A 57671-nucleotide genomic window follows, 5' to 3' on the forward strand; every position below is an offset into this window, starting at 1 on the left:
AGTCGCCCACCTCAGCACAGTTTTTGACGCCGGAAAGATGCTTCATCCTGTACTTAATGCGTTTGTCAGCAGTCTGACCACCGCCAAGGCGGTGGTTCTGTTCAGCAGAGCCAAAGGCGTCTCAGCGCACTTTCTCCGACCCCATCAGGCCGATTTTGAGATACCCCGCTTCACGCAGCGAATCCATCACCCGCATCAGGGTTTCATAATCGACGCTTTTGTCCGCCTGAAAGAAAATAGTGGTGTCTTTGTTACCCTGCGTTTTGCTTTCCAGCACCTGGGCCAGCGTCGCTTCGGTAATCGCATCGTCGCCCAGATAGAGTTGTTTATCCGCTTTCACCGTCAGAAACACCGGTTTTTCCGGGCGCGGTTGCGGCGTAGCGCTGGAAGCCGGCAAATTGACCCGCACGTCTACCGTTGCCAGCGGCGCGGCCACCATGAAGATGATTAACAACACCAGCATGACGTCGATAAACGGCGTCACGTTGATGTCATGCATTTCACCATTTTCACTCTGCCCGTCGTTCAGATGCATCGCCATCGGCTTACCCTACCCGTAGCTGGTGCGCCGGTGCGGGAGAAACATTGCCGACGCTGGCAGCAATATCCAGATCGCGGCTTTGCAACAGCAGAACCTGCGCCGCCACATCACCGACCATCGCTTTGTAACTGGCCGTCCAGCGTGCAAACACGTTGTAAATCACTACCGCCGGGATCGCCGCCACCAGGCCGATGGCCGTCGCCAGCAACGCTTCGGCGATACCCGGCGCGACAACCGCCAGGTTGGTAGTCTGAGACTGCGCAATACCGATAAAGCTGTTCATAATGCCCCAGACCGTACCGAACAGACCGATGAACGGCGCGATGGCCCCCACCGTCGCCAGATAACCGGTTCCACGTCCCATCTGACGGCCGGTCGCAGCGACCCGGCGTTCAAAACGAAAGGCGGTACGTTCTTTAATGCCGTTGTTGTCGTCTGAGCGCTCAGACAACACCTGCTCGTTGCGGGCGTCCGTCAGCAGTTGCAGCGATACGCTGCCCGGCTTGAACTCGGCGGCGATATCGGTCGCATCATCCAGCGTACGGGCTTCTTCCAGTGCCTGATACTCACGACGGATACGCTTTTTCGCGCTCATCAGGCTGGCGCTTTTACCAAAAAAGATCGCCCAGGTAACCACCGATGCCAGCAACAAGCCAATCATCACGGTTTTTACCACCACGTCAGCGTGCTGATACATTCCCAAAACGGATAAGTCGGTATTCATCAGCGTGCCGACGGCACCTGTCGGCGGCAACGCAGACGGCGCGGCGCCAACCGCAGCCGTAGTGGTCGTACCGGCCGCCGCTATCGGCGTCGATGCCGGTGCAGCCAACGCATTGCCTGCCATCCCCAGCAACACGAATGCCATCAGACGATGCATAAAACCCACGAACACGCCACCCAGCCGACGCCAGATTGATGACCTCCGTTGGTTACTCTTCTTATCAGCCGTATACACGCTGTGCCTCCACCCATCATTTTCATACAACGTTAATCTGGCGAAAATAATACCAAACCTGTAATTAATTGATAGTCGTTCTCATTATTATTTGCGCATTTTGCCATCCATTTCCCCCAACCGCGCCTTATTTCACCGCCGTACCCGCACCGTATCGGCAACATTTTCATCTTGACAATATTTTCATCTTGATGAGAAAAGCCGCCCCCTGTCACTTCAGCCGTGATAACGTAAAGGGATGGACGCAGGGCATGTTTAAGCTACAGGTAAAGCCGAATGACGAGTAAAAAAATCGCCACCGCGCTGGTGGCCGCCGGACGCACTAAGCGGGTAACCCAAGGCGCGGTAAACCCGGTAATCCAGCGCGCTTCTTCGCTGATCTTCGACAGCGTGCAGGATAAAAAACACGCCACCGCCAATCGCGCTAAAGGCGCGTTGTTTTATGGCCGCCGCGGTACTCTGACCCATTTCGCTTTTCAGGACGCGATGACCGAGCTGGAAGGCGGTGCGGGTTGCGCACTCTATCCTTGCGGCGCAGCCGCCATCGCCAACGCGATAACGTCATTTGTTTCGGCGGGCGACCATCTGCTGGTTACCGGTTCCGCTTATGAACCGACGCAGGATTTTTGTAACAAAGTGCTGACTAAAATGAACATCAGCACTACCTTTTTCGACCCGATGATCGGTGCCGATATCGCCACGCTTATCCAGCCCAATACCCGGGTCGTGTTTTTGGAATCACCCGGTTCCATTACGATGGAAGTGCATGACGTGCCGGCGATGGTCGCGGCCATCCGTCGCGTTAATCCGGACATCGTCATCATGATCGACAACACCTGGGCTGCCGGCGTGTTGTTCCGCCCGCTTGATGTCGGCGTCGATATTTCGATCCAATCCGGCACCAAATACATCGTCGGCCACTCCGACGCCATGATTGGCACCGCCGTCGCCAACGCACGCTGTTGGGATCAACTGCGTGAACAATCCTACCTGATGGGGCAGATGGCTGACGCAGATAGCGCCTATCTGGCCAGCCGCGGCCTGCGAACGCTCGGCGTCAGATTGCAACAGCATCAGGAGAATGGCCTGCGCGTTGCACGCTGGCTGGCTGCCCGCCCGGAAGTCGCGACGGTGAACCACCCGGCGCTGCCCGGCAGCAAAGGACATGAATTCTTCGTCCGGGATTTCAGCGGTAGTAATGGCCTGTTCTCATTTGTCCTGAAAGAGAAACTGAGCCGTGAACAACTGGCCCATTATCTCGACCACTTCAGCCACTTCCGTATGGCCTACTCCTGGGGGGGGTTCGAATCGCTGATTTTGGCGAACCAACCGGAGGAACTGGCGGCGATTCGCCCGGCCGGCGGCATCGACTTTACCGGCACGCTGGTGCGACTGCATATCGGCCTGGAAGATTGCGACGATCTGGAAGCCGATTTGGAAGCCGGCTTCAGGAGATTGCAGGAAATGTGACGCCACTATCCCTCCAGCCCCTTGATGCCGCTGTGGTAAGTCGGGTAAAGCGTATATGATGAACAGTAACAACGATGACAATACGTTTACCTTTTTTACCCTATCCTGATGCTCGTCTTTATCAGGATTAGGGTCTATCCCGCCAGGCGTCATTGGCTCAGCCAACGGCAACCTGGCCAGCCCTATCGGGATAGGCTCTTAATGCGGCGTATTTACGCGGCAAAGGGGTTACAGCAAACCAGACAGGATGCGATATGAGTGTTGTTCATGAAATTATTCAGGCGCTATGGCGACAAGACTTTAGTGCGCTGGCCGATCCCCACGTCGTGTGGGTGATTTATGGCGTGCTTTTCACCACTCTGTTTCTGGAAAATGGCCTGCTGCCCGCCTCCTTTCTGCCCGGCGACAGCTTGCTGCTGCTGACCGGCGCCATGATAGCCAAAGGCGTGATGAGCTTCATCCCCACCATGGTGCTGCTGACCGTGGCCGCCAGTCTCGGCTGCTGGTTAAGCTACCTGCAAGGGCGCTGGTTGGGCGACACCCGGTTGGTGAAAACATGGCTGCATCAGTTACCGGCCCACTATCACCAACGCACCCACAATCTGTTCCATCAGCATGGGTTGGCCGCACTGCTGGTCGGGCGTTTTCTGGCGTTTGTCCGCACCCTGTTGCCGACCATCGCCGGGGTATCGGGGCTTAGCAGCACCCGCTTTCAGATTTTCAACTGGCTGAGCGGCTTCTTGTGGGTCAGCGGGATTGTCACGCTAGGTTATGCGCTCAGCCATATTCCGTTGGTCAAACGTTATGAAGACCAGGTGATGACGGCGTTATGCATCCTGCCGTTGTTGCTGTTGTTCAGCGGTCTGGTGGGAATGCTGCTGGTACTTTGGCGTAAAAGACGGGCTATGGCCTGAGAAAAACCGGCGAAGCAAACAGTCTCCGTTGCTATTCCTCTGTTGCTGTTCGTCGGTCATCGCCGGTAACCGCTTTGCGGGTTTGCGTGCATGGCTCAACACCGGCGCAAAGCGGTTTAGTGACTTTCCACCACCACGCCTCCCGAACGCAATCGCGCCACTTCATCACCCGGCGTCGCCCCGAAGAAGCGCTTAAACTCCCGGCTAAATTGCGAAGAGCTTTCATAACCGACGCGTATTGACGCCGTATTTGCCTTCAATCCGTCATGCACCATCAGCAAACGCGCCTTGTGCAACCGGTAAGACTTCAGATACTGCACCGGCGAAGTGTTGGTCACCGTTTTGAAGTTATGGTGAAACGCCGACACACTCATGTTCACTTCCAGCGCCAGCCGCTCCACACTGAGACTATCGGCATAGTGGTTTTCGATATAGCGCAACGCGCGGGCGATTTGACTGAAATGACTATAGCGATTCATCAGCGCTTGCAGCGAATCGCCGCAAGGCCCGCACAGCACATGGTAAAGGATTTCACGTACGATCCACGGCCCCAGTACTCGGGCATCGCGGGCGTTAGCCATCGCCTCCAGCAAGCGCTCCGTCGCACATAACACCGCCTCGTCGAGCGGTACGCTGCTGATGCCCGCGCTATCCGGCCGACGCTTCTCGCCACAGCCGTCATCACCCATCTCAATCAGCAGGTCTTGCAGAATCGGGATATCGACCCGAATAGAAATGCCCACCAGCGGATTTTCCGGGCTGGCGAAACTTTCACATTCGAACGGCAACGGCACCGTCATCAACAAATAGTTGTCCGGGTCATACTGGAAAACCTTGTCCCCCAGATACCCGACTTTGTGTCCCTGAAAAACAATCACAATACACGGGTCATACAGCACCGGAGCCCTTGCCCCATGCTGATCGGCATAAATCACTTTGACCTGTGGAATCGGCGTCTGACTCACGCCGTTGCCGTTGATATGCAACATCGCCAGTTTGACTAAACGCTGGCGAGGATCGGAATTCTGCATAATAGTTACCTCTTACTGACAACGGAAATAAAGTGACACAGATGGGCGATGGAATCACCCTTTTCTCCTGATCTTTGCAGGAAAAGGCAAGACACGGCGAGAAATGAGCATTGCTGGAATCTCAGGAGAAGCCGAGAATAAAGCCCATGCCCTGCCTGCGCGGTTACAGCAAGATTTCAAACCGGACCAGTCAATCTCATCCGGCCCGGCAACACTCTATAAAGGAATTCACCATGCAGAACTTTACGCTTCATACCCCGACCAAAATCCTGTTCGGCGAAGGACAAATCGCCGCTCTGGCTGACCAAATCCCGGCGGACGCCCGTATCCTGATCACTTACGGCGGCGGCAGCATCAAGAAAAACGGCGTGTTCGACCAGGTGATCAACGCCCTGAAAGGCCATAACGTGCTGGAGTTTTCCGGTATCGAGCCGAACCCGACCTACGAAACGCTCATGAAGGCGGTTGAGATCGTTCGCAAGGAGAAAATCGACTTTCTGTTGGCGGTAGGCGGCGGTTCAGTCGCCGACGGCACCAAATTCATCGCAGCGGCGGCAAACTATACCGCAGCCGACGATCCGTGGCACATCCTGCAAACCTGGGGCGCACAGGTAGAGACCGCCCTCCCGCTGGGCGTGGTACTGACGCTGCCGGCAACAGGCTCCGAATCCAACAGCGGCGCGGTCATTACCCGCAAGAGCAGCGGCGACAAGCAAGCGTTTATGAATCCGCTGGTATGCCCACGTTTCGCCGTACTCGACCCGGTCGTTACCTACACCTTGCCTGAGCGTCAGATCGCCAACGGCGTAGTCGATGCTTTCGTTCATACCGTCGAACAGTACCTGACCTACCCGGTCGACGCCAAAGTGCAGGATCGTTTCGCTGAAGGTTTGTTGCTGACGCTTACCGAAGAAGGCCCGCGCGCACTGAAAGAGCAGCAGAATTACAATGTGCGCGCCAACGTCATGTGGAGCGCTACCATGGCGCTCAACGGCCTGATCGGCGCCGGTGTACCGCAAGACTGGTCGACCCACATGCTGGGCCATGAAATCACCGCCATGCATGGTCTGGATCATGCCCAGACGCTGGCCATCGTACTGCCGGCCATGCTGAATGAACGCCGCATCCAGAAACGTGAAAAACTGCTGCAATACGCAGAGCGCGTCTGGAACCTGCGCGATGGCACGGAAGATCAGCGTATTGATGGCGCGATCGCCGCCACCCGCGCCTTTTTCGAACAAATGGGCGTACCGACCCGCCTGTCGGACTACCAGTTGGACGGCAGTTCGATCCCGGCGATGGTCGCGAAACTGGAAGAACACGGCATGACCGCGTTGGGCGAACACCAGGACATCACGCTGGACATCAGCAAACGCGTGTACGAAGCCGCCCGCTAACCGCGACGCACCGACTTTTCGACTACACTTAACACGGCGCCGCACAGACGTGCAGGTGCCGTCCAAGGTGAAAAACGAGTTAAGTGTGAAAAGTTCGTTGGGTGTAACAACCATTCTGGTGTAACAATCATTTTGGTGTAACAACCATTCTGGTGTGAAAAACAGTCCTGATGCGCCGCCGTTTCGGCGGCGTTGTTGTCTCATCGCTACCTTGCCGCCATGCCGACAGAATCCTCCTCGGCCAGGCGCTGAAGGCGCATAACAAGGAGAACGACATGACGATGCAACCTCTGGTGAAACTGGCTGACGGCCATGTCATGCCCCAACTGGGGCTTGGCGTATGGCAAGCCAGTAATGAACAAGCGACAGCCGCCGTTACCGAAGCGCTGAACATCGGTTACCGCGCTATTGATACCGCCGCGATCTACAGAAACGAAGCGGGCGTCGGCAAAGCCTTGCAGGAAACCGCCGTCCCACGCAGCGATATCTTCATCACGACCAAGCTATGGAACAGCGACCAGGCGCACCCGCGTCAGGCGCTGGAAGAAAGCCTGCGAAAACTGCAACTGGAATACGTTGACCTGTACCTGATCCATTGGCCGTTGCCGGAACAGAATACCTATGTCGAAGCCTGGCGTGGGTTACTCAATCTCAAGGAACAGGGGCTGGCGAAAAGCGTCGGCGTCTGCAACTTCAACCCACACCATCTGCAACGCCTGAAAGAAGAAACCGGCGTGATGCCGGTCATCAATCAGATAGAACTACACCCGCTGTTCCAGCAGCGTATGCTGCACACCTGGAATACTACCCACCATATCCAGACCGAGTCCTGGAGCCCGCTGGCGCAGGGTGGCGACGGTGTATTTGACCACCCGGTGATCCACGCGCTGGCGAAAAAATACGGTAAGACGCCGGCACAAATCGTGATTCGCTGGCATCTGGACAACGGTCTGGTGGTGATCCCCAAATCCGTGACGCCGGCGCGTATTCGTGAAAACTTTGCGGTGTTTGATTTCCGGCTGGAGAAAGAAGAGTTGAGTGAAATCGCCACACTGGATTGCGGCAAACGTCTGGGGCCGGACCCTGACCAACCGCGCACCGACGCGCCGCGCAAAGACTAATACGCCGCCCGTGCTTGTTTCCTACGTCACAGGCACGGGCGACGCCGTCAGGGCTGCACCACCAACTGAGCGGTCGAGCCGCGATCGGCCATTTCCAGCGTGTGGCTGTAATACAGAAACGGGAACTGCGGTGTGGAAAACTGGCCGAAATACACCAGCAGCTCCACATCATTTTCCACCCATACCGTGTCTTTCCAGCCGCTGTCTTCCGGCGGCGTCAGGCCGCCGTTGACGCTGCGTACCAAAAACGCCGCGCCTTGAATATGGAAAGGCTGCGGCTGGTCGGCATGTACAATCCAGCGTTCATAGCGCCCGACCTGAGTTTGTACATCGACGCGATTCATATCCCACATGGCGCCGTTAATCCCCGGCAGGCTGTCGCCCAGGCGAAATTCGCGCGTCCGGCTGACTGCGCCGTCGATAATATTATCGGTCAACAGCCGCATCGGCAGCGTGTTGGTTACCAGCGGCAACAAGCCGGTCGGCCGCAGGGTCAATATCGCCGACGACACCAAAATCGTAGAGGGTTCGAACAAGCCGCGCAGCCGCTGCATGATGGTGGCGGATTCGCCGGCGGTCAACGTCACCTCGTCGCCCTGCGACATATCAACCAGCACTTCGCGGCGCTCGCCGGGAGCCAGCGAGATTTGACTCAGCGCCATCGGCGCAGGCAAAAACCCCTGGTCATTAGCAATAAGGCTCATCGGCCGGCCATCGCTCATACGCATCACATAACGACGGGCGTTGGACGCATTCAGCAGACGCAAACGTACCCAGCCGCGCGACACTTCCACATACGGGTTCTGAGCGCCATTCACCAACAGCGTATCGCCGATGAAACCGCCGCTGCCGGGTGGGTTGTATAGCGGCGCGCCGAAATTATCCAGCCGTTTATCCTGAATAATCAGCGGGAAATCATCCACACCGTAATGATTGGGGATCGGCAGCGACTTACTGAGGCTATCTTCCACCAGCCACAACCCTGCCAGACCGTTATAGACATGCGACGCCATGCGATTGGGCGTATTGGCGTGATACCAACAGGTCGCCGCCGCCTGACGTACCGGCAGCACCGGCGACCAGTCCATATTGGGCTGGATCATGCGCCCTGCGCCGCCCATCAGCGCCCCCGGTGCCTGCAAGCCGCTGACGGTCATCGACACCGGCTCATTCAGGCGGTTGCTGTAGACCAGCTTGACGTCGTCATCACTGAACACCCGCACGGTCGGGCCAAGATAACGGCCATTAAATCCCCACACCGGGTTTTTACGCTCACCGGAAAACGCCCAGTGCGCCCGTTGCATGGTCAGAAACACCGGCTGCCCGCGGCGAGACTCCAGCAGCGGCGGAATAGGCAGCGGGTTTTTACTACCGCCATCGGCTCTGGCCGTCAGCGGCATTGCACCGGCACATAGCGCAATACCTGAAGCCTGAAGAAACTGACGCCGACTCAATGACATAATGACTCCGAAAACCTGTTCAATCCTTTACTCCATACCGGGCTATTATTCCGCCCGCAAGGTCACGCCGCGCATCCTCGCGCTGACTCAGCGTTTTTCAGCCGCTTCGCGTTGTGCGACTTCGGCATCCAGTTGTGCGATTTTCGCCGCCATCAGGTCATGGCAATGGGCGGCCAGTTCACGCACTTGCTCTTTGTTGTAGCCACTGCAGTCCACCGGCGGCAATAACTCAATAATCACATGGCCGTTATTCCAGCGGTTCAGCTTCACTTTATTGTGAGTGCTGGACACACAAATCGGCACCACCGGCACGCCGGCGGCAATCGCAGCATGGAACGCACCGGTCTTAAACGGCAGCAGGCCACGGCCGCGGCTGCGGGTGCCTTCCGGAAACATCCATACCGAGATATTGCGCTCTTTAATATGCTTCACCACCTGGGTGATGGTGCCATGGGCTTTGGCTCGATTATCACGATCAATCAACAGATTACCGGCCAGCCAGTACAGCGGGCCGAAAAACGGGATCCACACCAGGCTTTTCTTACCCACCGTCACGGTGCGCGGCATCACCACATTTGCCGCCGTTACCATGTCGTAGTTGTTCTGATGGTTGGCAATATAAATGCAGTTCCCCTCAACGCGCGACTCTTCCGGACAACGGATCTCCACCTTGAGGCCAAACACCACCGATAAACGCCCGAACATTCGCCCAAACCGGGAAACATGGCGGGGATCTTTGGGGGTAAACAGGCAGTACACAAAGCCGAACAGACAAACCACAACAGAAAAGACAATCACCACCAAAAACCGGAGAATAAATAACATAGCAACCTCATTAACCAACAGCCGCCGCTAGTATAGCGGCTTCGCGGTAAAACACACGGCGAACCTTGCCGCAGCAGACCGCGTGACCAACCCCAAGGCAACCATCGGACGAACGGGATATAACGAAAGGGAATCGTGACGGGAATGACCATCCCGGCATCATCCCCTCGACAGGACAGGGCGCAAAACCGAGGACCACACAGGTAACGGTCCCCAGCTTTCGCAACAAACGCTATTCTTCGCTGCCGCCGGCGCTTGCAATACCGGCCGGCGACTCGACCTCAATGCGATCGACCCGTTGTAAACCACGCGGCAGCGCCGTACCTTTGCACCCGCGGCTGGCCTGATACTTTTGCAGCTCTTCCGGGCGTAGCGAGTACTTGCGCTTACCGGCATACAAGGTAACGGACGATTGCGGCGCGATAGTCATCAGCCACAATATCCGATCGTCGCCGCTGGCCAGTTGCGCCGCCGGGATCGAGACAATCTTGTTGCCCTTCCCTTTGGATAACGCCGGCAGGTCGGCGACCGGGAACAGCAATAGACGGCCGGCCGCAGTAATGGTCAGCAGCAGCTCATCATCACGCTGCAACTCCAGCGGCGGCAGAACACGCGCATGGTCCGGCAGGGTCAACACCGCTTTCCCTACCCGGTTACGCGCCACCAGATCGGCAAAGGTACAAATAAAGCCGTAACCGGCGTCGGAAGCCAGCAGCAACCGCTGGTTATCCGCCGCCATCAACACCTGCTCGATGGTAGCGCCCGGCGGCAGCGTCAGCTTACCGGTCAACGGCTCGCCCTGACCGCGTGCCGACGGCAACGTCAGTGGATCGAGCGCATAGCTGCGCCCGGTGGAATCCATAAAGACTACCGGCTGATTACTCTTGCCGCGGGCGGCGGCGCGGTAAGCATCGCCCGCCTTGTAGCTCAGGCCGGACGGGTCGATATCGTGGCCTTTAGCGCTGCGCACCCACCCCATTTCCGACAGCACGATGGTCACCGGTTCAGACGGCGACAGGTCATGCTCGCTCATGGCTTTGGCCTCACCGCGTTCATGCAGCGGTGAACGGCGATCATCGCCGTAGGCTTTGGCGTCTTCCTGAATCTCTTTTTTCAGCAAGCTGTTCATCTTGCGTTCCGACGCCAGCAACGCCTGAATCTGGTCGCGTTCTTTCGCCAGACCATCCTGCTCGCCGCGAATCTTCATCTCTTCCAGCTTGGCCAGATGACGCAGTTTCAATTCCAGAATGGCTTCAGCCTGGGTATCGCTCAGGCCGAATTTCGCCATCAACACCGGTTTCGGTTCATCGTCGTTACGGATGATATGAATCACTTCGTCGATATTCAGGAACGCAATCAACAACCCTTCCAGAATATGCAGGCGCTTGAGCACCTTATCCAACCGGAAGTTCAGCCGACGGCGCACGGTATCGCGGCGGAACGCCAGCCACTCGGTCAGGATTTCCCGCAACCCTTTCACGCTGGGGCGGCCATCCAGACCGATCATGTTCATGTTGATGCGGTAGCTTTTTTCCAGATCGGTGGTCGCGAACAAATGGTTCATCACCTGATCGAAGTCGATGCGGTTGGATCGCGGCACCAGCACCAGCCGGGTCGGGTTCTCATGGTCGGATTCGTCGCGCAAATCGTCGATCATCGGCAACTTCTTGGCCCGCATCTGACTGGCAATCTGCTCCAGCACTCGCGCACCCGACACCTGGTGCGGCAACGCGGTGATCACCACACTGCCGTCCTCTTTCTTCCATACTGCCCGCATACGCACCGAGCCGCGACCGCTTTCGTACATTTTGCGGATCTCGTCGCGCGGGGTAATGATTTCCGCATCGGTCGGGAAATCCGGCCCCTGCACGTAACGCAGCAGCGCTTCCAGCGACGTGTCCGGCTCGTCGATCAATGCCATCGCCGCCGCGGCCACTTCACGCACGTTATGCGGCGGAATATCGGTCGCCATACCGACCGCGATGCCGGTAGTACCGTTGAGCAGAATGTTGGGCAAGCGGGCAGGCAGCATTTTCGGCTCCTGCAACGTGCCGTCGAAGTTCGGCACGTAATCCACCGTGCCTTGTCCCAGCTCGCCCAGCAGCACTTCGGCATACTTCGACAAGCGGGATTCGGTATAACGCATGGCGGCGAACGATTTGGGATCATCCGGCGCCCCCCAGTTCCCCTGGCCATCCACCAGCGGGTAACGATAGGAGAAGGGTTGCGCCATCAGCACCATCGCCTCGTAACAGGCGCTGTCGCCGTGCGGGTGGTATTTACCCAGCACGTCGCCCACCGTACGGGCGGATTTCTTGAATTTGGCGCTGGCGTTCAGCCCCAGTTCAGACATTGCGTACACGATACGACGCTGAACCGGCTTGAGGCCGTCGCCGATAAAGGGGAGCGCCCTGTCCATGATGACGTACATGGAGTAGTTCAGATAGGCGTTCTCAGTAAACGTGTGCAGCGCAAGACGCTCTGCGCCGTCATGAGTCATGTCACTCATTAATAATCCTTAAACCGTGGCGTATGGCCATGTTCAAAAAAACTCGCTTATTTTTAGGTGATGAGCCACGCGGTGGCAGAAACTGACCGGATAGTACCGCAAGTTGCGTTTCTCTTCACGGCATCCCGCGTCATCGCACATCGCCCTTCGCAATCCGACCATTATTGACGCCACAGCAATAGTGTTGTGCGTCAAATCACGTTTTTCTCCGTCACACGACCGGATAGACTAATTTTCAACGCAATTTATGCCATTTGAGGTCATCAGCCATGCATAACGTACTCATCATCAACGCCGGCAAATCCTTCGGCCACTCCAAAGGCGAACTCAACCGTACCCTGACGGATGTCGCCGCCGCGTTCCTGCGCGACAAAGGCCGCCAGGTGCGCATCACTACCGTCGATGACGGTTACGACATCGAACAGGAAATACAGAATTTCCTGTGGGCCGACGCTGTTATTTACCAAATGCCCGGCTGGTGGATGGACGTCCCCTGGATCCTGAAAAAGTACATCGACGAGGTATTCACTACCGGGCACGGCATCTTGTTCGACAATGACGGCCGTACCCGTGCGGACGACAGCAAGAAATACGGCTCCGGCGGCTTGTTGCAGGACAAATATTACCTGCTGTCGCTGACCTGGAACGCTCCGCTGGACGCGTTCACCGACCCCGAACAGTTCTTCCACGGCGTCGGCGTAGACGGCGTATACCTGCCGTTCCACAAAGCCAATCAGTTCATCGGCCTGTCGGCGCTGCCGACTTTCATCTGTAACGACGTCATCAAACAGCCGGACGTGGAGCGCGATATCGCCCGCTACCGTGCGCACCTTGATCAGGTTTTCGCCTGATGTCGGTCACCTTGTTTTAATCTACCCTCGGCGCGGCTTTCGCTTCCCGGTTAGAGCGGATGCTGCGCCACCTTTTCACTCAGAAAATCCAGAAAGCTGACGATCCGGCTGGCCAGCTCGGTGTTGCGGTAATATACCGCGTTGATCGGCACACGTTTGTCTCGCGTCTCTTCCACCAAAATCTGCCCCAGCCGACCAGCCGCCACATCGTCGCGGGTCATAAAATCCGACAAACACACAATGCCCTCGCCACGCAGCGCCAGTTGACGCAGAATTTCACCGTTGGACGCGGCAATCGTCGGCACAATCGGGTAATCGTCGCCTAATGCGCTGCGTAACGGCCAAAGATTGAGCGACGCAGATTGGGTAAATCCCAGCAACGTATGTCCGGACAGCGCCTCTACGCTGAGTGGCGTGCCGTGGCGGTTCAGGTATTCCGGGCTGGCCAGAATCCACAGCCGGGTGGCGCCCAGCGGCCGGGCATGGATACTGGAATCACGCAGTTCACCGATGCGAATCGCGATATCGGTACGCTGTTCCAGCAAATCGATAATCTCGTCGTCGGTGTTCAATTCCAGCGAAATACAGGGATAACGGCGGCGAAATTCCGGAATCAGCGGCACGATAAAATGCTGCATGAGTGAGGCGGTGGCATTGATGCGTAGCCGCCCGCTGGGTTTCCTGCGGCGCAGTGCTATCTGTTCTTCCGCCAACTCCACCTTTTGCAATACGTCGCGCGCATGTTGCAGGAATATCTGACCTTCTTCCGACAACGCCAGACGACGAGTCGTGCGGTGCAGCAACGTCATGCCGAGCTTGCTTTCCAGCCGCCCCAGCGCCCGGCTGATCCCGGACGCGGTCTGCCCAAGCTGTCCGGCGGCGGCGGTGACGGACCCGCTGTCCACCACCGCGACGAATGCCTGCATCTCTTCCAGCGTGACTTTCATCGTGCCCCGGCGTCAGACGTCAAGCTCTGCCTTGTCGCCCTTCTCCTGCAACCAGTTGCGGCGATCTTCGGAGCGTTTTTTCGCCAGCAGCATATCCATGGTCGCCAGCGTCTGCTCGATATCCTGCTCATTAATCGTGAGCTGCACCAGGCGACGCGTATTCGGGTCGAGTGTGGTTTCGCGCAGTTGCATCGGGTTCATTTCGCCCAACCCTTTGAAACGCTGGACGTTAGGCTTGCCTTTCTTGCGTTTGAGCTGCTCCAGAATGCCCGCTTTCTCTTCTTCATCCAGTGCGTAGTACACCTCTTTGCCGAGGTCGATACGGTAGAGCGGCGGCATGGCGACATAAACATGACCGCCCCGCACCAGCGCACGGAAATGGCGCACAAACAGCGCACACAACAGCGTGGCAATGTGTAGCCCGTCCGAATCCGCATCCGCCAGAATACAGATCTTGCCATAACGCAGTTGGCTCAGGTCTTCGCTGTCCGGATCGATGCCGATCGCCACCGAAATATCATGCACTTCCTGCGATGCCAGCACTTCATCCGACGAGACTTCCCAGGTATTGAGGATCTTCCCCTTGAGCGGCATGATCGCCTGGTATTCACGATCGCGCGCCTGTTTAGCAGAGCCGCCCGCTGAATCCCCTTCCACCAGGAACAACTCGGTTTTGCTCAGATCCTGCGAGGTACAATCCGCCAGCTTGCCGGGCAACGCCGGGCCGCTGGTCAGCTTCTTACGCACCACTTTTTTGGCGGCGCGCATACGGCGCTGAGCGCTGGAGATAGCCATCTCCGCCAACTGTTCCGCCGCCTGTACGTTCTGGTTCAGCCACAGGCTAAATGCATCTTTAACCACGCCGGAAACGAACGCCGCCGACTGGCGCGACGATAACCGCTCTTTGGTCTGACCGGCGAACTGCGGGTCCTGCATCTTCAGCGATAACACATAAGCGCAACGCTCCCAGATGTCTTCCGCGCTAAGCTTCACGCCGCGCGGCAGTATGTTGCGGAATTCGCAAAATTCACGCATCGCATCCAGCAACCCTTGTCGCAATCCGTTGACGTGAGTCCCGCCTTGCAGAGTCGGAATCAGGTTAACGTAGCTTTCCGTCAGCAACTCGCCGCCTTCGGGCAACCATAACAGCGCCCACTCTACCGCTTCGGTATCGCCGGGAATCGCGGCGACGAACGGTTTCTCCGGCAGCGTCGGCAACCCGTTGACCGCTTCGCACAGGTAATCGCTCAGGCCGCCCTGATAACACCAACGCTGTTCGGTATCGTTCACGCCGTCTTTAAAGACGATTTCCACACCGGGACACAACACCGCCTTGGCTTTCAGCAGATGCGTCAGGGACAACACGGAAAAGCGCGGGCTATCGAAGAATGAAGCATCCGGCCAGAAATGCACTCGTGTACCGGTGTTGCGGCGCCCGCAAGTGCCGGTTACCGTCAGCTCCTGTACTTTGTCGCCATTTTCAAAAGCGATGTCGTAGACCTGGCCGTCGCGACGCACCGTCACTTCCACCCGGGTGGACAGCGCGTTGACCACGGAAATCCCTACGCCGTGCAGGCCGCCGGAAAACTGGTAGTTCTTGTTGGAAAATTTGCCCCCGGCATGTAGGCGGCACAGGATCAGCTCGACGGCGGGGACCCCCTCTTCCGGGTGGATGTCCACCGGCATACCGCGCCCATCGTCAATCACTTCCAGCGATTGATCGGGATGCAGAATCACATCAATGCGACGAGCGTGACCAGCCAGCGCTTCGTCGACGCTGTTATCAATCACCTCTTGTCCCAGATGGTTGGGACGGGTGGTATCGGTGTACATCCCCGGACGGCGGCGCACCGGCTCCAGCCCGCTGAGGACTTCAATCGCATCAGCGTTATAACTTGATTGCGTCATGGTTAGAATGCATGTTGTCGTTGTTTGAAAGTCAGACGGTATTCCGCGATTATACGTGGCGCCGGCAACACGCCAAGCGTCGATTATCAGGATGAAAACGCCGTCAAAGCATGTTGACCCGCCCGATATGACGGAATACGGGTGATGATGAGCGCCGTCCGGTCATCGCGACGACGCCAGGATGACTCAGTCTGCCGTGAGCCCGAGGAAGTCGATAATCGGCGCAAAGTAGTGTTCGAACCCTACAAACGCGTGATTACCGCCGGACTCCACCGTCTGACGACAAGTGGTGTAATAGGCCACAGCCTGACGATAGTCCAGCACTTCATCCCCGGTCTGTAGCAGGCACCACAGCAAATCCGGAGATTCCAGCGGCTCGACCTGCATCACCTTGAGATCATAAATGTGCCGTGACTCTAACACATATTGCTCGCCGGTGTAGGGGTTACGCTGTTCTCCCAGAAAATCGAGCAACAGCTCATAAGATCGCACCGCCGGGTTGACCACCACCGCCGGCAAACGAAAACGCTGGGATAACCAGGTCGCGTAATAGCCGCCCATGGACGAACCGACCAGACCGAGCGGCCGTCCGGCTCGCTCCATCACCAGTTGTTCCACCATTTCCGCCGCATCCGCCGGGTAAGGCGGCAATTGCGGCACCAACATGTCAATATGGGGATGGTGCTCCGCCAGCCACTGCTGCAACGCCGTGGCTTTGGCTGACAAAGGAGAACTGTTGAAACCGTGAAGATAAAGCAGGGTGGGCATCAGTAACCGTCCGAATCCATATCCGGCAAAAATTCATTACCATCAAGGCGGCATACCTGGGTTTCCACTTCGCCATCCGGCAATAGTTCCAGATAGCGCCAGCCGGGTGCGACATTATCAATGGTGAAATTGGTGCAGTGCGGTTTGAATTGTACGCAAGTCGATGGCGTCGCCAGCAGGCGGCGGCCGTTCCAGTCCAGATCCATTTCCTGATGAATATGGCCGCACAATACGGTACGCACCTGCGGGAAGCGCGCCAGCAACGCGTCCAGACTGTGGGCATTGCGCAGGCTATGTTGATCAAGCCAGGTACAACCAGACGGTAACGGATGATGGTGTAGCATCAGTAACGTATGACGCGCCGGCTGACTGAGCAGGCTGCGCTCCAGCCACTCCAGTTGGTATTCGCTCAGCTCGCCGTGCGGTACGCCGAACACCTGACTATCCAGCAGGATGACCTGCCAGTGATCGCCCAGCAGCACATGTTTGGAAGGTACGATTCCCGAACGCGCCAGCACATCCACCATGGCGGGTTGAAAGTCATGGTTGCCGGGCAACCAGACACAAGGCGCATTAAAACGACGGATACCATGAGCAAAATGCGTGTACGCGTCCTGCGTATGGTCTTGCGCCAAATCTCCGGTGGCGGTAATCAAATCAACATCAAGTTGCTGCGCCGCGATGGCCGCCAGCACCGCCTGATAGCTGCGGTAAGTATTCACGCCGAGCAGAGTCCCCTGCTCGGCGGCAAAAAGGTGGGTATCTGTTATTTGTAAAATCCTGATTCTGGCCCCACGCGCCACAGGAAGTGTCAACAGGCTTTCCAAATAATGTCCTTGGGTCTTTGCAATCTGCCTAACAAATCTTCTCTACCCTTAAATACCCCACATGCAGCAAAGCGACCAACGCCCCTGCAATCTCAAGGATGGCGGATATATGTCTAATGAACGGGAACCGACATTGAACCACACGCCAGGCAATATCTTAGCCAGTCGGCAAGAAACTGATTAATTTGATGCTTTTCGTCACGCTGATGTAACTTCTTATTCGGATAATCATAACGTGCCTTAAAGCGGAAGATCTGCTGACTGGAACACACTTCCGCAACCATCGCGTCGTAATATAAGCGCACCACCAGCGTCGGCAGGCTCCAGTAACTGACGGACGGCGCAATTTGTTGAATCTCCACCAGCGCGGTATAACGGGTAGACTCAAGAATAGTTAAACGATAATGCGCGTTATGAACCTGATACACCACCGCTGCGCCCACCTCTTCATTACGGGGCAGCAAACGGCGCAACTGTGCGAAGTTGACTTCGCTCAACCGCATCATTTCCGGGAAATCCGGGGTATAGCGCTTCATCATCCGTCCACCCAGGCTTTTTTTAATGTCTCATGGTGCAGTGCCAACCATTGCAAGGCAATGACAGAGGCGGCGTTGTCAATAATGCCCTGCTCCACCCACTGATAGCTCTGTTCACGGCTGACCACATGTACGCGGATATCCTCGTTCTCTTCCGCTAACCCGTGAATACCGCTTGCGGTGCGGGAATCCACTTCGCCGACCCAAATAGCCAGGCGCTCGCTGGTGCCGCCGGGGCTGGCCAGATAGCTGAGCGCCGGATGACAACGCCGCACCACCAATCCGGCTTCTTCTTGCGCTTCACGACGCGCGACCTCTTCCTGACTTTCGCCCGGTTCAATCATGCCGGCCACCAGTTCGAACAACCATGGCGACGCGCTGGTATCGTAAGCGGCGATCCGAATCTGTTCTATCAACACCACCTCGTCGCGTACCGGGTCATAAGGCAGCAGTACGACGGCATGGCCACGCTCCAGAATTTCCCGGCTCACTTCATCACTCATACCGCCGTTAAACAGCCGGTGACGAAAACGGTAACGTTGTAGTGAAAAAAACCCCTTATAGAGCGTTTCGCGTGCAATAATTTCTACATCATCTTTGGCAAAAGTACCGGGATGTGTATCTGAGGACGCCATAAACTTAACTCCTGTGGACAACACGGCAGGTAAGCCATTTGTTGTGTGGCGAAAACGTGGACAGACATTCCCCGTTTTGTGCACTATTCACCATGCAATCGTGCCAGTCACCATGCAATCGTGCCAGCCCGATACGGATAATCAGGCACGGAAAAGTCTACCGGCAAGAATGAGGCGCTCCGGAGAGTAACGCAATGTCTTTGCGCCCCTGGAAGGCATCTTGCCGGGGCAGTCACCGACACGCTGCCGGGCATTGTGCCCAAACCCAAACCGCTAAGTAAAATAGGCTTTTGGGATAACCGCAAGGAAAAGATGGCACAATCAGCCACCTAATTCGATTGGCCGATTCTGATAGAATCGGCAGGTATATCGTCTCCAGATGGCGCAACCCAAAAACTTTGCTGCACAACAAGGAATGCAAATGAAGAAACTGCTCCCACTTCTCATCAGCCTGAGTCTGGGTGGATTTACTGCCGCCAGTCAGGCCGAAGACCTGCTACAGGTTTATCAGCAGGCTAAAACGACCAATCCGGATTTACGCAGCGCCGCCGCCACCCGAGACGCGGCTTTCGAAAAAATTAATGAAGCGCGCTCTTCCTTGCTGCCTCAACTGGGTTTGGGCGCCGACTACACCTACAACAGCGGCTACCGCGACCGCAAAGACATTAACAGCAATGCGACCAGCGCTTCGCTGCAGCTCACCCAGTCAATCTTTAATATGTCGCTGTGGCGTGCCTTGACGCTGCAGGAAAAACAGGCCGGTATTCAGGACGTCAGCTATCAAACCTCCCAGCAGACGCTGCTGCTGAACACCGCAACCGCCTACTTCAACGTACTGCGCGCGATCGACTCGCTGTCTTACGTTAGCGCACAAAAACAGTCGATCTACCGCGAACTGGATCAAACCACTCAGCGTTTCAACGTCGGTTTGGTTGCCATCACCGACGTACAGAACGCGCGTGCCCAGTATGACAACGTGCTGGCGAGCGAAGTGACCGCCCGCAACAATCTGGATAACGCCATGGAAACCCTGCGCCAGGTAACCGGTCAATTCTATCCGCAACTGGCGGGACTGAATATTGACCGCTTCGCGCCGCAGAAACCCGACGTGGTGAACAGCCTGCTGAAAGAAGCGGAAAACCGTAACCTCAGCCTGTTGTCCGCCAGACTGAGCCAGGATCTGGCTCGCGAGCAGATTCGCTCGTCGGAAAGCGGCCATCTGCCGACACTGAACCTGACGGCATCCACTGGCGTCACCAACACCAACTATTCCGGTTCCAACGCGGTCGGCAACAATTTTAACGACACCTACGTGGGCCAGAATCAGGTCGGTCTGAGCTTCTCGTTACCGATCTACAGCGGCGGCGGCACGTCATCCAGAGTGAAACAGGCGCAGCACAGCTTCGTCGCTTCCAGTGAGAACATGGAAAGCGCGCACCGTTCGGTGATCCAGACGCTGCGTTCCGCACATAACAACATTTCCGCCTCCATCAGTAGCGTCAACGCTTACAAACAGGCGGTAGTCTCCGCACAGAGCTCGCTGGATGCGATGGAAGCCGGTTATCAGGTGGGGACACGTACCATCGTTGACGTGCTGGACGCTACCACCACGCTGTACAACGCCAAACAGCAATTGTCCGGCGCACGTTATGACTATCTGATTAACCAGTTGAACCTCAAGCAAGCGCTCGGTACGTTGAATGAAGACGACCTGCGTACGCTGAACGCCATGCTGGGTAAACCGGTTTCTACGTCTGCCGCCATCGGCGACGATGCGCCGGCGCCGGCCGCAACCCCGGTCACGGCCAAAACCCCCGCCAAGGCCAAGCCCTAGTCGTATTACAGGGGAACCCGCACGGTTCCCCTGTTTTATGGCGGCGGTAATTAAACGGCGTTTTGTTTTCCCAAGACGTCGGCGCTTTACAAGCCGCTCGCCCTTCTCCTATGCTTAACCACGCTTTATACCTGCATACTTATTATTAACATGATGGGCATGATGCCCTTTTCCCCCTGGGACTAACCGATGAAAAGAACATCAGACATTAACCACGCTCGTTTTCGTAAACGCTGGGGTTACCGCATTGCCCCCATGGCGTTGGCGGTCAGTACCGTGTTCATCCTCGCCGGCTGCGAAAAATCCGATGAAACCGTCTCGCTCTATCAGAATGCGGACGATTGTTCCCGTGCCAATCCATCGATGAAAGATCAGTGCGCCGCCACTTATAACAACGCGTTAAAAGAGGCGGAAAGAACCGCGCCCAAATACGCCACTCGTGAAGAGTGCGTGGCGGCATTCGGCGAAAGCCAGTGCACCCAGTCAGGGTCAGGTTCAGGTTCAGGTTCAAGTACCACGGCCAGTGCAGCGCCGCAACAAAGCGGTAGTTTTTGGATGCCGCTGATGGCTGGGTTCATGATGGGGAAACTGATGGGCGGCAACAATTTTGCCCAGCAACCGGTCTTCCGTCCGAATACACCCAATAATCCGGCTAGCGGCAGCTATGTGGATGCCGGCGGTAAAAGCTACGGCGCTACGACCGGGCAGAACATCAGCGTTCCTAAAGACACGCTGACGCCCAAACCGACCTCCAGCGTTAAGCCATCCAGCATCACCACTACCCGAGGCGGTTTTGGCGACACGGTGAATAAACTCAATAGCACGCCGGCGGCCAATATGACCGACAATCGGGATAAAGATCGTGCCGCAACCAGTTCCACCAGCAGCAGTGGTGGCTACGCCAGCGGCACCGGCTCCCGCTCAACCAGCAGTGAAACGCCGGTTCGTCGCTCCTTTGGGGGATAAGGTCGCCTGCTATGAAACGTATTGCGATTAACGAACGCCCGGACTGGCGGGAAAAAGCGGCCGAATATGGCTTCAGCTTCCACACCCTGTATGGCGAGCCCTACTGGTGTGAAGACGCTTGTTACCAGTTTACGCTGGCGCAAATTGAAGAGCTGGAAGAGACTACCGCCGAACTGAACCAGATGTGTCTGCAGGTGGTCGATAAAGTGGTCAACAGCGAAGCGCTGCTGACCAAATTCCGAATTCCCCGCCACACCTGGGATTTCGTACGCGGTTCCTGGCTATCGCATCAGCCTGCGCTGTACGCGCGGCTGGATCTGGCTTACGACGGCAAGCACCCGGCAAAATTACTGGAAAATAACGCCGATACGCCAACCTCTTTATACGAGTCGGCATTCTTTCAGTGGATCTGGCTGGAAGATCAGATCCAGGCAGGCCACTTGCCGCCGAATGCCGATCAGTACAATAGCCTGCAGGAAAAGCTGATCGAACGTTTTGAGTATCTGCGTACCCATCACGGTTTCGGCCGTATGCATTTCACTTGCTGTCGTGATACGCAAGAAGATCGCGGGACGGTTCAGTATCTGCAAGACTGTGCGCAAGAAGCGGGCATTCCGAGTCAGTTCCTGTACATCGACGAGATTGGTCTGGGAGACCGCGGTCAATTCACCGACTTGCAGGACAACACCATCGGCAACCTGTTCAAACTCTACCCGTGGGAGTTCATGTTGCGTGAAACCTTCTCCACCAAGCTGGCGGACGCCGGGGTGCGCTGGCTGGAGCCGGGCTGGAAAAGCGTTCTCTCCAACAAGGCATTACTGCCGCTGTTATGGCAGATGTTCCCCAACCACCCCAACCTGCTGCCGGCCTACTTCACCGAAGATAACCCGCCGGCCATGAGCGACTACGTGGTTAAACCGCTGTTTTCCCGCGAAGGCGCCAACATACAGATTTATCGGCAAGGTAAACAGGTAGCGGCGGTGGACGGCCCCTACGGTGAAGAAGGCGCCATCGTACAGCAATTCCACCCGCTGCCCAGATTCAACGACAGCTATACGCTGATCGGTAGTTGGCTGGTGGGCGACACGCCTTGCGGTATCGGGCTACGGGAAGACCGGGAACTGATTACTCAGGATTTGTCCCGCTTCTATCCGCATATCATTCTGGATTAATGTCCACGTCTGGCCGTCATCATGCTTATCGCCCTGACGGGCGATAAGTTTTACCGACTATCGCCCATTTTACCCCACCTGCACCGACATCATGCTGAGCGAACCCATCACAATGCCGTCCGTCGGCGTGGAAACAGGCTCCTGACCATTCCAGCTACCCAATACGTACAACAGCGGCAGGAAATGATCCGGCGTCGGATTAGACAGCGCGGCATCATTATGCTGCATGAAGTTCACCAGCGGATGCTCCGCCGCATTGCCCCGCCAGTCCAGATGACTACGGACAAAATCGTTGAACGACGTCGCCCAGCTATAGGGAGAACCATCGCCATTCCACTTGATCATCCGCAGGTTATGTACCACGTTGCCGCTGGCGACGATCATAATGCCTTCATCCCGCAGCGCCGCCAGTTTGCGGCCCAGTTCATAGTGATAAGCCGGCGGTTTGGTGCCGTCAATGCTGAGCTGTACTATCGGAATATCCGCTTGCGGATAAACCTTAATCAGTACCCCCCAGGTGCCGTGATCCAATCCCCACTCCTGTTGGTCCGCATATACCGACACCGGCGCCAGTATCTCCTGCACCCGTTTAGCCACGTCTGGTGCGCCAGGCGCAGGATACTGGGTATCAAATAATGCCTGGGGGAAACCGCCGAAATCATGAATAGTGCGCGGCTTGATCATCGCCGTCACCGCCGTACCGCGGGTATACCAATGTGCGGATACCGCGACAATCGCTTTCGGGCGCGGCAGGGTTTCGCCCAGTTTACGCCAGGCCTGTGTGTATTCATTTTCATCCAGCGCATTCATGGGGCTACCATGGCCCAGAAACAGTGCCGGCATCCGGGAAGAACTCATAGAGGTATCCTTAGTAATCGTGTAGGTATAAGTACCGATGGGGATTACTTTACCCCTACCGAGTTATCGATACAGTCGGATTCCCATGATGATGATTGTCAATAAATTTGACGTTTCCCAATACCGCTGGATGGAAGGTATAAAAAAACCCCGCCGAGCGGCGGGGCTTCTGAAAGAGTGAAGTTGACCGATAAGCCGGGTTCTGTCGTGGACAGTCATTCATCTAGGCCAGAGCTCGCGCGCTGGCTCAAGCAGCCTACCCGGGTTCAGTACGGGCCGTACCATGTGAACCCCTATTTGGCCTTGCTCCGGGTGGAGTTTACCGTGCCACGGACTGTTACCAGCCGCGCGGTGCGCTCTTACCGCACCCTTTCACCCTTACCTGATCCCACTTGCGCGGGCCATCGGCGGTTTGCTCTCTGTTGCACTGGTCGTGGGTTTCCCCCCCAGGCGTTACCTGGCACCCTGCCCTATGGAGCCCGGACTTTCCTCCCCTTCATCTGTCTCCCCCTAACGGAGGACGGCAATGAAGCGGCGACTGTCTGGTCAACTTCGGCGCGGATGATAGGATAAATCGTCCTACTTGTCATCTTCCGATTCACCGTCACCGTTTTCTTGTTCCAGCACGTAGCGGTAAAGCGCATTTTTTTTCACGCCGTGGATCTCCGCCGCCAGCGCCGCCGCTTTCTTCAGCGGCAACTCCGCCCGCAACAGGTGCAGAGTACGCAAGGCCGCCGCAGACAGCGCCTCTTCATCTGGCTGGTGCCCTTCCACAATCAGCACCATTTCGCCTTTGCGACGGTTCTCATCCTGTTGTACCCAGGCCAGCAGTTCCGCTACCGGCGCGCCGTACAACGACTCCCAGGTTTTGGTCAGTTCCCGCGCCAGAACCACATAACGCGTCGGCCCCCAGACCTCGACCATATCCTGCAGGCTATCCAGCAATCGGTGCGTTGATTCATAGAAAATCAATGTACGCGGCTCTTCCAGCAGGTCGCGCAGCGTATCTTTGCGCGCTTTGGTCTTGGCGGGCAGGAACCCTTCATAGCAAAAGCGATCCGACGGCAAGCCGGCGGCGGACAACGCCGTAATCGCCGCACAAGGCCCCGGCAGCGGCACCACGCGCACGCCGGCTTCGCGGCAACGACGCACCAGATGATAACCGGGGTCGTTAATCAGCGGCGTACCGGCATCCGACACCAGCGCAATGCTCATGCCTTGTTGCAATCGCGCCAGCAATTGTTCCGCCTTTTGCTGCTCATTGTGGTCATGGAGTGCGAACAAGCGCGCATTAATCGCGAAATGTTGTAACAATAAACCGGTATGACGAGTATCTTCTGCGGCAATAAGATCAACCTGTTGCAACACCGTCAGCGCTCGCTGCGTGATATCCGCCAGATTGCCGATGGGCGTGGGAACAATGTAAAGCGTGGAGGCGGAAATCTGAGCTTGTTGGTCTTGATTCATTGTTTCATCCGGTTTGCCGATTTAATATTGAGCATCGTTAAAACATCACTGGATACAGTATGCTTCCGTTAAATTCTGTCCGTACCCATGCAGGCCGCTTGGTTCCTGTCATGCTGGCGGCACTGTTTCTCGCTGGCTGCCCCAGCCAAGCCCCACAAAGTCCCGCAACGCAGCAACGCGTAGAGGGCAAAGCCGGCGCATCCTCCGATTACTACCTGCAGCAGATGCAGCAAAGTAGTGATGATAGCAAGGCTGACTGGCAATTACTTGCGATTCATGCCTTGATTCAGGAGGGGAAACTGCCTCAGGCCGGCAACCAGTTAGGTACGCTGCCGTCCCAACTTGGCGACAAACAGCGCCAGGAACAACGCCTGCTCACCGCTGAACTGGCGGTCGCCCAGAACGACATGAACGCCGCCAACACCATGCTGGCACAACTGGACGTGAAATCGCTGTCGCCCCAACAGCAGGAACGCTACTACCAGGCACAAATCAAAGCCGCGCAGGATCGCACCTCGCTGACGTTGATCCGTGCCTATATCGGGCTGGAACCGTTGCTGCAAGGGGATGCCCACCAGCGGAATATCGACCAAACCTGGACTGCGCTGACCCGCCTTAATCAGCAGGATCTCAGCTCGATGGTCATCAACGTCGACGAAAATACCCTGCAAGGCTGGCTGGATCTGCTGAACCTCTGGCAGACGAAAGCGCAGGTTCCCTCCGATCTGCAAGCGGCCATAGAAGACTGGAAGAAACGTTACCCACGCCACCCGGCGGCTAAACAACTGCCATCGCAATTGGGTGGTACTCCGCCTGCGGCGGCGGCTCCGACTACCGGAGAAACCGCTGCGGCGGGCGGTAACGCCATCGCGTTGCTGTTGCCGTTAAACGGACAGGCGCAAGCATTCGCCAATGCTATTCAGCAAGGGTTTAGCGCCGCCAGAAGCGGCCAGGCTTCGCTGGCGATGCCGGCTCAACCGGCCCAGTTGGCGCAGGCAGCCAATAACGCGGCGGCGGCTACCCCGGGAGCGCCTGCCGTGCCGTCGCCTGCGTCGAGCACGCCATCCGCCGTTTCGCCAACGCCTGCAGCGGCAACAACCGTTATGCCGGCGCTAACGGCTGCGACCGCCGGCACGATTCCGGTGAAAGTCTATGACACCTCGAATCAGGCACTGGCTAATGTGATTGCTCAGGCGCAGAAAGACGGCGCTACCACCATCGTCGGGCCGCTGCTCAAAAACGAGGTGGAACAGCTGCCGGGGCTTAACCCTTCACTGAATGTGCTGGCGCTGAATCAACCGGAGCACATCCAGCCGAATCCGAATATCTGCTATTTCGCGCTATCGCCGGAAGATGAGGCGGCCGACGCGGCACAATTCATCCACAAACAGGGCAAACAGCACCCGCTGATTCTGGCGCCGCGCGGCAATCTGGGAGACCGGGTGGTGGCGGCGTTTGCTAAGTCCTGGCAACAACAGTCCGGCGGCGTGGTATTACAACAACGCACCGGCAGCATGTATGACCTGAAACAAGCGATCAACAGCGGTGCGGGCATTCCGTTAAATGGTCAGCCGGTTATCACGGCGGCATCTGCGCCGCAGCCCTCGACCACGGTTGGCGGCCTGACCATACCGAATCAAGCGCCGCCGATCGCGGCCGTCACCAGCGACGGCAACGTGGATGCGATTTATATCATCGCAACGCCAGACGAACTGGCCTTGCTCAAGCCCATGATCGACATGCGCAACAAGGGGGCCTCGCGCCCGGCGCTCTACGCCAGCTCACGCAGTTATCAGGCAGGTTTGGGGCCGGATTTCCGGTTTGAAATGGAAGGACTACAGTTTAGCGATATCCCATTACTAACCGGCGCCAGCCCGGCATTAATGCAGCAAGTCAGTACCCAGTTCCGCAACGACTATTCGCTGGTTCGACTGTTCGCCATGGGGATGGATGCCTGGAAACTGGCCAGCGACTTTTCGCAATTGCACCAACCGGGAAGTTCTCTCTCCGGTGCAACCGGTATACTCAGCGCCTCGTCGGATTGCGTCGTCAACCGTAAACTTACCTGGCTGCAGTTCCGCCAGGGACAGTTGGTGCCGGCCTCCTGAATCGGCGCATCACCGGCGATCGCTACGAAAACTTGGCCCGACGCCATCTTGAACGCGCCGGGCTGGTTTTTGTCGCATCCAACGTGACGGTTCGCGGAGGTGAACTGGACCTGATAATGCGCGATGGCGACATCTTGGTATTTATTGAGGTACGTTACCGCCGTAATCACGACTTTGGCGGCGCAGCAGCCAGCGTCACCCGGCAAAAGCAGCGCGCGTTACTACATGCCGCGGCGGTATGGTTAGCCCGTCAGGGCGCCAGTCTTGATTCCACGGATTGTCGTTTCGACGTACTGGCCATAACCGGCTCGCAGGTGGAATGGTTGCCCAATGCATTTGGACAATCTGATTAACGCCATGATTTTTAACTTCAAAACAGGTTAACAGAACGTGCTCGATAGAATTAAAGTCTGTTTCACTGAAAGCATTCAAACACAGATTGCGGCGGCGGAAGCGTTACCTGACGCCATTTCACGCGCTGCTCTGGCAATGGTGCAATCGCTGCTCAATGGCAACAAAATCCTGTGCTGTGGTAACGGTACGTCTGCCGCCAACGCACAGCATTTTGCCGCCAGTATGATTAATCGTTTTGAAACCGAACGTCCTAGTCTGCCTGCGATTGCACTTAATGCCGATAATGTGGTCTTAACCGCTATCGCCAATGATCGCTTGCATGAAGAAGTCTATGCCAAGCAAGTGCGGGCGCTGGGACAGGCCGGCGATGTATTGCTGGCGATATCCACGCGCGGCAACAGCCGTGATATCGTCAAAGCCGTCGAAGCCGCCGTTACACGGGATATGACCATTGTCGCCTTGACCGGCTACGATGGTGGTGAACTGGCCGGCTTATTAGGCCAACAGGATGTGGAGATTCGCATCCCGTCGCATCGCAGCGCCCGTATTCAGGAAATGCATATGCTAACCGTCAACTGTTTGTGCGATTTGATTGATAACACACTTTTTCCACACCAGAACGATTAAGGAGCACCCCATGAGGATCTACTCTTGCATTGCCGTGCTGTCTGCCTGTCTGATGCTGCAGGGTTGTATTGGCGCCGTCGCGATTGGTAGCGCCGCAGTGGCAACCAAATCCGCGACCGATCCAAGAACAGTCGGCACTCAGGTCGATGACGGGACGCTGGAGGTTAGGGTATCCAACGCACTGAGTAAGGACACGCAGTTAACCAAAGAAGCGCGGATCTCCGTAACCGCCTATCAGGGTAAAGTCCTGCTGACCGGCCAATCTCCTTCAACGGAGCTGGCAAACCGGGCCAAACAGATTGCGATGGGCGTTGAAGGCACCACCGAAGTTTACAACGAGATTCGCAAAGGTACGCCCATCTCACTGGGTACCGCCTCAATGGATACCTGGATAACCACCAAAGTGCGTTCTCAGTTGCTGGCTAGCGATACGGTAAAATCATCTAACGTGAAAGTAACCACCGAAAGCGGCGAAGTCTTCCTGTTGGGCCTGGTCACCCGTCGGGAAGCGACATCAGCAGCCCAGATCGCCAGCAAGGTGGGGGGGGTCAAACACGTGACGACCGCCTTCGTCTATCTTGATTAATTGATCCTGCTTTTCATGGCGGCCATGATTGATTGGCCGCCACATCCACCCACGGCACGATTTCTCCCGATGACACGCTTTTAATCACACCTCCGTCATACTTCAGGTGCGGTATAGCTCATGGATTGTTCATCACTTCGGTGCTGCTCCACTGACCGGCGGCGATAACAGCCAAATGCTACGCCGTGCGTCAACACGGATATCAACATCGGCCTGCCCTGACGCCGCTCCCGTCAGCAACGGCGTAAAACCCGCCTGTCGAATAGCAGCCTGATAACGTGAAACGCCTATGGCTTGCTCGGCTTGCAGCATCAATGGTATTAACGGGCTGCTATCCCGGCTCCCTTGTGTCATCGCTTTATACGGCCAGGGCCGTGATTCATCCAGATAGAGAGCCATGAAATCCAGTGCCGATAATAGGCTCGCCCCCTGAGGCGTCCGATACTGCCATAAGTTATCGCCATATTTCTCTGCGACCATCGCCATCAGAGCAACCGCTTGCAGATTGAAGCCGCTGTAATGAAACGATCGGGTACGCGCCAACTCTTCCGGCTGAGAGCCATCAGACGCCAGTTGATGGTCAAGTTTCTGGCGTTGTAACGCTATCATCGCCTTCACCGTTTCCGGTTGGCCTAGATAAGCGGCGATACCGGCTACCTGCACCGCATACCAGCTACCATGATTATTCTTCGCCGCCGCTTCCTGCCTGCCGTTATGACTGGTCAGCAGCCAGCTCAGGTATTCCCTCATCCATTGACGCATCTGCTGCTCGTCCTGCCCGCCCCACCCTGGAGCCCGCTGTAACATAAGCAACGCATCAACAAGACGCGTGGCAAAAAATCGCCCGTCGAGAACGCCGGCTCCACGCCCGCCATTTCTGCCGGGGATAGCCTGCGCATAATTCAGGTTTGGGTTCATACGCGTACTGGGGGCCATAAACCAGGTGCGAATCATAGCAATGGCTTTACCGGCATATTCGGGCCGTTCCGAGAAATACCAGGCCAAAGTGAGCACTGATACCCGGTCGGTAAACGTCGCCAGCCGGATAGCATCCGTCTCTTCCTCTTTGGTTGCGGGGTTTACCTTGCCGTCATGCCGAATCCAGGGTAGGCCGTCTTGCTGCCGTGGGTCCGGCCACCAGTATGCCGCCAGGCTGAAATAATCGTGGCGGCTGCCTCCCGGCGGTGTTGAAAGTTTTTGAGTAACCGACAGGTCAGGTTTTTTCATGGCCTGATCCGCCGCCCGTAACAATTGCTGATAAGCGAGTTGCATCTGCGCTGGGGCAGTCTGGTTGCGCAGTTGCTGTTTTACCTGCGTCAGTTTGTCCGCCTGCAAAAATACATAAGCAGAATTGTCGTTTTGCACGACGGGTAAGCCTGCCGACGCCACCATACTCCACAGCAACAGCATCATCAGAAAAGCTATGCCATACCGCATGATATACCTCTCTTATGGCTATTATGATTTCCTATGTGACCCCAAAAAAATGGAAACCATCGGGTAGCGCATCCCCCTCCGTCAATCAGGTTTGTTAATAGAGTCGATTGACTTTCAGGAAACTTTCTCCGCCAAGTTGCCCCATCTGGCGCAAAATCCATTGCTGACGCCGCATAACATAGCCGGTAGGTTTGCTGACGTGATAACGGATAGGGTTTGGTAATACCGCCGCCAACAACGCCGCCTCTGCAGCAGTCAGGCGGCTCGCCGGTTTATTGAAAAACTGACGCGAGGCCGCTTCAATACCAAAAATACCAGGGCCAAATTCAGCAATATTCAAATAAACCGTCAGAATACGACGTTTGGTCCACACCAGTTCAACTACGGCGGTTAAACCGGCTTCAAGGCCTTTGCGCAACCAACTTCGGCCATCCCACAATAAAAGGTTTTTTACCGTCTGCTGCGATAGCGTTGATGCACCACGAATTCGGTTCTCGTGCTGTTCGTTATGAGCGATCGCTGCGGAAATCGCATCGAAATCGAACCCCCAATGCCGGGAGAATTTCTGATCTTCCGCCGCAATGACCGCCAATGGCGCGACTGCGGCAATCTCATCCATCGATACCCAATCAGAATGCGCGACATAGGAAAAATCGCCGTTTAGCCAGGCGCTCAGTTGCCTGTCGACCATCACGGCAGAAAAGGGAACAGGCAAAAAGGCAAATAGCAGGAGAGATACCAGCCACATCGCCACCACGCCAAAAATAATGCGCAACATCCAACGTCGAACAGACGCAATCATACCGCCTGACAGCCCTTTTCCCAGACGCCCGATTGACCTCATTCAGTCAGTTCCAAAACACGCGCAACCAGTTTCTCAATGCCGACAGCGGCTTCGCCAATCGAGTTGGCCAGCATGTAGGCCGGCGTCGTCACAACCTTGTGCGCAACGTCAACGACAATGTCATCTACCGGGCAAATAACGTGTACGCCCCCCATCGCTTCTATCGCTTTTGCGGTTCCCTCATCGTTACCAATTGTAAGCTGCACAGAGGTATTAAGTAGTTTCGGTAACATAGCAGGAGCGATGCAAATAAAGCCGATTGGTTTATTTTTCTTATGAATCTCGCGTGCCAGTATTTTCAGCTCGTTATCAATCTCACAGTCAACACCCCGACTGGCGAAATCACTCAAATTTTTTGCTGCACCAAATCCGCCGGGGACAATCAGCGCATCAATCTGTTGAGAATCAGCATGGGATAACGGTTGGATTTTTCCACGTGTAATACGCGCTGATTCCGCTAAAACATTGCGTTTCTCACTGGTAACCTCACCATTCAGGTGATTAATGACATGTAGCTGCTCTTTGTCCGGCGCAAAGCAGACAGCCTCGGCACCCGCACGATCAATTGCAAGCAGAGTCAAGACAACTTCGTGAATCTCTGAACCGTCATAAACTCCACACCCGCTGAGCACGACACCCACTTTTTTCATCACTAATGCCTCATTTCATTACATCAACTAATTGATTTTTTGATTGACAAACACTAATCTACATCACACATTTTAATGATTCTTGTAACAAACAGCGCCATATTTGCTATGGTGTGTGTTGCCAGATGATGGGATTTCAAAAACGCTTGCGTACCAATGACATCTGAGAGCGAACGCAGGTGTACCACTTTCCCTGGTGTTGGCGCATAATTCGCGCACCCCGGCTTCGGTCGGGGTCATTTTTTTTCAGCCTCTGAAACCCAGTCTTTCAATACCTGCACATCCTGCCGCCAGTCGTGTTTCAACTCGTCAATCCACTCCTGTACGTTGTCCCACCATGCCGGTAACGTCGTCGTCTGAATCTGTTGCGCAACCTGCTGCAAATGCCGGAGCCCAACCGAACCTGCCGCACCTTTAATTTTATGCCCTTCCTCCGCGATGCCTTTCTGGTCACGGGCGGTCATGTTGGAATCCAGGATTGCCAGATAGCCCGGCATCATCTGCTCGAACATCGCCAGGCTCTGATGAATCAGCTTTGGCCCAACCAACGTCAGATACTGCTCCAGCATCGGGGTATCCAGTATGCGCTCCTGCAGCGATTCAGTATTCACCACGGCAACGTCCGGTTCCGGTTGTGCATGATGATCCCAGTATTGCTGAATGACTGCGGTCAGCGCCGGCACCGCCAGCGGTTTGCTCAATACGTCATCCATGCCGGCATCCAGATACTCTTTTTTATCCTTGAGCACATTCGCCGTCAGGGCGACCAACGGCGGCATCGACTGCCCGGCATACCGCTCGCGTAAACGGCGCGCCACATCAAGCCCCGTCATATCCGGCAATTGGATGTCCAGCAGCACCAGATCGAACTCATCCGGATCGAACATATCCAGCGCCGCTTGCCCGGTCATCGCCACATCGACACTACTGCCCAGTTTTTCCAATACCGAACGCGCCACCACCACGTTCAGCTCGATATCCTCCACCAACAGCACATGCAATGCCGGCAACGGCAGTTCTTCCTGCTCGTCCTCGCCAGGCTCATCAATGAGCCCTACAGGGGCCGTCACCGTCAACGTAAAGCAAGACCCTTTGCCCAGTTGGCTACTCACCTGAATATCGCCGCCCATACTCTGCGCCAGGCGTTTAGACACCGCCAGCCCGATGCCGGTGCCGGTGGCTGGTTTGCCGCCGTGTTGATCTTTGACCTGATAATACATAGAGAAAATTTTCTCCAGTTCATCAGCCGGGATCCCCATGCCGGAATCTTCCACCTCAAAACGCAGTCGATCGCCCTGTTCATGCCACACACGCACGACCACACGGCCTTCACAGGTAAATTTCACCGCATTGCTCAGCAGGTTCCACAGAATCTGACGAAGGCGGGTGCCATCGGTGATAATGGTCTTCGGCAATGGCTGATGAAGCTCCATCTCAAGCTGTAGTCCCTTAGGCTGAGCCAGCAATCCGCCCAGATTCTCCAGGTCCACCACAAAACCGACGAAGTCCACCGGTTGATTGTCCAGTTGAACCTTACGTCGCTCCTGTTTGTCCATTTCGATGATGTCGTTAAAAATATTGCCGAGCGTAATGGCGCTGACGTGAATGGTTTTCAGGTATTTCTGTTGTTCGGCGTCCAGATGCGTATCGAGCAGGATGCGGCTCAGACCGACAATGCCATTAAGCGGCGTACGAAGCTCGTGGCTGATAGTAGAGATGAAGGTAGTCTTTTCCCTGCTGGCATTCTCCAACGCGTCCTGGTAGCGCTTACGCTCGGTAATATCGCGTCCAAACCCCATCAGCCCATGTCGTTTACCCATCCGGTCGTAAAACGGCACTTTGCGCAGTTCAAAACAGGCTTTGCGACCATCCGGATAAACCAGCCACTGTTCATAGGTCAACGAAACGTTGTGACGAAACACTTTCTCATCCGTTTCCATGACTTTTTCGGCAATCTCAGGTGAGTAAACATCTTTCGGCGTCAGGCCGATCAATTGCTTCTGGCTTTTGCCGATCAATAGTTCCATTGCCCGGTTGCAGCCGGAAAACTCTTTATTTTCATTGCGGTAGTAGACCAGATCCGGCGAAGCATCGAGAAAAGAACGCAACAAGGCCGATTGCTGTTCCAGCTCAACTTGTGCCTGTTCGCGGCGCGCCATTTCTTCGCGCAGTTTCGAAACCATCAGTAATCGGGCTTCTTCCGCCTTGATGCGATCGCTGATTTCCTGATTCAGTTGGCCAATATTGCCTTGTAGCTGTTCGTTTAGTTCCTGGTCGCGCTGACGCATCTCCTCCAGCTTAGCCACCAACCGGGACAGCCGCTGCCGCGACTCTTCGAGTTGTTCCACCACCACGGACAGGAAGTAAACCGCCCAAGGCGTGATCAGTAGCCCGAAGAAGATAGAACGTACTACGTCGATATTTTCCACCTTGCCGCTGAGCAACAGCGTCACCGCCATCTGCACCACCAGCGCCAACAAGACCAGCGCCGACGCCAATAGCAGGGAAAAACGAACCAGCCCCAGTTTGACCATTAAATCAACGTAGTACTGCGCCAACAGCCTGATTTGCCTCATAACAGTGTTCCTTAGTCGTCAACCCGCAAATCATACCGTAAAAAAATCCTGTGCGTGGTAAATGAGCGGTCGATTTGCGAGCCGTCGCGGAGGTTAGTTTGTCGGATAATGAAACGGCAGCCCCAGCGCGGAACCCTGCGCCCCGTGCTGTTGCAGGTAATCATGAATGCCGACCATGCCGGTCCAGCGGTTTTCGCACCACAATGGCGCCAGCAGCGTCGGGCGGCGGGCGCTGGCGGAAATACGGTGGTAGATAATCTCGGGTGGGGTGTGGCGAATCATCTCCCCGGCAATCGATACATAATCCGCCAGTTGCAGCGCCGCCAATCGGCCTGCCTGCCATGCTTTCGCCATAACGCTACCGGTCACGATATGCAATGGATGCAGCTTGACGCCGTCTACGCCGGCCTCAACAACCTGCTGCAACGTCGACAGACAATGTTCGCCGCTTTCGCCGGGCAGGCCGACAATCAAGTGGCTGCACACTTTTAGCCCTCTGGCACGGGCACGCTGCGCGGTTTGTCGGTAGCAGGCGAAGTCATGCCCGCGGTTGATGCGCCGCAACGTCCGGTCGTGCGCGCTTTGCAACCCCAGTTCCAGCCAGACTTCATACCCTTGATCATGATAGTCCGCCAGCAAGTCCAACACCGTATCCGGCACGCAGTCCGGTCGGGTGCCGACGCACAGCCCGACCATATCGGCCTGCGCCAGCGCCTGCCGGTACATCGACGCCAGCACCTGCACTTCGGCGTAAGTGCTGGTATAAGCCTGAAAATAGGCCAGATAACGGCTTGCGCGATTAACTTTACCTGCTTGCGCCGTGAGTTGCTCGGCGATGCCGCGCTGCTGCATTTGCTCGTCCGCAAACGACGCCACGTTACAGAACGTGCAACCGCCTCGTCCCAGCGTACCGTCGCGATTTGGGCAGCTAAATCCGCCGTGCAGCGTCAATTTATGGATTTTTTCTCCATAACGACGCTGAAGATCACCACCAAACATATTGATTAATTTTTGCAATTGCATATTCTGATTCTTCATTTCACAAAAAATCAGCCTACCTTTACCGCCTATTAACGGCGATGACCCCGATCAATACGCTCCGGTTTATGCAGCTGCATGTTTATTCGTTTTTATTGAAAATAAAATCACATCATTCCTGATTAATTTTTCTTATCTGCGAGGCTCATTCCATTAAAAGATGACCACAAAATGAAAAACAGTGTCATAAAGTAAAAAACACACACTAAACAGAATAAGATGCCACAAAGTATAATTATCTCAGCATTCAGCAATAAAAACCCGCTATCGACATAGTGATACAGCTCACAGTTCAACCAATACCCCCTTGCCGCCAACGTCTTCTTTTTATTAATTAAATCCTTTTATTTCATAAACATAAGCAAATATTATCCCTAAAGCATCAGTTCGCCATGGATATTTGACCTGAACAGGGTTTCTCGCTAATTTGGGAATCCGCTGGAAGCTTTCCTGACGAGTTAACGTCTCGTCATATTTATGCAGTAAGAAGAAGACTCCCTCATCAAGCAAGTCACATCACTTGTGAGACCTTACGAGAGGCCAGATAAAGAGAGCGGCGCACACCACTGATGCCAAATCGGCGCAGTGAAGGGGTCGCTCGCGGTTAACGCGCGGTTCAAGCGTAATTTACGCTCCGCATTCTGGCAGTGAGGTTGTCGATTGAGGGCGTCATACAGAGCCTGGGGAGGTTCACTGAGATATGTTGTACGATGCATCCCATGAAAGAGACAACTGTGGTTTCGGATTGATCGCCCATATAGAAGGTGAACCGAGCCATAAAGTCGTGCGGACGGCGATTCACGCCCTGGCACGAATGCAGCACCGTGGCGCGATTCTTGCCGATGGCAAGACCGGCGACGGTTGCGGTCTATTACTTCAGAAACCTGATCGTTTCTTCCGCCTGGTCGCCGAAGAACACGGCTGGCGACTGGCCAACAATTACGCAGTCGGCATGTTGTTCCTTAGCCGGGATGAAGAAAAGGCCCGGGCTACTCGCCGAATTGTGGAAGAAGAACTGCAAAATGAAACCCTATCCGTACTGGGCTGGCGTGAAGTGCCAACCAATCCGGACGTACTGGGTGAAATCGCCCTCTCTTCCCTGCCGCGCATCGAACAGATTTTCGTTAACGCCCCGGCCGGCTGGCGCCCGCGTGATATGGAACGCCGCCTGTTTATGGCGCGCCGCCGTATCGAAAAGCGCGTGCAGGATAAAGATTTCTATGTATGCAGCCTCTCCAATCTGGTGAATATCTACAAAGGTCTGTGTATGCCCGCGGACCTGCCGCGGTTTTATCTGGATTTGGCGGACCTGCGTCTGGAATCGGCTATCTGCCTGTTCCACCAACGTTTCTCTACCAACACCGTACCGCGCTGGCGTCTGGCGCAGCCGTTCCGCTATCTGGCGCACAACGGCGAAATCAACACCATTACGGGTAACCGCCAATGGGCTCGCGCTCGCGCCTACAAATTTAAAACGCCGCTGATTCCTGATCTGCTGGATGCCGCGCCATTCGTTGACGAAAGCGGTTCAGACTCCATGTCGCTGGACAACATGCTGGAACTGTTTCTGGCTGGCGGGATGGACATCGTGCGCGCCATGCGTCTGCTGGTGCCGCCGGCCTGGCAGAACAACCCGAACATGGACCCGGAGCTGCGCGCCTTCTTCGACTTTAACTCCATGCATATGGAACCGTGGGACGGCCCGGCCGGTCTGGTGCTGTCCGATGGGCGCTACGCGGCCTGTAACCTCGACCGTAACGGCCTGCGTCCGGCGCGCTACGTCATCACCAAGGATAAGCTGATCACCTGTGCGTCCGAAGTGGGCATCTGGGATTATCAGCCTGACGAAGTGGTGGAAAAAGGCCGCGTCGGCCCGGGTGAACTGATGGTGATCGACACCCGTACCGGCCGTATTCTGCATTCGACTGAAACCGACGATGACCTGAAAAGCCGTCATCCGTATAAAGAGTGGATGGAGAAAAACGTTAAGCGTCTGGTGCCGTTCGAAGAACTGCCGGATGATCAAGTCGGCAACCGTGAACTGGACGACGCGCTGCTGGAAAGCTATCAGAAACAGTTCGGTTACAGCTTTGAAGAACTGGATCAGGTTATCCGTGTGCTGGGTGAAAACGGCCAGGAAGCCACCGGCTCCATGGGCGACGACACCCCGTTCGCCGTGCTGTCGAGCCGTTCGCGCATCATTTACGACTATTTCCGTCAGCAGTTCGCACAGGTAACCAACCCGCCGATCGACCCGCTGCGCGAATCGCACGTGATGTCGCTCGCCACCTGTATTGGTCGCGAAATGAACGTCTTCTGCGAAGCGGAAGGACAGGCTCACCGCCTGAGCTTCAAATCACCGATCCTGCTCTACTCCGACTTCATTCAGTTGATCAATCAGGACCCGGAGCACTACCGCGCAGAGAAGATCGATATTACCTTCGATCCCAAACAGCGTTCGTTACAAGAAACCATCGAGAAATTGTGTGACGAAGCGGAATATAAGGTGCGTGCCGGCGCGGTACTGCTGGTGCTGACCGACCGCGGTATCGCGCAGGATCGTCTGCCGGTACCGGCACCGATGGCGGTAGGCGCGATTCAGGCGCGGTTGGTGGAAAAGAGCCTGCGTTGTGACGCCAACATCATCGTTGAAACCGGCAGCGCCCGCGATCCGCACCACTTTGCCGTACTGCTCGGCTTCGGCGCCACCGCGGTTTACCCATACCTGGCTTATGAAACGCTGGCGCGCCTGGTGGATAACCACACCATCGAAAAACCGTACCGCACGGTGATGCAGAACTATCGCAACGGCATCAACAAAGGCCTGTACAAGATCATGTCGAAGATGGGGATTTCCACCATCGCCTCTTATCGCTGTTCAAAACTGTTTGAAGCGGTCGGCCTGCATCAGGATGTCTCTTCACGCTGCTTCCAGGGCGTTGTCAGTCGTATCAGCGGTGCTAACTTCAGCGATTTCGAGCAAGACCTGCAAAATCTGGCGAAACGCGCGTGGCTCAAACGCAAGCAGTTGGATCAGGGTGGCTTGCTCAAATTCGTCTATGGCGGCGAATACCATGCCTATAACCCAGACGTGGTGAAAACGCTGCAAACCGCGGTACACAGCGGTGATTATCAGGATTACCAACAATACGCCAAACTGGTAAACGAGCGTCCGGCATCCATGCTGCGTGACCTGCTGGCGGTACAGCCTCAGGAAGGCGCAGCCATCCCGCTGGAGCAAGTCGAACCGGATTCAGAGCTGTTCAAACGCTTTGATACAGCCGCGATGTCTATCGGTGCATTAAGCCCGGAGGCCCATGAATCGCTGGCGGAAGCCATGAACAGCCTGGGCGGCTTCTCCAACTCCGGTGAAGGCGGCGAAGACCCGGCACGTTACGGCACCAATAAAGTGTCCCGTATCAAGCAGGTGGCTTCCGGTCGCTTTGGCGTTACCCCTGCTTATCTGGTTAATGCCGACGTCATCCAAATCAAGGTGGCGCAAGGTGCCAAGCCGGGTGAAGGCGGCCAGTTGCCGGGCGATAAAGTCACGCCGTATATCGCACGTCTGCGTTATTCCGTGCCGGGCGTAACCCTGATTTCACCGCCGCCGCACCATGATATTTATTCCATCGAAGATCTGGCACAGCTGATTTTCGACCTGAAGCAGGTCAACCCGAAGGCGATGATCTCGGTAAAACTGGTGTCTGAACCAGGTGTCGGCACCATCGCTACCGGCGTGGCAAAAGCCTATGCCGACCTGATTACCATCGCCGGTTATGACGGCGGTACCGGCGCCAGCCCGCTGACATCGGTGAAATACGCCGGTTGCCCGTGGGAACTGGGGCTGGTGGAAACCCAGCAAGCGCTGGTCGCCAACGGTCTGCGTCACAAGATTCGTTTGCAGGTGGACGGCGGCCTGAAAACCGGTCTGGATATCGTGAAAGCGGCGATTCTGGGTGCGGAAAGCTTTGGCTTCGGTACTGGCCCGATGGTAGCGCTGGGATGTAAATATCTGCGTATCTGTCACCTGAATAACTGCGCCACCGGCGTGGCGACACAGGATGACAAACTGCGCCGCGATCACTACCACGGCCTGCCGGAACGTGTGGTTAACTATTTCACCTTCATCGCCCGCGAAACCCGCGAGTTGATGGCGGAGCTGGGCATCAGTCGTCTGGTCGACTTGATCGGCCGCACCGATTTGCTGGTCGAACTGGATGGCATCACCGCCAAGCAGAACAAGCTGGATCTGTCGCCGCTGCTGCACACCGTTGCGCCGCAACCCGGTAAAGCGCTGTACTGCACCGAAGGTAACCCGTCGTTTGACAAAGGGCTGCTGAACAAGGAGCTGATCGCTCAAGCTCAGGCGCATGTCGATGCCAGACAAAGCAAAGCGCTCTACTTCGATATCCGCAATACCGATCGTTCCGTCGGCGCGACCTTGTCCGGCATGATCGCGGAAAAACATGGCGATCAAGGGCTGGCGAGCGACCCGATCAAGGTGCACTTCACCGGTACCGCAGGCCAGAGCTTCGGCGTGTGGAACGCAGGCGGCGTGGAGCTGGCCCTGACCGGCGATGCCAACGACTATGTGGGCAAAGGCATGGCCGGCGGCGTCATCTCCGTGCGTCCGCCGGTGGGTTCAGCCTTCCGTAGCCACGAGGCCAGCATCATCGGCAACACCTGCCTGTACGGTGCAACCGGCGGTAAGTTGTTCGCCGCAGGCCGTGCCGGCGAGCGTTTCGGGGTACGAAATTCCGGCGCCATTACCGTGGTGGAAGGTATCGGCGATAACGGTTGCGAATACATGACCGGCGGTATCGTCTGCATTCTGGGTCGTACCGGCGTCAACTTCGGCGCAGGCATGACCGGCGGCTTCGCCTACGTTCTGGATGAAGACGGCGAATTCCGCAAGCGCGTCAACCCGGAACTGGTTGAAGTACTGGATGTAGAAAACCTGGCGATTCACGAAGAACACCTGCGTGGGCTGATTACCGAGCACGTCCAGCACACAGGTTCGCAGCGTGGCGAGGAAATTCTCGCCAACTGGCCGGTCTGGGCATCGAAATTTGCGCTGGTCAAGCCGAAATCAAGTGATGTGAAGGCGTTGTTGGGTCATCGTAGTCGTTCCGCAGCGGAGCTGCGGGTTCAGGCGCAGTAAGAGGTCATCATGAGTCAGAATGTTTATCAGTTTATCGACTTACAGCGCGTTGATCCGCCCAAGAAACCGCTGAAGATTCGTAAAATCGAGTTTGTTGAAATTTACGAGCCGTTCTCGGAAAGCCAGTCCAAGGCGCAGGCAGATCGCTGCCTTGCCTGCGGTAACCCTTACTGTGAATGGAAATGTCCGGTCCACAACTACATCCCGAACTGGCTGAAGCTGGCCAACGAGGGCCGGATCATCGAAGCGGCGGAGTTGTCTCACCAAACCAATAGCCTGCCGGAAGTGTGCGGCCGCGTCTGCCCGCAGGATCGCCTGTGCGAAGGCTCCTGCACGCTGAATGATGAGTTTGGTGCGGTGACTATCGGCAACATCGAGCGCTACATCAACGATAAGGCGATCGAGATGGGCTGGCGCCCGGATGTGTCGTCAGTCGAGCCAACCGGCAAGCGTGTGGCTATTATCGGTGCCGGCCCTGCCGGGCTGGCTTGTGCCGACGTGCTGACCCGTAACGGCGTGAAAGCGGTAGTCTATGACCGTCATCCGGAAATCGGCGGTTTGCTGACCTTCGGTATCCCCGCGTTCAAGCTGGAAAAAGAGGTGATGACCAAACGCCGCGAAATCTTCACGGAGATGGGGATCGACTTTCACCTGAATACGGAAGTCGGCAAAGACGTTCAGTTGAGCGACCTGCTGGCAGAGTATGACGCCGTATTCCTGGGCGTCGGCACTTATCAGTCGATGAGCGGCGGGTTGGAAAACGAAGACGCGCCGGGCGTATACGATGCGCTGCCGTTCCTGATTGCCAATACCAAGAACCTGATGGGCTTCGAAACCAGCGAGCAGGAACCGTATATCTCGATGCAGGGCAAGCGCGTCGTGGTGCTGGGCGGCGGCGATACCGCGATGGACTGCGTGCGTACCTCGATTCGTCAGGGAGCGACGCACGTTACTTGTGCCTACCGTCGTGATGAAGAGAACATGCCGGGCTCCAAGCGTGAAGTGAAGAATGCACGCGAGGAAGGCGTAGAGTTTCGCTTTAACCTCCAGCCGCTCAGCATTGAAATCAACGGCGCCGGTAAAGTGTGCGGCGTACGTATGATTCGCACTGAACTGGGCGTGCCGGATGCCAACGGCCGTCGTCGGCCGGAACCGGTGGAAGGCTCCGAGCATGTGCTGGAAGCCGATGCAGTCATCATGGCGTTCGGTTTCCGTCCGCATAAGATGGCCTGGCTGGCTGAACATGGCGTGGAACTGGACGCTCAGGGCCGTATCATCGCCCCGGAACAGAGCAACAGCGCATTCCAGACCTCCAACCCGAAAATCTTCGCTGGCGGCGACGCGGTACGCGGCTCGGATTTGGTGGTTACAGCAATCGCAGAGGGCCGTAAAGCGGCTGACGGCATCATGAACTATCTGGAAGTGTAATCCCTTCCGATACCTTAAAGGCGGCTGCGGCCGCCTTTATCTTTTCGGGTAGCCCTCGTTTTCCGGCTTAGCATTCACCCGCATTACTTTTTATATAAATCGATGACGTCCTGTTCGGTCATCATTGGGGTTTGCTGCACGAAGTCATAATAATCAGGCTTATTATCAATATATACCCAAAATAATTCGAGTTGCAGGACAAAACGCGCTGCGTTTTGAACAACGCAACGCGTTGGCCCGTCAGGGCAAGGCTCATTAGAGCCTTGTAACGCGGCAAGAGAGAGACAAATTCGTCGGGAACGAATTTGACCAGCCAAAGGCTGGCCTCTGGTGAGAGACAGGATGTCTCTCATTTCATCCCGATGAGCTTACTCAGGTAAGTGATTCGGGTGAACGACAAATCTGCCGGGAGCAGATTTGAACGCTGCTTGCAGCGGCCCGAAGGGTGAGGCCCATTGATGGGCCGAGTCACGCAGCCAACGCACCTGCAACTTGAAGTATGACGGGTATAGATTTGCGAAACCAACTGTTTGGGAGTATTGGGGAATAACCCGGCTGAAAGCGAATAGATTTCCGGTTCAAGCAACCGATAAAACAGATGGGTCCCACATGTGCGACAAAATGCACGCTCCGCCCACTCGGAAGAACGATATCATCCGATCTTCGATCGTCACGCCATGCTGAGATTCAATCGCCATCAACGGCCCACTACCCCATGTCTGGCACATACCGCAATGACAGACATAAACATCATGCGTGCATGACTCGGGAACCGTTATCGTTACTGCTTCCTTTCATCCAGACAATAAAAAAAGGCACTGTGACATGCCTTTTATCTGTAGTAATTATTTGACCACTCTCAGGGAAGGTCTGCCGCCTCTCGGTGGCTGCGGCGGTTCATCATCCGGCTGATCGTTCTGCGAGGAAGAGGAAGAAGGTTCATTGTCCACTATCGACATTAACGTCGGTTTGGATTCATCCTCGGGATGAGGCTGTTCGCCGAACTCTTCGACGATTTCGTAAGCCGGCTCTGGCTCAAACATCGTACCCGCACCGTTTTCACGAGCGTATATCGCCATCACCGATGCCATCGGGACGAACACCTGACGAGGAACCCCGCCAAAACGCGCGTCGAAGCGTACGCTGTCATCAGCCAGTTCAAGATTTCCCACCGCTCGGGGCGCAATATTCAGGACAATCTGCCCATCGCGGGCAAACTCCATCGGCACCTGTACGCCGGGAACAGTAACATCCACAACCAGGTGCGGTGTTAGCTGGTTGTCCAGCAACCAGTCATAAAAGGCCCGCAGTAAATACGGACGGCGCGGAGAGAGCTGAGACAACGTCATGCCATTACCCTCTGGATTGCAACCGAATTTCGCGCTCGGCTTCTGTCAGAGAAGCCAGAAAGGCCTCACGTTCGAATACGCGGGTCATATAACCTTTCAGCTCTTTGGCGCCGGAACCACTCAATTCAATGCCCAGCAACGGCAAGCGCCACAGCAGCGGTGCCAGATAGCAATCCACCAGACTGAATTCTTCGCTCATAAAATAAGGCGCTTCGTTGAAAACCGGGGCGATCGCCAGCAGTTCTTCACGCAATTGCTTACGAGCGGCTTCCGCATCCTGAGCATTACCATTGACGATGGTTTTCATCAACGAATACCAGTCCTGTTCGATCCGATGCATCATCAAACGACTGTTTCCTCGCGCTACCGGATAGACCGGCATCAACGGCGGGTGAGGGAAACGCTCATCCAGATATTCCATGATGATACGTGATTCATACAACGTCAGCTCACGGTCAACCAATGTGGGCACGGAACCGTAAGGGTTGAGATCGATAAGATCCTGCGGCAGATTATCCATGTCCACCTGTTCAATCTCGACACTTACCCCTTTCTCGGCCAGTACAATGCGGACCTGATGGCTAAAAATGTCGGACGGACCAGAAAACAGCGTCATCACCGAACGTTTGTTGGCAGCGACAGCCATGAAAACCTCCAAGTTATCGAAAAAATACGGCGAACAACCGATCGAATATGATCCTGCTGGCCTTGCCGCGTTTGGGCTTCCCCGTAGGGGGAGAAAGCGGACGACATCCGTCGTTCTGTTAAAATCACTTGCTGGCGAACAGGCACAAAACCGGCCAATAGTGTATCAGATTCTGTTTGTTTTGTGGGGGGATAAGCGCGTTTTCATGACTAACCTACAGTAATCAAAGCAGATTTTTCCATCAATGGATGTGAGGACGAAAAAAAACCCGGCGACAAGCACCGGGTTTTTCTGCGTTGATTTCGCGGCAGGAAGCAGCCAGAAATTAACGTTTGGAGTACTGCGGACGACGACGTGCTTTGCGCAGACCCACTTTTTTACGTTCAACCTGGCGAGCGTCACGAGTAACGAAGCCGGCTTTACGCAGTTCGGAGCGCAGAGATTCGTCGTATTCCATCAGAGCGCGGGTGATACCGTGACGGATCGCACCTGCCTGACCGGAAATACCACCACCTTTAACGGTGATGTACAGATCCAGTTTACCAACCATATCGACCAGTTCCAGCGGCTGGCGAACGACCATGCGCGCGGTTTCGCGGCCAAAGTACTGTTCCAGAGTACGCTGGTTGATAACGATGTTGCCACTGCCCGGTTTGATGAATACGCGAGCGGCGGAGCTTTTGCGGCGACCAGTGCCGTAGTATTGATTTTCAGCCATTGCCTGTAATCCCGATTAAATGTCCAGAACTTGCGGTTGCTGTGCCGCGTGATTGTGCTCGTTACCCGCGTAAACTTTCAGTTTACGGTACATAGCACGACCCAGCGGGCCCTTCGGCAGCATGCCTTTAACCGCGATTTCAATTACGCGCTCAGGACGGCGGGCAATCATCTCTTCAAAGGTCGCTTCTTTGATACCACCGATGTGGCCGGTGTGATGGTAGTACATCTTGTCAGAACGTTTATTGCCGGTTACAGCAACTTTTTCTGCGTTCAGAACGATGATGTAGTCACCGGTATCAACGTGCGGAGTGTATTCCGCTTTGTGCTTACCGCGCAGACGACGAGCCAGTTCAGTAGCCAGACGGCCAAGAGTTTTGCCGCTCGCGTCAACAACGTACCAGTCGCGTTTTACGGTTTCTGGTTTAGCTGTAAAAGTTTTCATTAAAAGCTTACCCAATTTAAGTTACACGTTGGTGAACACCCAAACGCTTCAATAAATAGTGTTGAGGTTCACACGGCTATCTAGTCCAGCAAACCTACCCCTTCGAATAGCTATTGCCAGCGCGATTAAAGTTTCGGGAAAAAACTTTGTTGTAACGTGGGGTCGCAAGATTATAGAGAAGTCGATATCAAAGGTCGACTTTTTTCTCTCATAATTTCCCGCCTGGCGTCCTGTACGACATACAGCGTCTATTGCCGTTGATAGCTATGGCAAATGCGGCTGGCGTAGGTACTCTTCGCTTTGCATCTCCTGTAGACGCGACAGGCACCGTTGATACTCGAATTTCAGGTGCTCCCCCTGATAAATATCAAACATCGGCGCCTGCGCCGAGATAATCAACTTCACCCGGCGCTCATAAAATTCATCCACCAGCGCCAGAAAACGACGAGCTGCGTTCTCATCTTTTACCTCCATCACCGGCACATGATGCAACAATACGGTGTGATATAACCGCGATAACGCGATGTAATCATTCTGGCTGCGGGCTTCAAAGCACAGTGTGGCAAAATCCACCGCCAGCACGCCGTCGCCAGCGCTCAACGTCGCCAGCGGACGATGATTCACCTCCAGCACCGGGCCCGGCTGCCCCGCATCGCGCCCAGACAGACGGCGGAATACCGCCTGCATTTCAGCATCGGTATCAGCATTGATTGGGCTCAGGTACAAGTGGGCCTGGGTCAGGGTACGCAACCGGTAATCAATGCCGGCATCCACGTTCAGCACATCGCAGTAACGTTTGATCAAATCAATGGCAGGCAGGAAACGCGCGCGCTGCAACCCGTTGCGATACAGCTCGTCCGGTGGAATATTCGACGTCGCCACCAGCGCGATCCCCCGCGAGAACAACGCCCGCAGCAGCTCCGCCAATAACATCGCATCGGTAATATCCGAGACGAAAAACTCGTCGAAACACAGAATGTCGGTCTGCGCCTTAAAACCGTCCGCCACCTTTTCCAACGGGTTTTCCTGCCCCTGCAACTGGTTTAATTCTTCATGAACCCGCAACATAAACCGATGGAAATGCAACCGAAGCTTGCGTTCTGAAGGCAGGCTATGGAAAAACAGGTCCATCAACCAGGTTTTACCTCGCCCCACACCGCCCCACATGTACAGCCCTTGCACCGGCGTCGGCGATGTTTCCTTTTGCCCCAACCAACTGCGCCATTTCGACATCAGCCCCGGTGCACGGCTCTCCGATGGTCCCCACACCTGTTCCGTCAATGTTTGATGAATAGCGTTCAAACGGACAACCGTCTGATGCTGCACTTCATCCGGCTGATAGGTTTGAGCCGCCAAAGCCTGCTGGTAAAGTGCCAAAGGGGTTGTTCTCTGCATAGCACAAAATCCCTGAGAAAAATTTCGTTGTATTTTATCGTGCGTTAACGCCGGTTCAGCCCGTGATCGTGGGCGTTACCGCTTCGCAGCGCCCACATACCCGATCAGACCAGATATACAGGGGCTCCACTCCAGCGAGGTTAGCGGTTATAGTGACTATTATTAAGTGAAAAAACCCTACGGGACAACGAAGTCAAAATAGGAGTCGTTTTATGACCTGGGAGTCTGCGCTGATTGGATTTGTTATCGGTGTCATCATTGGCGCTGTCGCGATGCGGTTCGGCAACCGTAAACTGCGCCAGCAGCAGGTACTGCAAAACGAACTGGAGAAAAATAAAACCGAACTGGAAGAATACCGTCAGGAATTGGTCAGCCATTTTGCTCACAGCGCGGAATTGCTCGACAATATGGCGCGCGATTACCGTCAGCTTTACCAACATATGGCGAAAAGCTCCAATAACCTGCTGCCTGATGTGCCCATGCAGGATAATCCTTTCCGCTACCGCCTGACCGAAGCTGAATCAGACAATGATCAGGCGCCGGTGGATATGCCGCCTCGCGATTACTCCGGCAGCGCGTCCGGCCTGCTGCGCGGCGCACGTCCGACGGGCAAATAACCGGCTATCTTTGCTGAGCTTGCCGATATCACTCACCCTGACGGCATACCGTTTGTCGTCAGGGTTTATCCTTATCGGCCACGCCGACCTCTCTCTGATCGCTAAGTCGTTACATTCTGCTGACGAAATATCAGCGAACTTTACACACGGCTTCGGGTCTGAGTATTCACCGCAAGTTTGAGTTTATATATCATCGTTTTATTCATAGGCAGGTCGTGAGAGAGTTAACAATCAATGAAAAAAACATCGTTGTTATATAGCGCACTGGCACTCGGTATTGGACTGTCGTTATCTTCACTGCCTTCAGCCAACGCCGCGTTGCCTGCCGTCGTAGAAGGTCAGGCACTGCCCAGCCTGGCGCCGATGCTGGAAAAAGTACTGCCCGCCGTCGTGAGCGTGCATGTGGAAGGTACGCAGGTGCAGCGTCAGCGCATCCCGGAAGAGTTTAAATTCTTCTTCGGCCCTAACACTCCATCCGAAAAACAGAATACTCGCCCGTTTGAAGGACTGGGTTCCGGCGTCATCATCAACGCCGAAAAAGGCTATGTGTTGACCAATAACCACGTCGTCAACAACGCAGATAAAATCCAGGTGCAGTTGAATGACGGTCGTGAATATGATGCCAAGTTGATCGGCCGCGATGAGCAGACCGATATCGCCCTGTTGCAGTTAAGCGACGCCAAGAACCTCACCGAAGTCAAACTGGCTGATTCCGATCAGTTGCGCGTCGGTGACTTCGCGGTTGCCGTCGGCAACCCATTCGGACTCGGCCAAACGGCAACGTCCGGCATCATTTCTGCGTTGGGTCGTAGCGGGTTGAATCTGGAAGGATTGGAAAACTTCATCCAGACCGATGCTTCCATCAACCGCGGTAACTCCGGCGGAGCGTTGGTTAACCTGCGAGGCGAATTGATCGGCATTAATACCGCAATTCTGGCGCCAAGCGGCGGCAACGTGGGCATCGGCTTCGCCATTCCAAGCAACATGGCGCAGAATTTGGCGCAACAGTTAGTGGAATTCGGTGAAGTGAAACGCGGCCTGCTGGGTATCAAGGGCAGCGAGATGACCTCTGAAATCGCAAAAGCCTTCAAGGTTGAGGCCCAGCGAGGCGCTTTCGTCAGCGAGGTAATTCCGAAATCAGCGGCTGCCAAAGCAGGCATTAAAGCCGGCGATGTGTTGGTTTCTCTGGATGGCAAGCCCATTAATAGCTTTGCCGAGTTACGCGCCAAAGTCGGCACCACCGCACCGGGTAAAACCGTGCGCATCGGCCTGCTACGTGACGGGAAACAACAAGAAGTCGCAGTGGTACTGGACAATAGCGCCAACGTCACGACAAACGCAGACACCTTGTCCCCAGCCTTGCAGGGCGCCACCCTTAACAACGGTCAGTTGAAAGACGGCAGTAAAGGTGTGGTGATCGACAATGTGGGCAAAGATAGTGCAGCCGCTAAAGTCGGCTTGCAAAAAGGCGACATTATCGTCGGCGTGAACCGTGAACGCGTAGAAAACATCACTCAGTTGCGCAAAATTCTGGAAGCCAAACCCTCGGTCTTGGCCCTGAACATTGTTCGCGGCGATGAGAGTATCTATCTTCTGCTGCGTTAAGCTATGAAAAAGTGGACGCCGCGCGATGCGGCGTCCATTCTTCTCTGATATTCTGCGATTCAACCTTCTTTCACACCCAAACGCTCATGCTAACCAAACTGTTACGTTCGGCGCTCTTCGGTGTCATCGTGGCTGGCATCCTGTTGCTAACCATCCCGACACTGCGCTCCAGCCAGGGCTGGTTCAAACCCAGCAGCGACAGCAGTCAGGAAAACCCGGTCAGTTACTACCAGGGAGTCCGCCGTGCTGCACCCGCCGTGGTGAACGTATACAATCAGGCCAACGATCCGAGAACCCAAAGCGAAATGAACGTCCGCACGCTGGGTTCTGGCGTGATCATGAACAATAAAGGGTACATCCTGACCAACAAGCATGTGATCAGTAATGCTGAGCGAATTGTGGTTACACTGCAGGATGGCCGTATGTTCGAAGCGCTGCTGGTAGGCTCAGACAGCCTGACGGATTTGGCGGTACTGAAAATTGAAGGTGCCAATCTGCCGGAAATTCCCATCAATCCCAAACGGGTATTTCATGTCGGCGACGTCGTGATGGCTATCGGTAACCCCTATAACCTCGGCCAGACGGTGACGCAAGGGATTATCAGCGCGACCGGTCGGGTTGGGCTAACGCCATCCGGTCGACAGAACTTTCTGCAAACCGATGCGTCCATTAATCGCGGCAACTCCGGTGGCGCGCTGATTAACACACAGGGCGAACTGGTCGGCATCAATACCTTGTCATTTGACAAAAGCGATGATGGCGGCACCCCGGAAGGTCTCGGTTTTGCCATACCCACTGCACTGGCAACCAAGATCATGAATAAGTTGATCCGTGATGGTCGGGTAATTCGCGGTTATATCGGCATCCGTGGCGCCCAGCGTGAACAGTTGGGCAATCAGGTGATTGGTCTGGAACGGTTGCAGGGTATCGTCGTCAGTAAGATAGACGACGGTGGTCCGGCAGATAAAGCCGGGATGAAGGAAGGCGACTTGCTGTTGGAAGTGAATAACAAACCAGCCCGATCGGTGCTGGAAACCATGGATCAGGTGGCGGAAATTCGCCCTGGTTCGGTCATTCCAGTGGTTATTTTACGGGATAATCAGGAAATAAAACTGAATATGACCATCCAGGAATACCCCACCACCGACTGAGTTAATCCCGTGATCACGCCGGGTGATGCAACAACAGAGCACCCGGCAATAATGGTTAGTCGTTCGCACTCACCCGTTCAATATTGGCGCCCAACGCACGCAGTTTGTCTTCAATGCGCTCATAGCCGCGATCGATATGATAAATACGATCAACCAGCGTCGTTCCTTCCGCAAGGCATCCGGCCAACACCAGACTAGCCGACGCTCGCAGGTCGGTCGCCATCACTTGCGCACCAGACAAACGGCTAACGCCGTGACAAATCACCGTGTTGCTTTCGATTTCCGCCTGCGCGCCCATACGAATCAACTCGGGGATATGCATGAAGCGATTTTCGAAAATGGTTTCAGTGATGACACCGGTCCCTTCCGCGACCAGGTTCAGCAAACTGAACTGTGCCTGCATATCGGTTGGAAATCCTGGATGCGGAGAAGTACGCACATTCACGGCTTTCGGCCGACGCCCATGCATGTCCAGGCTGATCCAGTCATCGCCGATTTCGATATCAGCACCCGCTTCACGCAGTTTGGACAACACCGCATCCAGCGTATCCGGGCGGGTGTGGCGACACACGACCTTACCACCGGATACCGCCGCCGCCACCAGAAACGTGCCGGTCTCGATACGATCCGGCAGCACGCGGTATACCCCGCCGCCCAGACGTTCTACCCCTTCGATAACGATTTTATCGCTACCCGCACCACTGATTTTGGCACCCAGCGTATTCAGGAAGTTCGCTGTATCGACAATTTCAGGCTCACGTGCGGCATTCTCAATGATGGTTTTACCCACTGCCAGCGTCGCGGCGCTCATGATGGTGACAGTCGCGCCAACGCTGACTTTATCCATCACGATATGTGCGCCTTTCAGTCGGCCGTCAACCGTCGCCTTCACATACCCCTCTTCCAGCGTGATGTGCGCGCCAAGCTGCTCCAGGCCATTAATGTGCAAATCGACCGGACGGGCACCAATGGCACAACCACCCGGCAGTGACACCTGCCCTTGACCAAAACGCGCCACCAACGGGCCCAACGCCCAAATAGACGCCCGCATAGTTTTCACCAGGTCATACGGCGCACAGAACACGTTCACCGAGCTGGCATCGACATGCACGGAACCATTGCGCTCAACACGGGCGCCCAATTGGCTCAGTAACTTCATGGTGGTGTCGATATCACGCAGTTTGGGAACGTTCTGGATTTCTACCGGCTCTTCAGCCAGCAGGGCAGCGAACAGGATAGGCAGGGCGGCGTTTTTTGCGCCGGAAATAGTAACTTCACCAGCGAGCCGGGTTGGCCCCTGCACACGAAATTTATCCATAGTGACGATTTCTCAATGTTCAGAATCAATAGCACGGCCGAATAGCCGCTGAATTACAGACCGCTCAGTTTACGGTCGCGCTGCCACTCTTCAGGGGTATAAGCCTTGATTGACAACGCATGAATGCGATTATCCGCGATGTATTCCATCAGCGGCGCATAGACCGCCTGCTGCTGTTTTACGCGGCTCATACCCTTGAACAACTCACCTATCACAATGACCTGGAAGTGACTGCCGTCACCGGAAACATGCGCTTCCTCAAGCGCCAGCGCTTTCATCAGCACGTCTTTAATTTCGTCGTTTTCCATTGCTCTCGATTCTACGTCAGGGGGATGATAAACAGGGTGGTATCTTAGATGAATCCGTCGCCATCTTAAACAAAAGAAATCCCCCTTGCGCACAGGCGACAAGGGGGAACCTTAATCATAAAAACTCAGGCGACAGGTCGACTCAATGGACCGGAATGATTTCATTCAGGTTATACAGTTGAATCAACGTACGCAGCCGCTCACTGGCACCGGTAATCTTCATCGGCGTTCCCTGCTGTTCCTGCTGGTGATAAAAATGCACCAACAGGGCAAGACCGGCGGAATCCACACGTTCAACCTGCTCGACATCCAGCACACGGCTAGCGGCCAGCAACGCATTACGCTGTTGCCAGAGCGGCAGTAAACTGTTCCGATCCAGGCAGCCTTCCAAAAACAATATGTCGTCAGCCTGCCGCCACTTCAGCGCATCAGCCATTTTTCTGACCCAGCGTAATCGGCTGCTGGGCCGACGCTTGCAGTTGCTTAGTCAAGCCGTCCACCCCATTCTGGCGCAGCGTAGACGCCCATTCGTTCTGTTTGGTGGTAATCATGCTCACCCCTTCGGCGATCATGTCGTAAGCCTGCCAGTAACCGGTCTTGGTATTTTTACGCCACTGAAAATCCAGACGGATCGGCGGGCGGCCGCCGTTATCAATAATGGTGACGCGGATGGAAACAATCTCGGCGTTACCCAACGGTTGCTCCGGTGCGATTTCGTAAGTCTGACCATGATAAGACGCCAAAGCCTGGCCGTACGCCTGCTCAAGATAGGTTTCAAACGCCTTGAAATACGCCTCACGCTGATCCGGCGTCGCACTCTTGTAGTACTGACCCAACACCAGCGCGCCGGCATATTTTGTCTGCACAAAAGGCAGCAGTTCTTCACGTACGACGGTACGCAGGTAGTTGGGATCCTGCTTAATATGCGACTGTTCATTTTTGAGACGATCAAAGGTCTTCTGCGCCGCATCACGCATCAGGCTATAAGGATTCGTTTGATCCGCCGCGTTAACAAACGGGGCAACGACCAACAAAACCGCCATCAATAAACGTTTTAACATGCTGTGTCCTCTCAAGGCTGTTGGGTCGGTTTTTCGCCGGATTCAGGTTTTGCCGCCTCACCGTTTTTCTCCGCCGGTTTGGTCTCCGCCGGTTTAGCATGGCCCTGATTCTCATTATTTGGGTTAACCGTATTAGGGTTAACCGTATTTTGAACGCCATTATTCTGGCTGGCATTGTCAGTATTGTTGCCGCCGCTCTTATATAGGAATTGGCCGATAAGGTCCTCCAGGACCATGGCTGACTTGGTGTCCTGAATGGTGCCGCCATCTTTCAATATCGACGTTCCCATGTCCTCATCTTCAAAACCGACATTCAGCGCCAGGTACTGTTCTCCCAGCAGGCCGGACGTACGAATCGCCAGCGAACTGGTATCCGGAATGTGGTCGTAACGCTTATCAATATCCATCGCTACCCGCGGCAGATATGTCTTGGTATCCAGCGAAATATCCGCCACCCGGCCAATCACCACCCCGCCGATTTTCACCGGCGAACGCGCCTTGAGGCCGCCGATATTGTCGAAAGTGGCGTACAAACGGTAAGTCTGTTGCTGCCCCAGCGATTTCAGGTCAGCCACCTTCAGGCATAAAAAGACTATGGCGCACAGCGCGATCAGCATGAACACGCCAACCCCTATTTCATGTTTCTTTGTTTGCATCGACTTATTTCCCAAACATCAGTGCTGTCAGCACAAAATCCAATCCCAGTACCGCCAGCGACGAGTGCACCACGGTGCGGGTCGTCGCGCGGCTGATGCCTTCTGACGTCGGAATCGCGTCATAACCGTTGAACAGTGCAATCCAGGTGACGGTAATGGCAAACACCAGGCTCTTGAGCACGCAGTTGAGCAAATCTTTTTGCCACGCCACTGCGTTTTGCATCGCCGACCAGAAAAAGCCGCTGTCGATACCTTTCCAGTCCACGCCCACCAGTGCACCGCCCCAAATGCCCACGGCGACGAAAATCACCGTCAACAGCGGCATGGTAATCACCCCCGCCCAAAAACGCGGCGCCACTACGCGGCGCAACGGGTCTACCGCCATCATTTCCATACTGGATAGCTGCTCGGTCGCCTTCATCAGCCCGATTTCCGCCGTCAGGGCGGAACCGGCTCGACCGGCGAACAGCAGCGCCGTTACCACCGGCCCGAGTTCACGCAGCAACGACAATGCCACCATCATGCCCAGGCTGGCTTCCGCACTGTAGGTCGTCAGAACCAGATAGCCCTGCAGGCCCAACACCATGCCGATAAACACGCCGGACACCATAATAATCAGCAACGATTGCACACCGACGCTATAGAGCTGTTTACGCAGCAGCGGCCACTGCCTGGCTGGTTCCGGCTTCCCCACTAACGCATTGAACAACATCAGCCCGGCGCGCCCAAAAGCAGCGCATACCTGAATGCCAGCGCGCCCCAGCGACGCTAATGCCTGTACTAGCATGAATTACTTACTCCCCAAGCCTAACAGCCCACGCTGATAGTCGCCCGCCGGATAGCGGAACGGCACCGGGCCATCGGCAATGCCATCGAGAAACTGTCTGACGCGCGGATCGCTATTGTGCTGCAATTCAGTCGGCGTCCCCTCGGCCACAACCCGCTGATCGGCAATGATATATGCATGATCGGCGATACTCAGTACTTCCGGCACATCATGAGATACCACGATACAGGTCACGCCAAGCGCATGATTCAACTCGTCGATGAGCTTCACCAGCACCCCCATGGTGATCGGGTCCTGTCCGACGAACGGCTCATCAAACATGATCAGTTGCGGATCCAGCGCAATCGCACGCGCCAGCGCCGCACGTCGCGCCATGCCGCCCGACAGCTCGGACGGCATCAGCTCGGCCGCACCACGCAGTCCGACCGCCTCCAGCTTCATCATCACCGTACTGTGCAGCAACGGCTCGGGCAACTGCGTATGTTCGCGCAACGGCCAGGCAACATTATCGAACACGTTCAGATCGGTAAACAGCGCGCCCGACTGAAACAACATGCTCATCTTCTTACGGGCTTCATACAAACGGGAACGGGAAAGCGCCGGAATATTGTCCCCGTCGAACCAGATTTCACCGCCGTCTGGTTGCAACTGCCCGCCAATCAACCGTAACAACGTGGTTTTACCGATGCCGGACGGCCCCATGATGGCCGTGATTTTTTGCTTTGGCACATTCAGCGAGACATCCGAAAAAATCGGCCTGTTGCCCCGCCGGAAACTGAGCCCGCGAATTTCTACCAGATTTTCGTGGTTCATGGTCTATTCCTCAACGATCACCCGCAGTGACCGCCCGTTTTCACATTTTCGCACCATTACGCCCTGAAATCGTCTTTCAGAGTGTTACGCTGGCTGTTCACTGTTACAGAATCAGGAGATCGCTTCGTAGCCAAAATTGCCATTGGTTTTACTTTTTCGCCCTGCGCAGTCAGAATTAGCGCTAACGAGGAAAAATGGCGGTTTTGCTTATTATTCGTCCAGAAATACTGGTTTGTTCGCCAATAAACCGGTGATTATACCTGAATAAAGGACGCTGCATGGTTTTTGCGACAGTACTGTTAATCGTTGGTTTAGTGTTATTGGTTTATGGCGCCGACCGTCTGGTGTATGGTGCCGCCGTACTGGCCCGCACATTTGGCGTACCGCCGATGATTATCGGCATGACGATTGTCGGGATGGGCACCTCGCTGCCCGAACTGATGGTATCCGTAACCGCCGCGCTCAACCATCAAACCGATATGGCGGTGGGAAATGTACTGGGGTCGAATATCGCCAACATTTTGCTGATCCTCGGCAGCGCCGTTCTTATCCGCCCGCTGACTTTTCACTCCACGCTGTTGCGTCAGGAACTGCCGCCGATGCTGGTGGTGACGCTATTGTGCGGCGTGTTATTACACGACGGTTTTCTCAGCCGGCTGGATGGCGTCATTCTGTTGCTGACGGCTTGCGGTTGCATTGTATTAATGCTGCGCATGGCGCGCGCGGCGCAACGTCGCGGCGACGATAGCCTGACGCGGGAGCAGATGGCCGAGTTACCCAGAGAAGACAACCAAACCGTCGCGTTATTATGGTTGCTGATCGGCCTGATTATTCTGCCGATGTCGGCGCGGATTGTGATCGATAACGCCACGGTTATCGCCAATTACTTTAATATCAGCGAACTGACCATCGGGTTGACCGTGTTGGCCATCGGCACCAGCCTGCCGGAACTGGCGACGGCGATTGTCGGCACGTTGAAAAAAGAGGATGACATCGCGCTCGGCAACCTGATTGGTTCCAATATTTTTAATATCGTGATAGTGCTGGGCGTGCCCGCTCTCCTCTCCCCCGGCGCGGTAAATCCGCTCGCGTTCGCTCGCGATTATTGGGTGATGCTGGGGGTCAGCGCGCTCCTGACGGTTCTCTGTCTCCGCCAGAAACGGCGCATCGGTCAGGGGGCTGGCGCATTGCTGTTATGTGCGTTCATTGCGTACCTTTCGATGCTGTTCTTGTTCTCATAGCCAGAGCATTGGCAACGCAGGATGTTTTACATGTCACATTTCGAGTTACAACCGGGTTTCGATTTCCAGAGCGCTGGTCGCCAGGTGTTATCCATCGAGCGCGATAGCCTCGCGCAGTTGGATCAATATATTGACGACAATTTCTCGCAGGCCTGCGAGAAGATGTTTTATTGCCGCGGCAAAGTCGTGGTGATGGGGATGGGTAAATCGGGGCATATCGGCTGCAAAATGGCGGCGACGTTTGCCAGCACCGGCACGCCGGCTTTTTTTGTCCATCCCGGCGAAGCCAGCCACGGCGATTTGGGCATGATTACCGCGCAGGATATCGTGATCGCCATTTCCAACTCCGGCGAATCTCATGAAATTCTGGCGCTGATTCCCGTACTGAAACGCCTGCAGGTGTGCCTTATCTGCATGACCGGCAACCCGGAAAGCACCATGGCGAAAGCGGCGGATATCCATCTTTGCGTTCACGTATCCCAGGAGGCCTGTCCGTTGGGTCTGGCGCCGACCTCCAGCACCACCGCCACGCTGGTGATGGGCGATGCGCTGGCTGTTGCGCTGTTGCAGGCGCGCGGTTTTACCGCCGAAGATTTCGCCTTGTCGCACCCCGGCGGCGCACTCGGCCGCAAACTGCTGTTACGAATCAGCGATATCATGCACACTGGCGACGAGATCCCTCGGGTTAGCCGCGACGCATCGTTGCGCGATGCGCTGCTGGAGATTACCCGCAAGAATCTGGGAATGACGGTGATTTGCGGCCAGGACGATCGCATCGAAGGTATCTTTACCGACGGCGACTTGCGCCGGGTGTTCGACATGAATATCGATCTCAACAGCGCCGGCATCGTCGATGTGATGACGCGCGGCGGTATTCGGGTCACGCCGCACACACTGGCGGTGGATGCGCTGAATCTGATGCAGTCTCGCCACATTACCTCGCTGCTGGTGGCGGAGAATGATCGTCTGCTGGGGATTGTTCACATGCACGATATGCTGCGCGCAGGTGTGGTATAAGCCCGGCCCCCGAGCACCACAGAATAAAAAACCAAGGATATGAGTGAATGAGTGAAAACCGGCCGCAAACCGATACCTGTTATGGGCCTGTCGATACCCTGGTCATGCAGCGTGCCCGTGATATACGTCTGTTAATCTGCGATGTCGACGGCGTGCTCTCCGACGGCCTTATCTATATGGGAAATCAGGGCGAGGAGTTGAAAACCTTCAACGTCCGCGACGGCTACGGCATTCGCTGCCTGCTGACATCGGATATCGACGTGGCGATTATCACCGGCCGCACATCGCAATTGCTCATCGACCGCTGCCAGACATTGGGGATACGCCACTTATATCAAGGTCAATCTGATAAGCTTTTGGCCTTCCGTGAGCTGTTGGATACACTGTCGCTCACCGCCAGTCAGGTTGCTTACATCGGCGACGATCTGATCGACTGGCCGGTGATGGCCGAAGTGGGGTTGAGCGTCGCCGTAGCCGACGCCCACCCGCTGTTGCTGCCCAGAGCGCATTACGTCACTCGCATTGGCGGCGGCCGTGGCGCAGTCAGAGAGATTTGCGATCTTATTCTGCTGGCGCAGGGTAAACTGGATTTTGCCAAAGGGCTGTCGATATGAGTAATACGAAACGCTGGCTGACGCTGTTGCTGGCATTGATTGCGCTGGTGTTGATCGGGTTAAATCTGACGACTCAACGGGCCGAAAACGGGCCATCGGAAGTGCAAAATAACGATCCGGCCTATAC

General features: G+C 55.5%; 53 protein-coding genes and 1 other RNA gene (1 of these 54 running past the window's edge). 21 read left to right on the plus strand and 33 right to left on the minus strand.

The genetic code is table 11. The features are described from left to right. Positions 1-121: 121 nt before the first annotated feature. Together exbD and exbB are read right to left on the minus strand one after the other, a co-directional pair. Complete coding sequence (gene exbD / locus FDP13_RS15865; RefSeq protein WP_015848069.1) at positions 122-541, minus strand: TonB system transport protein ExbD; 420 nt, start codon at positions 539-541, stop codon at positions 122-124. Between the two features lie 4 nt (positions 542-545). Further along, positions 546-1499, minus strand: coding sequence for a tol-pal system-associated acyl-CoA thioesterase (exbB, locus tag FDP13_RS15870; protein WP_143839881.1), 954 nt, complete (start codon positions 1497-1499; stop codon positions 546-548). A gap of 276 nt (positions 1500-1775) precedes the next feature. Between exbB and metC the strand changes: the two genes are divergently transcribed. After that, positions 1776-2969 carry a cystathionine beta-lyase gene (gene metC, locus FDP13_RS15875; protein WP_015848071.1) on the plus strand — a complete coding sequence of 398 codons (1194 nt, stop codon included), beginning with the start codon at positions 1776-1778 and terminating at the stop codon, positions 2967-2969. Positions 2970-3223: 254 nt separating this feature from the next. Next, positions 3224-3883 carry a DedA family protein gene (locus FDP13_RS15880; RefSeq protein ID WP_015848072.1) on the plus strand — a complete coding sequence of 220 codons (660 nt, stop codon included), beginning with the start codon at positions 3224-3226 and terminating at the stop codon, positions 3881-3883. Positions 3884-3999: 116 nt separating this feature from the next. Here the strand turns inward: FDP13_RS15880 and FDP13_RS15885 are convergent, their stop codons facing one another. After that, positions 4000-4914, minus strand: coding sequence for an AraC family transcriptional regulator (locus FDP13_RS15885; RefSeq protein WP_143839882.1), 915 nt, complete (start codon positions 4912-4914; stop codon positions 4000-4002). A 233-nt stretch (positions 4915-5147) separates the two neighbouring features. On the opposite strand from FDP13_RS15885, the gene yqhD reads away from it, so the two are divergent. Together yqhD and dkgA are read left to right on the plus strand one after the other, a co-directional pair. Next, the gene (yqhD, locus tag FDP13_RS15890) at positions 5148-6311 is read left to right on the plus strand and encodes an alcohol dehydrogenase (protein ID WP_015848074.1); all 1164 of its coding nucleotides are present in this window, start codon (positions 5148-5150) and stop codon (positions 6309-6311) included. A gap of 275 nt (positions 6312-6586) precedes the next feature. After that, complete coding sequence (gene dkgA, locus FDP13_RS15895) at positions 6587-7432, plus strand: 2,5-didehydrogluconate reductase DkgA (RefSeq protein WP_015848075.1); 846 nt, start codon at positions 6587-6589, stop codon at positions 7430-7432. A gap of 47 nt (positions 7433-7479) precedes the next feature. Here dkgA and ftsP read toward each other — a convergent pair whose 3' ends face one another. The 3 genes from ftsP to parC form a co-directional block, all read right to left on the minus strand. Next, positions 7480-8892 carry a cell division protein FtsP gene (gene ftsP, locus FDP13_RS15900; RefSeq protein ID WP_015848076.1) on the minus strand — a complete coding sequence of 471 codons (1413 nt, stop codon included), beginning with the start codon at positions 8890-8892 and terminating at the stop codon, positions 7480-7482. Positions 8893-8979: 87 nt separating this feature from the next. Beyond that, a complete protein-coding gene (locus FDP13_RS15905; RefSeq protein WP_015848077.1) occupies positions 8980-9717 on the minus strand; it encodes a 1-acylglycerol-3-phosphate O-acyltransferase in 738 nt (245 codons plus the stop codon). A gap of 232 nt (positions 9718-9949) precedes the next feature. Continuing rightward, the gene (gene parC / locus FDP13_RS15910; RefSeq protein WP_143839883.1) at positions 9950-12226 is read right to left on the minus strand and encodes a DNA topoisomerase IV subunit A; all 2277 of its coding nucleotides are present in this window, start codon (positions 12224-12226) and stop codon (positions 9950-9952) included. Positions 12227-12495: 269 nt separating this feature from the next. Between parC and FDP13_RS15915 the strand changes: the two genes are divergently transcribed. Then, entirely contained in the window at positions 12496-13077 is a 582-nt protein-coding gene (locus tag FDP13_RS15915; RefSeq protein WP_143839884.1) for an NAD(P)H-dependent oxidoreductase, read from the plus strand. Between the two features lie 50 nt (positions 13078-13127). Here the strand turns inward: FDP13_RS15915 and FDP13_RS15920 are convergent, their stop codons facing one another. The 6 genes from FDP13_RS15920 to nudF all read right to left on the minus strand — a co-directional run bounded on the left by FDP13_RS15920 (position 13128) and on the right by nudF (position 18698). Beyond that, positions 13128-14024 carry a LysR family transcriptional regulator gene (locus FDP13_RS15920; protein ID WP_033577565.1) on the minus strand — a complete coding sequence of 299 codons (897 nt, stop codon included), beginning with the start codon at positions 14022-14024 and terminating at the stop codon, positions 13128-13130. Positions 14025-14036: 12 nt separating this feature from the next. Continuing rightward, positions 14037-15932, minus strand: coding sequence for a DNA topoisomerase IV subunit B (parE, locus tag FDP13_RS15925; protein WP_143839885.1), 1896 nt, complete (start codon positions 15930-15932; stop codon positions 14037-14039). A 186-nt stretch (positions 15933-16118) separates the two neighbouring features. After that, positions 16119-16700: an esterase YqiA gene (yqiA, locus tag FDP13_RS15930; RefSeq protein WP_015848082.1), complete on the minus strand. Its 582-nt coding sequence runs from the start codon at positions 16698-16700 to the stop codon at positions 16119-16121. Then, complete coding sequence (gene cpdA, locus FDP13_RS15935) at positions 16700-17527, minus strand: 3',5'-cyclic-AMP phosphodiesterase (RefSeq protein ID WP_015848083.1); 828 nt, start codon at positions 17525-17527, stop codon at positions 16700-16702. Before cpdA ends, yqiA begins: the two co-directional genes overlap by 1 nt. A 113-nt stretch (positions 17528-17640) precedes the next feature. After that, the gene (locus tag FDP13_RS15940; RefSeq protein ID WP_015848084.1) at positions 17641-18063 is read right to left on the minus strand and encodes a DUF1249 family protein; all 423 of its coding nucleotides are present in this window, start codon (positions 18061-18063) and stop codon (positions 17641-17643) included. Further along, on the minus strand, positions 18063-18698 hold the full coding sequence (gene nudF, locus FDP13_RS15945) for an ADP-ribose diphosphatase (RefSeq protein WP_033577563.1): 636 nt from the start codon (positions 18696-18698) through the stop codon (positions 18063-18065). The genes FDP13_RS15940 and nudF overlap by 1 nt, the downstream gene beginning before the upstream one ends. Positions 18699-19119: 421 nt before the next feature. Here nudF and tolC point away from each other — a divergent pair, with 421 nt between their 5' ends. From tolC to FDP13_RS15960, 3 genes are all read left to right on the plus strand, one after another. After that, the gene (tolC, locus tag FDP13_RS15950; RefSeq protein ID WP_033577562.1) at positions 19120-20532 is read left to right on the plus strand and encodes an outer membrane channel protein TolC; all 1413 of its coding nucleotides are present in this window, start codon (positions 19120-19122) and stop codon (positions 20530-20532) included. A gap of 189 nt (positions 20533-20721) precedes the next feature. Next, positions 20722-21498: a DUF1190 family protein gene (locus tag FDP13_RS15955; protein ID WP_143839886.1), complete on the plus strand. Its 777-nt coding sequence runs from the start codon at positions 20722-20724 to the stop codon at positions 21496-21498. 11 nt (positions 21499-21509) lie between these two features. After that, positions 21510-22670 (plus strand): glutathionylspermidine synthase family protein, encoded by a 1161-nt coding sequence (locus FDP13_RS15960; protein ID WP_143839887.1) that lies wholly within the window; start codon positions 21510-21512, stop codon positions 22668-22670. Between the two features lie 69 nt (positions 22671-22739). Here FDP13_RS15960 and ygiD read toward each other — a convergent pair whose 3' ends face one another. From ygiD to rsmI, 3 genes are all read right to left on the minus strand, one after another. Next, entirely contained in the window at positions 22740-23528 is a 789-nt protein-coding gene (gene ygiD, locus FDP13_RS15965) for a 4,5-DOPA dioxygenase extradiol (protein WP_143839888.1), read from the minus strand. Positions 23529-23703: 175 nt separating this feature from the next. Next, an RNA gene (gene rnpB, locus FDP13_RS15970) (RNase P RNA component class A) lies at positions 23704-24082 on the minus strand. Between the two features lie 25 nt (positions 24083-24107). Continuing rightward, the gene (rsmI, locus tag FDP13_RS15975) at positions 24108-24995 is read right to left on the minus strand and encodes a 16S rRNA (cytidine(1402)-2'-O)-methyltransferase (protein WP_015848090.1); all 888 of its coding nucleotides are present in this window, start codon (positions 24993-24995) and stop codon (positions 24108-24110) included. A 59-nt stretch (positions 24996-25054) separates the two neighbouring features. On the opposite strand from rsmI, the gene FDP13_RS15980 reads away from it, so the two are divergent. From FDP13_RS15980 to dolP, 4 genes are read left to right on the plus strand one after another with little or no spacing between them, the layout of a single operon-like run. After that, a complete protein-coding gene (locus FDP13_RS15980; protein WP_143839889.1) occupies positions 25055-27103 on the plus strand; it encodes a penicillin-binding protein activator in 2049 nt (682 codons plus the stop codon). After that, positions 27100-27456: a YraN family protein gene (locus FDP13_RS15985; RefSeq protein WP_197062331.1), complete on the plus strand. Its 357-nt coding sequence runs from the start codon at positions 27100-27102 to the stop codon at positions 27454-27456. Before FDP13_RS15980 ends, FDP13_RS15985 begins: the two co-directional genes overlap by 4 nt. A gap of 37 nt (positions 27457-27493) precedes the next feature. Further along, positions 27494-28084 (plus strand): DnaA initiator-associating protein DiaA, encoded by a 591-nt coding sequence (diaA, locus tag FDP13_RS15990; RefSeq protein ID WP_015848093.1) that lies wholly within the window; start codon positions 27494-27496, stop codon positions 28082-28084. A 10-nt stretch (positions 28085-28094) separates the two neighbouring features. Beyond that, positions 28095-28670, plus strand: a complete 576-nt coding sequence (gene dolP / locus FDP13_RS15995; RefSeq protein WP_015848094.1) for a division/outer membrane stress-associated lipid-binding lipoprotein — start codon at positions 28095-28097, stop codon at positions 28668-28670. 132 nt (positions 28671-28802) lie between these two features. Here the strand turns inward: dolP and FDP13_RS16000 are convergent, their stop codons facing one another. The 5 genes from FDP13_RS16000 to FDP13_RS16020 form a co-directional block, all read right to left on the minus strand. Further along, positions 28803-30107, minus strand: a complete 1305-nt coding sequence (locus FDP13_RS16000; RefSeq protein ID WP_143839890.1) for an alginate lyase family protein — start codon at positions 30105-30107, stop codon at positions 28803-28805. Between the two features lie 94 nt (positions 30108-30201). Beyond that, positions 30202-30951 (minus strand): monofunctional biosynthetic peptidoglycan transglycosylase, encoded by a 750-nt coding sequence (mtgA, locus tag FDP13_RS16005; RefSeq protein WP_143839891.1) that lies wholly within the window; start codon positions 30949-30951, stop codon positions 30202-30204. Continuing rightward, positions 30948-31601: an isoprenoid biosynthesis glyoxalase ElbB gene (elbB, locus tag FDP13_RS16010; protein ID WP_143839892.1), complete on the minus strand. Its 654-nt coding sequence runs from the start codon at positions 31599-31601 to the stop codon at positions 30948-30950. Before elbB ends, mtgA begins: the two co-directional genes overlap by 4 nt. A gap of 236 nt (positions 31602-31837) precedes the next feature. Beyond that, entirely contained in the window at positions 31838-34177 is a 2340-nt protein-coding gene (gene arcB / locus FDP13_RS16015; RefSeq protein WP_033577553.1) for an aerobic respiration two-component sensor histidine kinase ArcB, read from the minus strand. A 93-nt stretch (positions 34178-34270) separates the two neighbouring features. Next, entirely contained in the window at positions 34271-35200 is a 930-nt protein-coding gene (locus tag FDP13_RS16020; protein WP_143839893.1) for a TIGR01212 family radical SAM protein, read from the minus strand. A 715-nt stretch (positions 35201-35915) separates the two neighbouring features. Between FDP13_RS16020 and gltB the strand changes: the two genes are divergently transcribed. Together gltB and FDP13_RS16030 are read left to right on the plus strand one after the other, a co-directional pair. After that, on the plus strand, positions 35916-40376 hold the full coding sequence (gltB, locus tag FDP13_RS16025; RefSeq protein ID WP_143839894.1) for a glutamate synthase large subunit: 4461 nt from the start codon (positions 35916-35918) through the stop codon (positions 40374-40376). Positions 40377-40385: 9 nt separating this feature from the next. Beyond that, on the plus strand, positions 40386-41804 hold the full coding sequence (locus tag FDP13_RS16030) for a glutamate synthase small subunit (protein WP_143839895.1): 1419 nt from the start codon (positions 40386-40388) through the stop codon (positions 41802-41804). A gap of 83 nt (positions 41805-41887) precedes the next feature. Here the strand turns inward: FDP13_RS16030 and FDP13_RS21825 are convergent, their stop codons facing one another. The 6 genes from FDP13_RS21825 to zapE all read right to left on the minus strand — a co-directional run bounded on the left by FDP13_RS21825 (position 41888) and on the right by zapE (position 46356). Next, entirely contained in the window at positions 41888-42157 is a 270-nt protein-coding gene (locus FDP13_RS21825; RefSeq protein WP_234424422.1) for a hypothetical protein, read from the minus strand. Between the two features lie 492 nt (positions 42158-42649). Continuing rightward, a complete protein-coding gene (sspB, locus tag FDP13_RS16045; RefSeq protein WP_015848102.1) occupies positions 42650-43153 on the minus strand; it encodes a ClpXP protease specificity-enhancing factor in 504 nt (167 codons plus the stop codon). 4 nt (positions 43154-43157) lie between these two features. Further along, positions 43158-43799: a stringent starvation protein SspA gene (sspA, locus tag FDP13_RS16050; RefSeq protein WP_015848103.1), complete on the minus strand. Its 642-nt coding sequence runs from the start codon at positions 43797-43799 to the stop codon at positions 43158-43160. A gap of 325 nt (positions 43800-44124) precedes the next feature. Then, entirely contained in the window at positions 44125-44517 is a 393-nt protein-coding gene (rpsI, locus tag FDP13_RS16055; protein ID WP_012883053.1) for a 30S ribosomal protein S9, read from the minus strand. Positions 44518-44532: 15 nt separating this feature from the next. After that, positions 44533-44961, minus strand: coding sequence for a 50S ribosomal protein L13 (rplM, locus tag FDP13_RS16060; protein WP_012883052.1), 429 nt, complete (start codon positions 44959-44961; stop codon positions 44533-44535). A 264-nt stretch (positions 44962-45225) separates the two neighbouring features. Beyond that, a complete protein-coding gene (zapE, locus tag FDP13_RS16065) occupies positions 45226-46356 on the minus strand; it encodes a cell division protein ZapE (protein WP_143839896.1) in 1131 nt (376 codons plus the stop codon). 212 nt (positions 46357-46568) lie between these two features. On the opposite strand from zapE, the gene zapG reads away from it, so the two are divergent. From zapG to degS, 3 genes are all read left to right on the plus strand, one after another. Then, complete coding sequence (gene zapG / locus FDP13_RS16070) at positions 46569-46973, plus strand: Z-ring associated protein ZapG (protein WP_015848105.1); 405 nt, start codon at positions 46569-46571, stop codon at positions 46971-46973. Between the two features lie 234 nt (positions 46974-47207). Then, positions 47208-48578, plus strand: coding sequence for a serine endoprotease DegQ (degQ, locus tag FDP13_RS16075; RefSeq protein WP_015848106.1), 1371 nt, complete (start codon positions 47208-47210; stop codon positions 48576-48578). A gap of 86 nt (positions 48579-48664) precedes the next feature. Then, positions 48665-49729, plus strand: coding sequence for an outer membrane-stress sensor serine endopeptidase DegS (gene degS, locus FDP13_RS16080; protein ID WP_015848107.1), 1065 nt, complete (start codon positions 48665-48667; stop codon positions 49727-49729). A 55-nt stretch (positions 49730-49784) separates the two neighbouring features. Here degS and murA read toward each other — a convergent pair whose 3' ends face one another. The 7 genes from murA to mlaF form a co-directional block, all read right to left on the minus strand. Next, entirely contained in the window at positions 49785-51047 is a 1263-nt protein-coding gene (gene murA / locus FDP13_RS16085) for a UDP-N-acetylglucosamine 1-carboxyvinyltransferase (protein ID WP_143839897.1), read from the minus strand. 53 nt (positions 51048-51100) lie between these two features. Further along, on the minus strand, positions 51101-51355 hold the full coding sequence (ibaG, locus tag FDP13_RS16090; protein ID WP_015848109.1) for a BolA family iron metabolism protein IbaG: 255 nt from the start codon (positions 51353-51355) through the stop codon (positions 51101-51103). Between the two features lie 142 nt (positions 51356-51497). After that, entirely contained in the window at positions 51498-51791 is a 294-nt protein-coding gene (mlaB, locus tag FDP13_RS16095; RefSeq protein WP_015848110.1) for a lipid asymmetry maintenance protein MlaB, read from the minus strand. Further along, complete coding sequence (mlaC, locus tag FDP13_RS16100; RefSeq protein WP_033577500.1) at positions 51784-52416, minus strand: phospholipid-binding protein MlaC; 633 nt, start codon at positions 52414-52416, stop codon at positions 51784-51786. The genes mlaB and mlaC overlap by 8 nt, the downstream gene beginning before the upstream one ends. 11 nt (positions 52417-52427) lie before the next feature. After that, a complete protein-coding gene (mlaD, locus tag FDP13_RS16105) occupies positions 52428-53072 on the minus strand; it encodes an outer membrane lipid asymmetry maintenance protein MlaD (protein WP_015848112.1) in 645 nt (214 codons plus the stop codon). Between the two features lie 4 nt (positions 53073-53076). After that, positions 53077-53859: a lipid asymmetry maintenance ABC transporter permease subunit MlaE gene (gene mlaE / locus FDP13_RS16110; RefSeq protein ID WP_033577501.1), complete on the minus strand. Its 783-nt coding sequence runs from the start codon at positions 53857-53859 to the stop codon at positions 53077-53079. A 3-nt stretch (positions 53860-53862) separates the two neighbouring features. Then, positions 53863-54672 carry a phospholipid ABC transporter ATP-binding protein MlaF gene (mlaF, locus tag FDP13_RS16115; protein ID WP_015848114.1) on the minus strand — a complete coding sequence of 270 codons (810 nt, stop codon included), beginning with the start codon at positions 54670-54672 and terminating at the stop codon, positions 53863-53865. A 278-nt stretch (positions 54673-54950) separates the two neighbouring features. On the opposite strand from mlaF, the gene FDP13_RS16120 reads away from it, so the two are divergent. The 4 genes in view from FDP13_RS16120 to lptC are tightly spaced (at most 47 nt apart) and all read left to right on the plus strand, a layout consistent with a single transcriptional unit that may run on beyond the window. Then, a complete protein-coding gene (locus tag FDP13_RS16120; protein ID WP_015848115.1) occupies positions 54951-55913 on the plus strand; it encodes a calcium/sodium antiporter in 963 nt (320 codons plus the stop codon). Positions 55914-55943: 30 nt separating this feature from the next. Then, entirely contained in the window at positions 55944-56930 is a 987-nt protein-coding gene (kdsD, locus tag FDP13_RS16125; protein WP_033577502.1) for an arabinose-5-phosphate isomerase KdsD, read from the plus strand. A gap of 47 nt (positions 56931-56977) precedes the next feature. Continuing rightward, positions 56978-57544 carry a 3-deoxy-manno-octulosonate-8-phosphatase KdsC gene (gene kdsC, locus FDP13_RS16130; RefSeq protein ID WP_015848117.1) on the plus strand — a complete coding sequence of 189 codons (567 nt, stop codon included), beginning with the start codon at positions 56978-56980 and terminating at the stop codon, positions 57542-57544. Then, on the plus strand, positions 57541-57671 hold the 5' portion of the coding sequence (lptC, locus tag FDP13_RS16135) for an LPS export ABC transporter periplasmic protein LptC (protein ID WP_015848118.1). The gene runs 439 nt beyond the window's last position; the window shows 131 of its 570 coding nt (coding positions 1-131); its start codon is at positions 57541-57543; the stop codon falls past the right edge of the window. Before kdsC ends, lptC begins: the two co-directional genes overlap by 4 nt.

It is taken from the genome of Dickeya sp. ws52 (assembly GCF_007210685.1).
Taxonomy (GTDB): domain Bacteria; phylum Pseudomonadota; class Gammaproteobacteria; order Enterobacterales; family Enterobacteriaceae; genus Dickeya; species Dickeya chrysanthemi.

Excerpts from the sequence above, each read along its gene's own strand:
- exbD (WP_015848069.1), bottom strand. The coding sequence starts at position 541 with ATGGCGATGCATCTGAACGACGGGCAGAGTGAAAATGGTGAAATGCAT.
- metC (WP_015848071.1), top strand. The coding sequence starts at position 1,776 with ATGACGAGTAAAAAAATCGCCACCGCGCTGGTGGCCGCCGGACGCACT.
- FDP13_RS15880 (WP_015848072.1), top strand. The coding sequence starts at position 3,224 with ATGAGTGTTGTTCATGAAATTATTCAGGCGCTATGGCGACAAGACTTT.
- FDP13_RS15885 (WP_143839882.1), bottom strand. The coding sequence starts at position 4,914 with ATGCAGAATTCCGATCCTCGCCAGCGTTTAGTCAAACTGGCGATGTTG.
- yqhD (WP_015848074.1), top strand. The coding sequence starts at position 5,148 with ATGCAGAACTTTACGCTTCATACCCCGACCAAAATCCTGTTCGGCGAA.
- dkgA (WP_015848075.1), top strand. The coding sequence starts at position 6,587 with ATGACGATGCAACCTCTGGTGAAACTGGCTGACGGCCATGTCATGCCC.
- ftsP (WP_015848076.1), bottom strand. The coding sequence starts at position 8,892 with ATGTCATTGAGTCGGCGTCAGTTTCTTCAGGCTTCAGGTATTGCGCTA.
- FDP13_RS15905 (WP_015848077.1), bottom strand. The coding sequence starts at position 9,717 with ATGTTATTTATTCTCCGGTTTTTGGTGGTGATTGTCTTTTCTGTTGTG.
- parC (WP_143839883.1), bottom strand. The coding sequence starts at position 12,226 with ATGAGTGACATGACTCATGACGGCGCAGAGCGTCTTGCGCTGCACACG.
- FDP13_RS15915 (WP_143839884.1), top strand. The coding sequence starts at position 12,496 with ATGCATAACGTACTCATCATCAACGCCGGCAAATCCTTCGGCCACTCC.
- FDP13_RS15920 (WP_033577565.1), bottom strand. The coding sequence starts at position 14,024 with ATGAAAGTCACGCTGGAAGAGATGCAGGCATTCGTCGCGGTGGTGGAC.
- parE (WP_143839885.1), bottom strand. The coding sequence starts at position 15,932 with ATGACGCAATCAAGTTATAACGCTGATGCGATTGAAGTCCTCAGCGGG.
- yqiA (WP_015848082.1), bottom strand. The coding sequence starts at position 16,700 with ATGCCCACCCTGCTTTATCTTCACGGTTTCAACAGTTCTCCTTTGTCA.
- FDP13_RS15940 (WP_015848084.1), bottom strand. The coding sequence starts at position 18,063 with ATGAAGCGCTATACCCCGGATTTCCCGGAAATGATGCGGTTGAGCGAA.
- nudF (WP_033577563.1), bottom strand. The coding sequence starts at position 18,698 with ATGGCGTCCTCAGATACACATCCCGGTACTTTTGCCAAAGATGATGTA.
- tolC (WP_033577562.1), top strand. The coding sequence starts at position 19,120 with ATGAAGAAACTGCTCCCACTTCTCATCAGCCTGAGTCTGGGTGGATTT.
- FDP13_RS15955 (WP_143839886.1), top strand. The coding sequence starts at position 20,722 with ATGAAAAGAACATCAGACATTAACCACGCTCGTTTTCGTAAACGCTGG.
- FDP13_RS15960 (WP_143839887.1), top strand. The coding sequence starts at position 21,510 with ATGAAACGTATTGCGATTAACGAACGCCCGGACTGGCGGGAAAAAGCG.
- ygiD (WP_143839888.1), bottom strand. The coding sequence starts at position 23,528 with ATGAGTTCTTCCCGGATGCCGGCACTGTTTCTGGGCCATGGTAGCCCC.
- rsmI (WP_015848090.1), bottom strand. The coding sequence starts at position 24,995 with ATGAATCAAGACCAACAAGCTCAGATTTCCGCCTCCACGCTTTACATT.
- FDP13_RS15980 (WP_143839889.1), top strand. The coding sequence starts at position 25,055 with ATGCTTCCGTTAAATTCTGTCCGTACCCATGCAGGCCGCTTGGTTCCT.
- dolP (WP_015848094.1), top strand. The coding sequence starts at position 28,095 with ATGAGGATCTACTCTTGCATTGCCGTGCTGTCTGCCTGTCTGATGCTG.
- FDP13_RS16000 (WP_143839890.1), bottom strand. The coding sequence starts at position 30,107 with ATGCGGTATGGCATAGCTTTTCTGATGATGCTGTTGCTGTGGAGTATG.
- mtgA (WP_143839891.1), bottom strand. The coding sequence starts at position 30,951 with ATGAGGTCAATCGGGCGTCTGGGAAAAGGGCTGTCAGGCGGTATGATT.
- elbB (WP_143839892.1), bottom strand. The coding sequence starts at position 31,601 with ATGAAAAAAGTGGGTGTCGTGCTCAGCGGGTGTGGAGTTTATGACGGT.
- arcB (WP_033577553.1), bottom strand. The coding sequence starts at position 34,177 with ATGAGGCAAATCAGGCTGTTGGCGCAGTACTACGTTGATTTAATGGTC.
- FDP13_RS16020 (WP_143839893.1), bottom strand. The coding sequence starts at position 35,200 with ATGCAATTGCAAAAATTAATCAATATGTTTGGTGGTGATCTTCAGCGT.
- gltB (WP_143839894.1), top strand. The coding sequence starts at position 35,916 with ATGTTGTACGATGCATCCCATGAAAGAGACAACTGTGGTTTCGGATTG.
- FDP13_RS16030 (WP_143839895.1), top strand. The coding sequence starts at position 40,386 with ATGAGTCAGAATGTTTATCAGTTTATCGACTTACAGCGCGTTGATCCG.
- FDP13_RS21825 (WP_234424422.1), bottom strand. The coding sequence starts at position 42,157 with ATGAGAGACATCCTGTCTCTCACCAGAGGCCAGCCTTTGGCTGGTCAA.
- sspB (WP_015848102.1), bottom strand. The coding sequence starts at position 43,153 with ATGACGTTGTCTCAGCTCTCTCCGCGCCGTCCGTATTTACTGCGGGCC.
- sspA (WP_015848103.1), bottom strand. The coding sequence starts at position 43,799 with ATGGCTGTCGCTGCCAACAAACGTTCGGTGATGACGCTGTTTTCTGGT.
- rpsI (WP_012883053.1), bottom strand. The coding sequence starts at position 44,517 with ATGGCTGAAAATCAATACTACGGCACTGGTCGCCGCAAAAGCTCCGCC.
- rplM (WP_012883052.1), bottom strand. The coding sequence starts at position 44,961 with ATGAAAACTTTTACAGCTAAACCAGAAACCGTAAAACGCGACTGGTAC.
- zapE (WP_143839896.1), bottom strand. The coding sequence starts at position 46,356 with ATGCAGAGAACAACCCCTTTGGCACTTTACCAGCAGGCTTTGGCGGCT.
- zapG (WP_015848105.1), top strand. The coding sequence starts at position 46,569 with ATGACCTGGGAGTCTGCGCTGATTGGATTTGTTATCGGTGTCATCATT.
- degQ (WP_015848106.1), top strand. The coding sequence starts at position 47,208 with ATGAAAAAAACATCGTTGTTATATAGCGCACTGGCACTCGGTATTGGA.
- degS (WP_015848107.1), top strand. The coding sequence starts at position 48,665 with ATGCTAACCAAACTGTTACGTTCGGCGCTCTTCGGTGTCATCGTGGCT.
- murA (WP_143839897.1), bottom strand. The coding sequence starts at position 51,047 with ATGGATAAATTTCGTGTGCAGGGGCCAACCCGGCTCGCTGGTGAAGTT.
- ibaG (WP_015848109.1), bottom strand. The coding sequence starts at position 51,355 with ATGGAAAACGACGAAATTAAAGACGTGCTGATGAAAGCGCTGGCGCTT.
- mlaB (WP_015848110.1), bottom strand. The coding sequence starts at position 51,791 with ATGGCTGATGCGCTGAAGTGGCGGCAGGCTGACGACATATTGTTTTTG.
- mlaC (WP_033577500.1), bottom strand. The coding sequence starts at position 52,416 with ATGTTAAAACGTTTATTGATGGCGGTTTTGTTGGTCGTTGCCCCGTTT.
- mlaD (WP_015848112.1), bottom strand. The coding sequence starts at position 53,072 with ATGCAAACAAAGAAACATGAAATAGGGGTTGGCGTGTTCATGCTGATC.
- mlaE (WP_033577501.1), bottom strand. The coding sequence starts at position 53,859 with ATGCTAGTACAGGCATTAGCGTCGCTGGGGCGCGCTGGCATTCAGGTA.
- mlaF (WP_015848114.1), bottom strand. The coding sequence starts at position 54,672 with ATGAACCACGAAAATCTGGTAGAAATTCGCGGGCTCAGTTTCCGGCGG.
- FDP13_RS16120 (WP_015848115.1), top strand. The coding sequence starts at position 54,951 with ATGGTTTTTGCGACAGTACTGTTAATCGTTGGTTTAGTGTTATTGGTT.
- kdsD (WP_033577502.1), top strand. The coding sequence starts at position 55,944 with ATGTCACATTTCGAGTTACAACCGGGTTTCGATTTCCAGAGCGCTGGT.
- kdsC (WP_015848117.1), top strand. The coding sequence starts at position 56,978 with ATGAGTGAAAACCGGCCGCAAACCGATACCTGTTATGGGCCTGTCGAT.